Annotated in this window: 48 protein-coding genes, 1 pseudogene and 1 riboswitch; of the genes and pseudogenes, 13 read left to right on the top strand and 36 right to left on the bottom strand. The window is 71.5% G+C overall.

The window, feature by feature from the left end:
- Positions 1–252 precede the first annotated feature (252 nt).
- From ACLU3S_RS13255 to ACLU3S_RS13185, 15 genes and pseudogenes are all read right to left on the bottom strand, one after another.
- Entirely contained in the window at positions 253–918 is a 666-nt protein-coding gene (locus tag ACLU3S_RS13255) for a hypothetical protein (protein ID WP_413951992.1), read from the bottom strand.
- Between the two features lie 87 nt (positions 919–1,005).
- Complete coding sequence (locus ACLU3S_RS13250) at positions 1,006–1,581, bottom strand: GNAT family N-acetyltransferase (protein ID WP_413951991.1); 576 nt, start codon at positions 1,579–1,581, stop codon at positions 1,006–1,008.
- On the bottom strand, positions 1,559–3,790 hold the full coding sequence (locus ACLU3S_RS13245; RefSeq protein WP_413951990.1) for an MMPL family transporter: 2,232 nt from the start codon (positions 3,788–3,790) through the stop codon (positions 1,559–1,561). Before ACLU3S_RS13245 ends, ACLU3S_RS13250 begins: the two co-directional genes overlap by 23 nt.
- A 210-nt stretch (positions 3,791–4,000) precedes the next feature.
- Positions 4,001–4,315 (bottom strand): hypothetical protein, encoded by a 315-nt coding sequence (locus ACLU3S_RS13240; RefSeq protein WP_413951989.1) that lies wholly within the window; start codon positions 4,313–4,315, stop codon positions 4,001–4,003.
- Between the two features lie 89 nt (positions 4,316–4,404).
- Positions 4,405–5,919 (bottom strand): Asp-tRNA(Asn)/Glu-tRNA(Gln) amidotransferase subunit GatB, encoded by a 1,515-nt coding sequence (gatB, locus tag ACLU3S_RS13235; RefSeq protein WP_413951988.1) that lies wholly within the window; start codon positions 5,917–5,919, stop codon positions 4,405–4,407.
- A 16-nt stretch (positions 5,920–5,935) separates the two neighbouring features.
- Entirely contained in the window at positions 5,936–6,175 is a 240-nt protein-coding gene (locus ACLU3S_RS13230) for a hypothetical protein (RefSeq protein WP_413951987.1), read from the bottom strand.
- Positions 6,172–7,671, bottom strand: coding sequence for an Asp-tRNA(Asn)/Glu-tRNA(Gln) amidotransferase subunit GatA (gatA, locus tag ACLU3S_RS13225; RefSeq protein WP_413951986.1), 1,500 nt, complete (start codon positions 7,669–7,671; stop codon positions 6,172–6,174). Before gatA ends, ACLU3S_RS13230 begins: the two co-directional genes overlap by 4 nt.
- Before the next feature lie 5 nt (positions 7,672–7,676).
- Entirely contained in the window at positions 7,677–7,973 is a 297-nt protein-coding gene (gene gatC, locus ACLU3S_RS13220) for an Asp-tRNA(Asn)/Glu-tRNA(Gln) amidotransferase subunit GatC (RefSeq protein WP_004925108.1), read from the bottom strand.
- Positions 7,974–8,231: 258 nt separating this feature from the next.
- Positions 8,232–8,726 carry a cupin domain-containing protein gene (locus ACLU3S_RS13215; protein WP_413951985.1) on the bottom strand — a complete coding sequence of 165 codons (495 nt, stop codon included), beginning with the start codon at positions 8,724–8,726 and terminating at the stop codon, positions 8,232–8,234.
- 44 nt (positions 8,727–8,770) lie between these two features.
- Positions 8,771–8,980 (bottom strand): annotated as a pseudogene (locus ACLU3S_RS13210) (DUF4267 domain-containing protein); the annotation flags it as partial.
- 119 nt (positions 8,981–9,099) lie between these two features.
- A complete protein-coding gene (locus ACLU3S_RS13205) occupies positions 9,100–11,337 on the bottom strand; it encodes a putative bifunctional diguanylate cyclase/phosphodiesterase (protein WP_413951984.1) in 2,238 nt (745 codons plus the stop codon).
- A 259-nt stretch (positions 11,338–11,596) separates the two neighbouring features.
- Positions 11,597–13,792 carry an NAD-dependent DNA ligase LigA gene (gene ligA, locus ACLU3S_RS13200; protein WP_413951983.1) on the bottom strand — a complete coding sequence of 732 codons (2,196 nt, stop codon included), beginning with the start codon at positions 13,790–13,792 and terminating at the stop codon, positions 11,597–11,599.
- A 15-nt stretch (positions 13,793–13,807) separates the two neighbouring features.
- Positions 13,808–14,815, bottom strand: coding sequence for a methionine synthase (locus ACLU3S_RS13195; protein WP_413951982.1), 1,008 nt, complete (start codon positions 14,813–14,815; stop codon positions 13,808–13,810).
- A gap of 348 nt (positions 14,816–15,163) precedes the next feature.
- A complete protein-coding gene (locus ACLU3S_RS13190) occupies positions 15,164–15,853 on the bottom strand; it encodes an SDR family oxidoreductase (protein ID WP_413951981.1) in 690 nt (229 codons plus the stop codon).
- Between the two features lie 16 nt (positions 15,854–15,869).
- On the bottom strand, positions 15,870–16,409 hold the full coding sequence (locus ACLU3S_RS13185; RefSeq protein ID WP_413951980.1) for a TIGR00730 family Rossman fold protein: 540 nt from the start codon (positions 16,407–16,409) through the stop codon (positions 15,870–15,872).
- A gap of 65 nt (positions 16,410–16,474) precedes the next feature.
- Between ACLU3S_RS13185 and ACLU3S_RS13180 the strand changes: the two genes are divergently transcribed.
- Both ACLU3S_RS13180 and ACLU3S_RS13175 read left to right on the top strand, forming a co-directional pair.
- Positions 16,475–16,798, top strand: a complete 324-nt coding sequence (locus ACLU3S_RS13180) for a DUF427 domain-containing protein (protein WP_413951979.1) — start codon at positions 16,475–16,477, stop codon at positions 16,796–16,798.
- A 63-nt stretch (positions 16,799–16,861) separates the two neighbouring features.
- A complete protein-coding gene (locus ACLU3S_RS13175; RefSeq protein WP_413951978.1) occupies positions 16,862–17,644 on the top strand; it encodes an alpha/beta fold hydrolase in 783 nt (260 codons plus the stop codon).
- A gap of 7 nt (positions 17,645–17,651) precedes the next feature.
- On the opposite strand, the gene mnmA is transcribed toward ACLU3S_RS13175, so the two are convergent.
- Entirely contained in the window at positions 17,652–18,773 is a 1,122-nt protein-coding gene (gene mnmA / locus ACLU3S_RS13170) for a tRNA 2-thiouridine(34) synthase MnmA (RefSeq protein WP_413951977.1), read from the bottom strand.
- 95 nt (positions 18,774–18,868) lie between these two features.
- On the opposite strand from mnmA, the gene ACLU3S_RS13165 reads away from it, so the two are divergent.
- A complete protein-coding gene (locus tag ACLU3S_RS13165) occupies positions 18,869–19,498 on the top strand; it encodes an N-acetylmuramoyl-L-alanine amidase (RefSeq protein WP_413951976.1) in 630 nt (209 codons plus the stop codon).
- A gap of 267 nt (positions 19,499–19,765) precedes the next feature.
- On the opposite strand, the gene ACLU3S_RS13160 is transcribed toward ACLU3S_RS13165, so the two are convergent.
- The 3 genes from ACLU3S_RS13160 to ACLU3S_RS13150 form a co-directional block, all read right to left on the bottom strand.
- Positions 19,766–20,935: a cysteine desulfurase family protein gene (locus tag ACLU3S_RS13160; RefSeq protein ID WP_413951975.1), complete on the bottom strand. Its 1,170-nt coding sequence runs from the start codon at positions 20,933–20,935 to the stop codon at positions 19,766–19,768.
- Between the two features lie 165 nt (positions 20,936–21,100).
- The gene (locus tag ACLU3S_RS13155) at positions 21,101–21,379 is read right to left on the bottom strand and encodes a DUF4190 domain-containing protein (RefSeq protein WP_413951974.1); all 279 of its coding nucleotides are present in this window, start codon (positions 21,377–21,379) and stop codon (positions 21,101–21,103) included.
- A gap of 5 nt (positions 21,380–21,384) precedes the next feature.
- Positions 21,385–21,579 (bottom strand): hypothetical protein, encoded by a 195-nt coding sequence (locus ACLU3S_RS13150; protein WP_413951973.1) that lies wholly within the window; start codon positions 21,577–21,579, stop codon positions 21,385–21,387.
- A gap of 144 nt (positions 21,580–21,723) precedes the next feature.
- Here ACLU3S_RS13150 and ACLU3S_RS13145 point away from each other — a divergent pair, with 144 nt between their 5' ends.
- Positions 21,724–22,350, top strand: a complete 627-nt coding sequence (locus ACLU3S_RS13145) for a TetR family transcriptional regulator (protein WP_413951972.1) — start codon at positions 21,724–21,726, stop codon at positions 22,348–22,350.
- Positions 22,351–22,568: 218 nt separating this feature from the next.
- Here the strand turns inward: ACLU3S_RS13145 and ACLU3S_RS13140 are convergent, their stop codons facing one another.
- Positions 22,569–23,591 (bottom strand): helix-turn-helix transcriptional regulator, encoded by a 1,023-nt coding sequence (locus ACLU3S_RS13140; RefSeq protein ID WP_413951971.1) that lies wholly within the window; start codon positions 23,589–23,591, stop codon positions 22,569–22,571.
- 101 nt (positions 23,592–23,692) lie between these two features.
- Here ACLU3S_RS13140 and ACLU3S_RS13135 point away from each other — a divergent pair, with 101 nt between their 5' ends.
- Positions 23,693–24,292, top strand: coding sequence for a TIGR03086 family metal-binding protein (locus tag ACLU3S_RS13135; RefSeq protein ID WP_413951970.1), 600 nt, complete (start codon positions 23,693–23,695; stop codon positions 24,290–24,292).
- On the opposite strand, the gene ACLU3S_RS13130 is transcribed toward ACLU3S_RS13135, so the two are convergent.
- The gene (locus tag ACLU3S_RS13130) at positions 24,279–25,127 is read right to left on the bottom strand and encodes a thioesterase family protein (protein WP_413951969.1); all 849 of its coding nucleotides are present in this window, start codon (positions 25,125–25,127) and stop codon (positions 24,279–24,281) included. The two genes, ACLU3S_RS13135 and ACLU3S_RS13130, sit on opposite strands and share 14 nt — an antisense overlap.
- Before the next feature lie 164 nt (positions 25,128–25,291).
- On the opposite strand from ACLU3S_RS13130, the gene ACLU3S_RS13125 reads away from it, so the two are divergent.
- Positions 25,292–26,572: an alpha/beta hydrolase gene (locus ACLU3S_RS13125; RefSeq protein WP_413951968.1), complete on the top strand. Its 1,281-nt coding sequence runs from the start codon at positions 25,292–25,294 to the stop codon at positions 26,570–26,572.
- Here ACLU3S_RS13125 and ACLU3S_RS13120 read toward each other — a convergent pair.
- From ACLU3S_RS13120 to ACLU3S_RS13075, 10 genes are all read right to left on the bottom strand, one after another.
- Positions 26,481–27,140, bottom strand: a complete 660-nt coding sequence (locus ACLU3S_RS13120) for a trimeric intracellular cation channel family protein (RefSeq protein WP_413951967.1) — start codon at positions 27,138–27,140, stop codon at positions 26,481–26,483. The two genes, ACLU3S_RS13125 and ACLU3S_RS13120, sit on opposite strands and share 92 nt — an antisense overlap.
- A gap of 47 nt (positions 27,141–27,187) precedes the next feature.
- Positions 27,188–28,579, bottom strand: coding sequence for a M1 family metallopeptidase (locus ACLU3S_RS13115; protein WP_413951966.1), 1,392 nt, complete (start codon positions 28,577–28,579; stop codon positions 27,188–27,190).
- 100 nt (positions 28,580–28,679) lie between these two features.
- Positions 28,680–30,137, bottom strand: coding sequence for an ABC transporter ATP-binding protein (locus tag ACLU3S_RS13110; RefSeq protein ID WP_413951965.1), 1,458 nt, complete (start codon positions 30,135–30,137; stop codon positions 28,680–28,682).
- A complete protein-coding gene (locus ACLU3S_RS13105) occupies positions 30,134–31,225 on the bottom strand; it encodes an ABC transporter ATP-binding protein (RefSeq protein ID WP_413951964.1) in 1,092 nt (363 codons plus the stop codon). Before ACLU3S_RS13105 ends, ACLU3S_RS13110 begins: the two co-directional genes overlap by 4 nt.
- Entirely contained in the window at positions 31,222–32,229 is a 1,008-nt protein-coding gene (locus tag ACLU3S_RS13100) for an ABC transporter permease (RefSeq protein ID WP_413951963.1), read from the bottom strand. The genes ACLU3S_RS13105 and ACLU3S_RS13100 overlap by 4 nt, the downstream gene beginning before the upstream one ends.
- Before the next feature lie 71 nt (positions 32,230–32,300).
- Positions 32,301–34,070 carry an ABC transporter substrate-binding protein gene (locus ACLU3S_RS13095; RefSeq protein ID WP_413951962.1) on the bottom strand — a complete coding sequence of 590 codons (1,770 nt, stop codon included), beginning with the start codon at positions 34,068–34,070 and terminating at the stop codon, positions 32,301–32,303.
- A gap of 37 nt (positions 34,071–34,107) precedes the next feature.
- Complete coding sequence (locus ACLU3S_RS13090; protein WP_413951961.1) at positions 34,108–35,106, bottom strand: ABC transporter permease; 999 nt, start codon at positions 35,104–35,106, stop codon at positions 34,108–34,110.
- A gap of 350 nt (positions 35,107–35,456) precedes the next feature.
- On the bottom strand, positions 35,457–36,242 hold the full coding sequence (locus ACLU3S_RS13085) for an enhanced serine sensitivity protein SseB C-terminal domain-containing protein (RefSeq protein ID WP_413951994.1): 786 nt from the start codon (positions 36,240–36,242) through the stop codon (positions 35,457–35,459).
- Positions 36,243–36,410: 168 nt separating this feature from the next.
- Entirely contained in the window at positions 36,411–37,202 is a 792-nt protein-coding gene (locus ACLU3S_RS13080; protein ID WP_413951960.1) for an enhanced serine sensitivity protein SseB, read from the bottom strand.
- Between the two features lie 160 nt (positions 37,203–37,362).
- Positions 37,363–38,079, bottom strand: coding sequence for an AAA family ATPase (locus ACLU3S_RS13075; protein WP_413951959.1), 717 nt, complete (start codon positions 38,077–38,079; stop codon positions 37,363–37,365).
- Positions 38,080–38,238: 159 nt separating this feature from the next.
- Positions 38,239–38,336: riboswitch (glycine riboswitch) on the top strand.
- 156 nt (positions 38,337–38,492) lie between these two features.
- Here ACLU3S_RS13075 and gcvT point away from each other — a divergent pair.
- The 6 genes from gcvT (at position 38,493) to ACLU3S_RS13045 (ending at position 45,001) form a co-directional block, all read left to right on the top strand.
- A complete protein-coding gene (gene gcvT, locus ACLU3S_RS13070; RefSeq protein ID WP_413951958.1) occupies positions 38,493–39,611 on the top strand; it encodes a glycine cleavage system aminomethyltransferase GcvT in 1,119 nt (372 codons plus the stop codon).
- A gap of 135 nt (positions 39,612–39,746) precedes the next feature.
- The gene (gcvH, locus tag ACLU3S_RS13065; protein ID WP_413951957.1) at positions 39,747–40,124 is read left to right on the top strand and encodes a glycine cleavage system protein GcvH; all 378 of its coding nucleotides are present in this window, start codon (positions 39,747–39,749) and stop codon (positions 40,122–40,124) included.
- A gap of 14 nt (positions 40,125–40,138) precedes the next feature.
- Positions 40,139–41,407 (top strand): serine hydroxymethyltransferase, encoded by a 1,269-nt coding sequence (gene glyA, locus ACLU3S_RS13060; RefSeq protein ID WP_413951956.1) that lies wholly within the window; start codon positions 40,139–40,141, stop codon positions 41,405–41,407.
- 83 nt (positions 41,408–41,490) lie between these two features.
- The gene (locus ACLU3S_RS13055) at positions 41,491–42,858 is read left to right on the top strand and encodes an L-serine ammonia-lyase (protein ID WP_413951955.1); all 1,368 of its coding nucleotides are present in this window, start codon (positions 41,491–41,493) and stop codon (positions 42,856–42,858) included.
- Positions 42,859–43,378: 520 nt separating this feature from the next.
- Positions 43,379–44,410, top strand: a complete 1,032-nt coding sequence (locus ACLU3S_RS13050) for a phosphatidylinositol-specific phospholipase C domain-containing protein (RefSeq protein WP_413951954.1) — start codon at positions 43,379–43,381, stop codon at positions 44,408–44,410.
- Positions 44,411–44,446: 36 nt separating this feature from the next.
- Positions 44,447–45,001: a glycoside hydrolase family 25 protein gene (locus tag ACLU3S_RS13045; protein WP_413951953.1), complete on the top strand. Its 555-nt coding sequence runs from the start codon at positions 44,447–44,449 to the stop codon at positions 44,999–45,001.
- 10 nt (positions 45,002–45,011) lie between these two features.
- Here ACLU3S_RS13045 and ACLU3S_RS13040 read toward each other — a convergent pair whose 3' ends face one another.
- The 3 genes from ACLU3S_RS13040 to ACLU3S_RS13030 all read right to left on the bottom strand — a co-directional run bounded on the left by ACLU3S_RS13040 (position 45,012) and on the right by ACLU3S_RS13030 (position 47,034).
- Positions 45,012–45,674, bottom strand: coding sequence for an NADPH-dependent F420 reductase (locus tag ACLU3S_RS13040; RefSeq protein ID WP_413951952.1), 663 nt, complete (start codon positions 45,672–45,674; stop codon positions 45,012–45,014).
- A 176-nt stretch (positions 45,675–45,850) separates the two neighbouring features.
- A complete protein-coding gene (locus ACLU3S_RS13035) occupies positions 45,851–46,063 on the bottom strand; it encodes an EF-hand domain-containing protein (RefSeq protein ID WP_413951993.1) in 213 nt (70 codons plus the stop codon).
- 59 nt (positions 46,064–46,122) lie between these two features.
- The gene (locus tag ACLU3S_RS13030) at positions 46,123–47,034 is read right to left on the bottom strand and encodes a MerR family transcriptional regulator (protein WP_413951951.1); all 912 of its coding nucleotides are present in this window, start codon (positions 47,032–47,034) and stop codon (positions 46,123–46,125) included.
- Between the two features lie 48 nt (positions 47,035–47,082).
- Here ACLU3S_RS13030 and ACLU3S_RS13025 point away from each other — a divergent pair, with 48 nt between their 5' ends.
- The gene (locus ACLU3S_RS13025) at positions 47,083–47,736 is read left to right on the top strand and encodes an N-acetyltransferase family protein (RefSeq protein ID WP_413951950.1); all 654 of its coding nucleotides are present in this window, start codon (positions 47,083–47,085) and stop codon (positions 47,734–47,736) included.
- Here the strand turns inward: ACLU3S_RS13025 and ACLU3S_RS13020 are convergent.
- On the bottom strand, positions 47,707–48,894 hold the full coding sequence (locus tag ACLU3S_RS13020) for a hypothetical protein (protein WP_413951949.1): 1,188 nt from the start codon (positions 48,892–48,894) through the stop codon (positions 47,707–47,709). The two genes, ACLU3S_RS13025 and ACLU3S_RS13020, sit on opposite strands and share 30 nt — an antisense overlap.
- A partial coding sequence (locus ACLU3S_RS13015) for a polysaccharide deacetylase family protein (RefSeq protein WP_413951948.1) occupies positions 48,894–49,448 on the bottom strand: 555 nt, incomplete at its 5' end. The genes ACLU3S_RS13015 and ACLU3S_RS13020, both read right to left, overlap by 1 nt.

The following is a 49,448-nucleotide window of genomic DNA, read 5'->3' as shown; positions in this document are numbered from 1 at the left end:
CGGCCTCGCGGATCAGCTGGGCGGCGCGCAGCTTGTGGTACTCGATCTCGATCATGGCGTGTCCTTCGAAGAGAGGCGGTGTCGTGCGTCGCTTTCCGCGACGCCTCCACCTTCGTCTCCCAGGGGGGTCCGCCACATCGGGAGAGTTCCGCATCTTCGGGCGGCCGGCGGGCCGCACGCACGCGTAAGGGGCCCGAAGGGAGTCCGTAAGGCGGACACGGACTCCCTAAGGCCCCTGGGAGCTGCGCCTGCTCAGCCGGCCGAGGGCAGGGCGAGCAGTGCGTCGGAGTACTTCAGGACGGCCAGGAGCAGCCCGATGACGCCGAGCGAGACGCCCGCCCAGGCGACCGACTTGATCCATGACGCCTGCGGACGGCCGGGGATGCCGAACGCGGGCCGGGCGAGCACGACCACGCCGGTGAGCAGCGCGGCCAGTGCGAACAGCCCCGCCCACAGCGCGGTGGTGTGCCAGGCGTCGCCGTAGACCGCCTTGATCTGCTTGGCGACGCTCGCCGTGGAGGAGGTCCGCAGCTGGCCGACGAGCTGCTGGCGGGCGCCGGCGACGGTGCCGATCCAGCCCCCGCTGAGCGAGACCAGGCCGAGCGCGGCGGAGACGACGGCGCCGGCGCCCTGGCCGACCCCGGAGGGAACCTTCTGCTCCGGCCCGTCGGCCTCCTCGGGCTCCGGGTTCTCCCCGGCCCGCGGCTCGGCGGCCTCGATGACCTCCCGGTCCTCAGCGGCCACCGGCTCAACGGCCTCAGCGGCCTCCCGGTCCTCCCCTGCCTCCCGCTCGGCGCCCTCGACGACCTCCCGGTCCTCCCCGGCCTCGGCTCGCGCGTGCTCCTCCTCGCCGGTGGCCCGCGCCACCGTCTCCTCGTCGCTGTGCGCCTCGGCGCCTGCCTGACTCTTCGTTGCCATGCCCGGCACCGTACGGATGCTGTCTGAGAGGTCCCTTAATGATCGTCAGGGAATGAGCGTCAGGTGGCGATCGTCGGGTAGCGATCGTCAGGCATCCTGCCGCGCGGTACGCGCGCGTGCCGCACGCCACTCGGGGGCGAGCACCGACCAGATCTCGGTGTTCGTGCGCACACCCCGGTGCAGGTAGTTCTCGCGCAGCACGCCCTCGCGGGTCATGCCGAGCCGCCGGGCCACGTTGATGCTGGGCTCGTTGGCCGAGGAGACCTGCCACTCCACCCGGTGCATGCCGCGTTCGTCGAAGGCCCAGTCGAGCAGCACCCGCATGCCCCGCGTGACGAGCCCGCGCCCGGCCGCCGCCGGCTCCAGCCAGCAGCCGGCCTCGCACACCCCGCTCGGGGTGTCCCAGACGCGGAACAGCAGCCCGCCGACGAGCTTGCCCTCCAGCCAGATGCCGTGCAGGCCGCCCGCGTCGACAGCGCGCTTGTCGGCGTACGACCTCAGCCACCCGCGGGCGCCGTCCACGTCGGACACCACGTCCGGCAGGCCGATGTGCCGGCCGATGAACTCGCGCCCCCGGTCGATGTTGGCGAGGACCTCCTCGGCGTGCCAGACCTCCAGCGGCCTGAGCTCCGCTCCGTCGTCACCCAGGGATGTCGCGTACATCGTGCCGGTCTTCCTTCCGCAGTTCCTCCACCGGGACCCGGTCGAGCCTCTCATGCGCGGCCCGGCACTCGGGCGACTCGATGCAGATGCGGGGCAGACGGCGCTCCAGCCAGTCCGGCAGCCACCAGTTGGCGGCGCCGAGCAGGTGCATCAGGGCGGGCACGAGCAGGGTGCGCAGGACGAAGGCGTCGAGGGCCACGGCGGCGGCCAGGGCGATGCCGAACATGGCGATCACCCGGTCGCCGCTGAGGACGAAGGCGAGGAAGACCGAGATCATGATGACCGCGGCGGAGTTGATGACCCGGCTGGTCTCGGCCAGGCCCACGCGGACGGCGCGCCGGTTGTCGCCGGTCTCCAGCCACTCCTCGTGCATCCGGCTGACCAGGAAGACCTGGTAGTCCATGGAGAGCCCGAAGAGCACCGAGACCATGATCACGGGCAGGAAGGGCTCGATGGGGCCGGCGCGGCCGAGGCCGAGCAGTTCGCTGCCCCAGCCCCACTGGAAGACGGCGACGACGATGCCGATGGCGGCGGCGACGGCGGCGACGTTCATCACCGCGGCCTTCAGCGGGATGGCGAGGGATCTGAACGCGGCCAGCAGCAGCACGCAGCCGAGCCCGATGACCGTGCCGACGAACAGCGGCAGCTTGCCGACGATCACGTGCGAGAAGTCGTCGTAGCTCGCGGTCACGCCGCCCACCTGCACGTGGAGGGACGTGCCGTGCTCGGCGCGCGGCAGCACCTCGTGCCGCAGCCGGTCCACGAGGTCGCTGGTGGCCTGGGACTGGGGTGCGGAGTCGGGGACGACGGTGAGGTACGCGGTGTCGCCGCCGGTGTTGTAGGTGGCCGGCGTGACGGAGGTGACGCCCGGCGTGGCGCGCAGGGTGTCGTCGAGGTTGTCCAGGGCGAGTCGGTCGCCCGCGCTGTCCACCCGTGTCACGAGGGTCAGCGGCCCGTTCACCCCGGGGCCGAAGCCGTCGGCGAGCAGGTCGTAGGCGGTGCGGGTGGTGGAGCCGCGGGGGTCGTTGCCCTGGTCGGAGGTGCCGAGGTGGAGGGAGAACGTCGGCAGGGCGAGCAGGGCGATGACGGCGAGGGCGACCGCGGCGAGCGCCTTGGGGCGCCGTTCGACCAGCGCGGACCAGCGGGCGGCGAGACCGGTGGGCACCTCGGGCCGCGGCCCGTGCTCGGCCAGCCGGCACCGCTCGCGCCGGCTGAGGGCGCGCAGGCCGATGAACGACAGCAGGGCGGGCAGCAGGGTGATGGAGGCCGCGACGGTCAGGAGGACCGTCAGGCTGGCCGCCACGGCGACCCCGTTGAGGAAGCTCAGCCGCAGTATCAGCATCCCCAGCAGCGCGATGCACACCGTCGCACCCGCGAAGACGACCGCGCGTCCGGTGGTGGCCACGGCACTGGTGGCGGACTCGGTGACGCTCAGGCCGCGTTTCAGGCCGCGCCGGTGCCGGGTCACGATGAACAGCGCGTAGTCGATGCCGACGCCGAGGCCGATCAGCATGCCGAGCATGGGCGCGAAGTCGGCGACTGTCATGGCGTGGCCGAGCAGCCCGATGCCGGAGTAGGCCGTGCCGACGCCGACCAGGGCCGTGGCGATCGGCAGCAGCGAGGCGGCGAGCGAGCCGAAGGCGAGGAACAGCACGACGGCCGCGACGAGGACGCCGACCACCTCGGCGGTGTGCCCGTGCGGGGACTCGGTGAGCTCGATCGCGCTGCCGCCCAGCTCCACCTGGAGCCCGTCGCCGGCGGCCGCCTTGGCGGTGTGCACCAGGGCCTGAGCCTCGCCCTTGCCGATGTCGTCGGCCTGCCGCGTGAAGGTGACGGTGGCGTACGCCGTACGGCCGTCGGCGCTGATCCGGTGGGCGCCCTGGCTGCCGTACGGGCCGTCCACCGAGGCCACCCCGGGCAGCCCGGAGATCTGGTCGAAGGCCCGGGTCATGCTCTGTTCCACGTCGGCGGCGCGGACGCTGCCGGTCGTGGTGTGCCAGACGACGGTGTCGTTGTCGCCGCCGAGGCCCGGGAAGCCCCGCTGGAGCAGCTCGGCGGCGCGGCCGGCCTCGGTGCCGGGGACCTTGTAGGCGTTCGAGTACGACGTACCCGCCACGGCGGCGGCCGCGGTGACCCCACCGAAGGCGCAGAGCCACAGCAGGACGGCGATCAGACGGTGCCGGACGCACCAACGCGCGAGGGCTGCCACAGGCGTGCTCCCAGGGGGTGATTTGTGGATCTTTGACCGGGAACAGTCATCCATGTACTGAACGGCCCGCAAAGAACGCATGAGCAATCAAAAACACTGTCGCAGGCGAAAGTGATCGTTTGCCGCATTCGTGGGCTTCTTCACAGGACTGGAAGGAACATCACAGGGCGTTCCGTGAACTCTGTCGCCGCGACGGCCACTTCGGGCGCTTCAGTCGAACTGGTCTCCGAGCGCCATGACCATCGTCCCGAGGATCAGCAGCCACAGCGCCCAGCGGGTACGGCCGCGAAGTCCGAGGACCGCGGCGCCGGCACAGACGGCGGCGCCGAGGGCGTAGGCGCCGGGCACGGGGGCAGGCGCCGACCTGGCGAGCCGCAGCAGCGCGGCGCCCAGCCCGGCGAGGGTCAGCAGTGCCCCGGTGCCGGCGGCGGTCCAGCGGGCCCGCCGGGCGTCCCCGACGTACTCCGTCACGTCCTCGGCCTCGGTTATCAGGGGCTCGGTGCCGGAATCGGTACGTCCACTCATGGCGGGCGAGCGTAGCGCCTTCGGCGGGCGGCGCAACGACATGGGGGGATGTGCCGGGCCCGGCACATCCCCCCACGGCTGACGGCGGCTCAGCCCTCGCTGACGCCCAGCTTCTCGAGGATCAGTTCCTTGACGCGGGCCGCGTCGGCCTGGCCCCGGGTCGCCTTCATCACCGCGCCGACCAGGGCGCCGGCCGCGGCCACCTTGCCGCCGCGGATCTTGTCGGCGACGGCCGGGTTGCCCGCGATGGCCTCGTCCACGGCGGCCGTGAGCGCGCCCTCGTCGGAGACGACCTTCAGGCCGCGCTTGTCGACGACCTCGTCCGGGGTGCCCTCGCCCGCGAGGACGCCCTCGATGACCTGCCGGGCCAGCTTGTCGTTCAGGTCGCCCTTCGCGACCAGCTCGCTGACCCGGGCCACCTGCGCCGGGGTGATCGCCAGCTCGTCGAGCGCCTTGCCGGACTCGTTGGCGCTGCGGGCCAGCTCGCCCATCCACCACTTGCGGGCGGAGGCGGCGTCGGCGCCGGCGTCGATCGTGGCGACGATCAGGTCCAGCGCGCCGGCGTTGATGATCGCCTGCATGTCGGTGGCCGCGATGCCCCACTCGGCGAGCAGCCGGGTGCGGCGGGCCAGCGGCAGCTCGGGCAGGGCCGCGCGGATCTCCTCGACCCACTCGCGCGAGGGCGCGACGGGCACCAGGTCGGGCTCCGGGAAGTACCGGTAGTCCTCGGCCTCCTCCTTCGTACGGCCGGAGGTGGTGCTGCCGGTGTCCTCGTGGAAGTGGCGGGTCTCCTGGACGACCGTGCCGCCGCCGTTCAGCACGGCCGCGTGGCGCATCACCTCGAAGCGCACCGCGCGCTCGACCGAGCGCAGCGAGTTGACGTTCTTGGTCTCGCTGCGCGTGCCGAACTTGTCGGCGCCCTTGGGCATCAGCGACAGGTTCACGTCACAGCGCATCTGGCCCATCTCCATGCGGGCCTCGGACACGCCGAGGGCGCGGATGAGCTCGCGCAGCTCACGCACGTACGCCTTCGCGACCTCGGGAGCGCGCTCGCCGGCGCCGACGATCGGCTTGGTGACGATCTCGATCAGCGGGATGCCGGCGCGGTTGTAGTCCAGCAGGGAGTGGGACGCGCCGTGGATACGGCCCGTGGCGCCGCCGACGTGCGTCGACTTGCCGGTGTCCTCCTCCATGTGGGCCCGCTCGATCTCCACGCGGAAGGTCTCGCCGTCCTCCAGTTGCACGTCGAGGTAGCCGTTGAAGGCGATCGGCTCGTCGTACTGGGAGGTCTGGAAGTTCTTCGGCATGTCCGGATAGAAGTAGTTCTTCCGGGCGAAGCGGCACCACTCGGCGATCTCGCAGTTCAGCGCGAGACCGATCTTGATCGCAGACTCGACGCCGGTCGCGTTGACGACGGGCAGGGCGCCGGGCAGGCCGAGGCAGGTCGGGCAGGTCTGCGAGTTGGGCTCGGCGCCCAGCTCGGTCGAGCAGCCGCAGAACATCTTGGTCTTGGTGCCGAGTTCGACATGGACCTCGAGGCCCATGACGGGGTCGTACGACGCGAGTGCGTCCTCGTACGACACCAGGTCGGTCGTGGTGGTCACGGTGAAAACTTCCCTCTCAGCCCAGCAGGACGTCGTCGTCGCCCAGCCGCTTCAGCTCGCGGTAGAGGAGCGCGAGGCCGGTCACGATCGCCACGGCGGACACCGTGGCGTCGATCAGCCGCAGCGTGTCGTGCTCGGCGCGGGCCTTCTTGATCTGCTTGGCGACACCGAGCGCGCCGAACGCGGTGGTGGCCATCGACAGGTACGTACCGGACTTGGACTTCTTGAAGTCCTTGGCCTTGGACAGCTTGCTCACAGCGACGGAGCCTCCTCCAGGAGCGGGTGCCCCCACTTTTCCACGAAGGCGGCCTCGACGGCGGCGCCGACCTTGTACAGGCGGTCGTCCTTCATCACCGGGGCGACGATCTGCAGGCCGACCGGGAGGTTGTCCTCCGGGGCGAGGCCGCAGGGCAGGGACATGGCCGCGTTGCCCGCCAGGTTGGCGGGGATGGTGCACAGGTCCGCGAGGTACATCGCCATCGGGTCGTCGGCGCGCTCGCCGATCGGGAAGGCGGTGGTCGGGGTCGTCGGGGAGACGATCACGTCGACCTGCTCGAAGGCCTTGTCGAAGTCCCGCTTGATGAGCGTGCGGACCTTCTGGGCGCTGCCGTAGTAGGCGTCGTAGTAGCCGGAGCTGAGCGCGTAGGTGCCCAGCATGATGCGGCGCTTGACCTCGGCGCCGAAGCCGGCCTCGCGGGTGAGGGAGGTGACCTCCTCGGCGGAGTGCGTGCCGTCGTCGCCGACCCGCAGGCCGTAGCGCAGGCCGTCGAAGCGGGCCAGGTTGGAGGAGCACTCCGAGGGCGCGATCAGGTAGTAGGCCGACAGCGCCAGGTCGAAGGACGGGCAGTCCAGCTCGACGATCTCGGCGCCCAGCTTCTTGAGCAGCTCGACGGACTCGTCGAAGCGCTGGATGACGCCGGCCTGGTAGCCCTCGCCGCGGAACTGCTTGACCACGCCGACGCGCATGCCCGCGACGCTGCCGTTGCGGGCGGCCTCGACGACCGGCGGGACCGGCTCGTCGATGGAGGTGGAGTCCAGCGGGTCGTGCCCGGCGATCACCTCGTGCAGCAGGGCCGCGTCCAGGACCGTACGGGCGCAGGGGCCGCCCTGGTCGAGGGAAGAGGAGAACGCCACCATTCCGTAGCGGGACACCGCGCCGTACGTCGGCTTCACACCGACGGTGCCGGTGACGGCGGCCGGCTGGCGGATGGAGCCGCCGGTGTCGGTGCCGATGGCGAGCGGGGCCTCGAAGGAGGCGAGCGCGGCGGAGGAGCCGCCGCCGGAGCCGCCGGGGATCCTGGTGAGGTCCCAGGGGTTGCCGGTCGGGCCGTACGCGCTGTTCTCGGTGGAGGACCCCATGGCGAACTCGTCCATGTTGGTCTTGCCGAGGATGACGACACCGGCGGCCTTCAGCCGCTGGGTGACCGTCGCGTCGTACGGCGGGATCCAGCCCTCGAGGATCTTCGAGCCGACGGTCGTGGGCACGCCCTCGGTGGTGAAGATGTCCTTGAGCGCCAGCGGGACGCCGGCCAGCGGGCCGAGCTTCTCGCCGCGGGTCCGCTTCTCGTCCACGGCGCGGGCCTGGGCGAGGGCACCCTCGCGGTCGACGTGCAGAAAGGCGTGCACTTTCTCGTCGACGGCCTCGATGCGCGCGAGGTGGGCCTCGGTGACCTCGACGGCGGTCAGCTCGCCCGAGGCGATCTTCGCGGCGATCTCCGCCGCGGTGAGCTTGATGATGGGGCTGTCCGTCATGGCGTTCACTCCTCCCCCAGGATCTGCGGCACCTTGAAACGCTGCTGCTCCTGGGCCGGGGCGCCGGAGAGCGCCTGCTCGGGGGTGAGCGAGGGACGGACCTCGTCCGGACGCATGACGTTCGTCAGCGGGAGCGGGTGCGAGGTCGGCGGTACGTCTTGGTCGGCGACCTCGCTGACGCGGGCGACCGCGCCGATGATGTCGTCCAGCTGTCCCGCGAAGTGGTCGAGTTCTTCGGGCTTCAGCTCCAGACGCGCCAGCCGGGCGAGGTGGGCGACCTCCTCGCGCGTGATGCCAGGCATGCAGCGATCCTCTGGGGTGAGTGTGTGTGGTTTGGGCCGGGGCCAGTCGTCCCGCTCCCGCCGTCCGCCCGAAGGGCGGGTCGCGCGGCGTCCGTGCGTGCGATCGCAGGGCGCCGGAGGGCCCTCGTGGCGGAGCCACGTGGGCACTTCGGCAACGCGGCGAGCGTACGTGCCAGGTGTCGCGCGACAGACGGGAATGGGACGACTAGCCCCAATCCTATGGGGCGGGGCACCGTGCCCGTGAAACGGTTTCCCCCGTCACCGTCGGCGGGCGTCCCAGGCCGGGCTGCTCAGGAAATGGTTGTCGTACAGCTCCTGGACCTCCAGCAGGCTCTCCGGCGGTACCTCGCCGAGGCGGATGCGCTGCAGATGGCGGAAGTACTCGAACCGCTCGACGCCCGGCGTGAGCACGATGAGCAGGTCGGCGTCGGCCCCGGGTACGGCCGCGAAGGCGTGCGGCCTGCCGGGCGGGACGACGACCAGGTCGCCGGGGCCCGCGGTGACGACGTCCTCGCCGGAGAGGATGTCGGCGGCGCCGTCGAGCAGGAAGAACATCTCGGCCGAGTTGTCGTGCCAGTGCGGCCTGGCACCGTCGGCGCCGCCCTGGAGAGTGACGCGCTGAGTGGACAGCGCGCCGCCGGTGGAGCTGCTGTCGGCCAGCAGGCGGACGGTGGTGGGCGCGCTGCCGACGGCCTCGGCCTCGGCCTCGCGGACGATCACGGACTCTTCGAATGACGGTACGAACAGTGACATCGGACCCCCGGTCGATGCGGTTGACGTGGCGGGACGAACTGTGGTCAGACCAGGAACAGCAGTGCGGCGCTGATCAGTACAACGACCGCGGTGGCGAAGTGGATCCCGAACGCGACGGCTTTCGTGCCGCCGTGCCGCAGGACGATCAGCGTGTCACCGAGCGGCACGAGGGCCACGGCGAGCATGAACCAGGCCTCGGCGCGCGCTCCGGCGAAGGCCGGCAGCGCCAGGCCCACGAGGCCGAGCGTGCCGTCCCCGACGAGCCTCCGCCGGGGCTGGGCCCCGGCCGGCCAAGGTCACTTCGCGGCGCGCACGAACCGACGAGCCTCCGCCGGGGCTGGGCGCGGGCCGCCGGACCGGCGTTGCCGCCTTCTCACTCGGCGGCCGGCAGCGCCGCCCGCGGCCGCTGCCATCCCCGCGATCCGCGGGCCAGCAGCCAGGCGGTCGTCTCCTCGGGAGGCATCGCCGCGGCGACGAGCCAGCCCTGTACGGCGTCGCAGCCGAGGTCCCGCAGACGCTCCCAGGTCTCGTCGTCCTCGACGCCCTCGGCGACGACGAGCAGGCCCAGCGAGTGCGCGAGGTCGACGGTGCAGCGCACGATCTCCGCATCCTCCGCGTCGACCGCCAGCCGGGCCACGAAGGAGCGGTCGATCTTCAGCTCGCTCACCGGCAGCCGCCGCAGATGGACGAGCGAGGAGTAGCCCGTGCCGAAGTCGTCGAGCGACATCTTCACACCGTGCCCGGCCAGGCCCGCGAGGGTGTCGGCGGCCCGCTGCGGGTCCTCCAGCAGCACGTGTTCCGTGATCTCCAGCTGGAGCGCCCCGGCGGGGACCCCGTGCCGGGCGAGCCGCGCGGCGACCGACCCGGCGAAGCCGGGCGTGTGCACGTCCCGCGGGGAGACGTTGACGGCGACCGGCACCCTCACACCCTGCGCCCGCCAGCGGGCCACCTGCCCGAGGGCGGTCTCCAGCACGTACTCGGTGAGGTGGGGCATGAGACCGGACGACTCGGCTATCGCTATGAACTCGTCCGGCGGCACCTTCCCGCGCTCGGGGTGCACCCAGCGCACCAGCGCCTCCAGCCCGGCGACCTGGCCGTCGAAGCGGACCTTGGGCTGGTAGTGCAGCTGCACCTCGTGCGCGTCCAGTGCCCGGCGCAGATCACCGAGGAGGCCGAGGCGGTCGGGGGTGTTGGAGTCCCGCTTGGACTCGTACACCTCCACGCCGGTGCGGTCCCGCTTCGCCTGGTACATCGCCACGTCGGCCCGCCGCAGCAGGCCCTCGGCGTCCAGGGCGTGGTCGGGGAAGACGGCGACACCCGCGCTGGCCTCCAGCACCAGGGTGAGCCCGTCGAGGTCGAGCGGGGAGCTGAGGGCGGCGACGAGGCCGCGCGCGACGCGGGTGGCCGACGTGGTGGAGTCGGCGACGGGCAGTAAAACGGCGAACTCGTCGCCGCCGAGCCGGGCGGCCTCGGCACCGCGCGGCAGGGCGAGCCGCAGCCGGTCGGCGATCTGGAGCAGCAGCCGGTCACCGGCCAGATGACCGAGCGTGTCGTTCACCGACCGGAACCGGTCGAGGTCGATCAGCATGAGGGCGGAGCGGGCGTCGATGCGCTCGGCGTCGTCGAGGGCGGTCCAGATCCGGTCCAGCAGCCACTGCCGGTTGGGCAGCCCGGTCAGCGGGTCGCGCAGCTGCTCCTCGGCGCGGGCGCGGGCCATCCACAGCGTGGAGTCGAGGGCGATGAGGGGGATGGCGAACAGCGGGAGCAGGACCGGCTGGGCCTCGGCGACCACGCACAGCAGGGGCGCGATGCCGAGCAGTGCGACGGCGACCAGGCCCTGCCGGACCAGGGCGGTACGGGAGACGGTGGGCAGTGCGCCGTCGCGCGGGGCGTGCAGGTACCACAGCAGGCCGCGGCTGACGGCGAGATAGGCGACCGCGACGAGGACGACCACGGGTACGGCGGTGATGCCCCAACTGTGCGGCCGCCAGGGGTGCTCGACGCTCGGCACCCGCCCGAACGCCCCGAGCACGAGGGCGCCGGCCGCGATCCCGAGCATGTCCACCGCGCCGTGCCGTACGCCCTGCCGCCAGTGGTGCCGCCGGGCTATGCCGACCAGGACGACGACGGTGAGGCTGACCATGGCCGCGGCCACCCAGCCGTAGAGCAGCAGGACGGCGAGGGTGAGGGCGGCGCCGGAGCCGGTGCCGCCCCACCAGCGGGCGCGGCCCAGCATGACGAGGTGGCCGACGATGATCCCGGTGAGCAGGGCCAGCGCCCAGCCGACCGTGCCGCACGGGAAGAGGGCGTGGTGGCCGGTGAAGGCGCGGTAGAAACCGGCGCCGAGGACGAAGCCGGCGGCGGCCACGACGACCGCGGGCAGCGTGGGCCAGGACAGGCGCCGTCGAGCGTCGGCGCCGGCCGCGCCGGGGGCGGGCTCGAGGGCCGGCGGTATGCGGGTGCGCCCTTCGGCGGCGCCGGCTCCAGCCGTACGCGTCTGCACACGCGTTCGGCCGGCGCGCCGTCCCGGCCACCTGTTCCCCCGCCACGCGGCCGCACGGCCGCGCAGGCGCAGCCGTGAGTACGGGGCGGCGCTCTCGGTCGGTTCCATTCCCGTCCCTCTCACAGCCGGCGGTGCCCACGCCACGCGGCCCGCTGTCCGACACCCATCAGCGGCACCGCGTTGAAGAAACCTTCCCAGCGCCCTCGGAGCGCACGGAAATGCCCCGACCGCAGCTGGGCACGGCAGGCGCACACCTCAACAGTAGGCCGCGGAAGGCTTTCACGGGCACCGGTCGTCGACGGTTGCCCGAATGCGCCCGAGCCACCCGTATGCATCTGATATGCACCGAACGGGTGGCCTTCAACCGCTACTCCCCGGTCGGAAGCGCGACTTCGGCCGCCGCCTCGGGCCCCTGCTCCAAGAGAACGCCGAAACCGTCCTCGTTCAGGACCGGAACCTTCAGCTGCACGGCCTTGTCGTACTTCGATCCGGGATTGTCACCCACAACCACGAACGAGGTCTTCTTCGATACCGAACCGGTCACCTTCGCGCCGCGGCTCTGCAGCGCCTCCTTGGCGCCGTCCCTGGTGAAGTTCTCCAGGGTGCCCGTGACGACGACGGTGAGTCCCTCCAGCGGGCGCGGCCCCTCGTCCTCACCGGAGGCCTGGTCCTCCAGCGGGACTCCGGCGGCCTTCCACTTACGGATGATCTCGCGGTGCCAGTCCTCCGCGAACCACTCCTTGACCGCGGCCGCGATGATGGGGCCGACGCCGTCCGTGGCCGCCAGCTCCGCCTCGCTGGCCTGTTCGATGCGGTCGATGGAACGGAACTCGCGGGCGAGGGCCTGCGCCGCCACCGGGCCCACGTGCCGGATCGACAGGCCGTTGAGGAACCGCCACAGCGGACGCTGTTTGGCCGCCTCGATGTTCTCCAGCAGCGCGAGGGTGTTCTTCTTCGGCTCGCCCTTCTGGTTGGCGAAGACCGTGACGACCTTCTCCTCCCCGGTCTTGGGGTCCCGCTTGGGCAGGCCGCTGTCCGGGTCCAGCACATAGGCCTTGATGGGCAGCAGCTTCTCCACCGTCAGGTCGAACAGGTCGCCCTCGTCCACCAGCGGCGGGTCCGCCGGCTCCAGCGGACGGGTGAGGGCCGCGGCGGCCACCTCGCCGAAGTGCTCGATGTCCAGGCACTCGCGGCCCGCGAGATACGCGAGGCGCTCGCGCAACTGGGCGGGGCACGAGCGGGCGTTGGGGCAGCGCAGGTCGATGTCGCCCTCTTTCATGGGCCGCAGCGGCGTGCCACACTCGGGGCACTCGCTCGGCATCACGAACTCCCGCTCGCTGCCGTCCCGCAGGTCGACGACCGGGCCGAGGATCTCCGGGATGACGTCACCGGCCTTGCGCAGGACGACCGTGTCGCCGATGAGCACGCCCTTGGCCTTGACGACCTCCTGGTTGTGCAGGGTGGCGAACTCCACCTCGCTGCCCGCGACCGTGACCGGCTCGACCTGCGCGTACGGCGTGACGCGGCCGGTGCGGCCTACGCTGACCTTGATGTCGACGAGCTTGGTGTTGACCTCTTCCGGGGCGTACTTGTACGCGATGGCCCAGCGGGGCGCCCGCGCGGTGGAGCCGAGCCGGCCCTGGAGCCGGATCTCGTCGAGCTTGACGACCACGCCGTCGATCTCGTGCTCCACGGAGTGGCGGTGCTCGTCGTAGTACGCGATGAACTCCCGCACGCCGTCGAGGTCGTCGACCACCCGGTTGTGCGGGGAGGTCGGCAGGCCCCAGGTCTTCAGCAGGTCGTAGGCCTGGGAGAGGCGGTCCGGGACGGTGAAGCCCTCCAGGGCGCCGATGCCGTGGACCACCATGTGCAGCGGGCGGGTGGCGGTGACGCGCGGGTCCTTCTGGCGCAGCGAACCGGCCGCCGCGTTGCGGGGGTTGGCGAACGGCTTCTCGCCGGCCGCGACCAGGCGCTCGTTGAGTTCGAGGAACTTGTCCATCGGGAAGTACACCTCGCCGCGGATCTCCACGAGGTCGGGCACCTTGTCGCCCTTGAGGCGGTCCGGGATCTCCGCGATCGTCCGCACGTTGGGCGTGATGTCCTCGCCGACGCGGCCGTCGCCGCGGGTCGCCGCGCGGGTGAGGCGGCCGTGCTCATAGGTCAGGTTGACCGCGAGGCCGTCGACCTTCAGTTCGCACAGGAAGTGGTACGTCTGGTCGCCCAGTTCGCGCGCGATGCGGTCGGCCCAGGCGGCCAGCTCGTCGTCGTTGAACGTGTTGTCGAGCGAGAGCATGCGCTCGCGGTGCTCGACCGCGGCGAACTCCGTCTTGTACGACCCCGCGACCTTCTGGGTCGGCGAGTCCGGGGTGCGCAGCTCCGGGTACTGCTCCTCCAGGGCCTCCACGGACTTCAGGAGCTCGTCGAACTCCGCGTCGCTGATGACGGGAGCGTCCTTCACGTAGTACCGGAAGCGGTGCTCCTCGACCTGCTCCGCCAGCTGCGCGTGCTTCTCGCGGGCCTCGGCGGGCACCGCCGTCGTCTCCGCTTGCTTGTCGCCGGCCACCGTGTTGTCCTCCCGTTACTCTGGGTTGTCCGCGAGGGATCTCGCCGCCCGGACGCAGTGGGCGAGCGCCTGGCGTGCGTAGGCAGGGGAAGCACCCGCCAGACCGCACGCCGGGGTCACCGTGACCGCCTCCTCCAGCAGCCCCGGATGCAGGCCCAGCCTGCGCCACAGCGTCCTGACACCCATGACGCTACCGGCAGGGTCTGACAATGGGCCGTCCGCGCCCGCCACCACACCGGTGAACAGCCGGGTGCCGGCCTCCACGGCCTCGCCGATCGCGTCGTCGTCACGCTCGGTGAGGAGGGCGAAGTCGAAGGAGACGGCGGCCGCGCCGGCCCGCCGCAGCAGGGCGAACGGCACGTCGGGCGCGCAGGAGTGCACGACCACCGGCCCGCCGGCGTGCGCCGCGACGACGTCCCGCAGGGTGGCCTCCACGACCTGCCGGTCCACGGCCCGGTGCGTGCGGTAGCCGCTGGCGGTGCGGACCTGTCCGCGCAGGACGGCGGTGAGGGAGGGCTCGTCGAGCTGGAGCACCACCCGGGCGCCGGGGACGCGCCGCCGGACCTCGGCCAGGTGCAGCCGCAGCCCCTCCCCCAGCGAGGCGGCGAGGTCACGGCAGGCGCCGGGGTCGGACAGGGCGGCCTCGCCGTTCCTCAGCTCCAGCGCGGCGGCGAGCGTCCAGGGCCCGACCGCCTGCACTTTCAGATCGCCCTCGTAGCCCTGCGTGAACTCCTCCAGCGCGTCCAGGTCCTCGCCCAGCCAGGACCGCGCGCGCTTGGTGTCCCGGCCCGGCCGGTCCCCGATCCGCCATCCGCTGGGCTCCACGCGCGCGTACAGCTCCACGAGCATCCCGGCGGTGCGGCCGATCATGTCGGCACCGGGCCCGCGCCCCGGCAGTTCGGGCAGGAAGGGGAAGTCCTCGAAGCTGCCGGTCGCCGTCCTGGCCGCCTCCCGGGCGTCGCCGCCGGGCATGGATCCGACACCGGTGGCCGACGGGAACCTGAACTGGTTGTTCTCACTCACTCCGGCAGGGTATGCCGTGGGCGGTGAGGGCACGGGGCCGCGCCGGGTCCAAGCCCCGCGCCGAGACCGGACCCCGGCGGGCGGCGCCACCGGAGGCAGACCCCCCGGCCGCACCGGATTCGCGCCGCCACCGCCAAGGCCGCCGCCCCAGCCGCGCCGGACTCGCACCGCCACCGGCAGCGGGCCGGCGTACGGGGCGAACTTCCGGACGACTCGATGGGCAACGCCGGCCGGCAGGCCGAGCGCCACCACCCGCCGGAGGCCGACGCCTCAGCCGCACCGGATCCGCGCCGCCACCGCCGGAGGCCGACGCCTCAGCCGCACCGGATCCGCGGCACCCGCCGGAGGTCAGCGCCCCGGCCGCACCGTCAGGTCGTTGACCTCCGCGTCCTTGGGCAGATCCAGGGACATCAGGATCGTCGTGGCGACCGACTCGGGGTCGATCCACCGGGCGGGGTCGTAGTCCTTGCCCTCCTGCTGGTGGACCTTGGCCTGCATCGGGCTGGCGGTGCGGCCGGGGTAGACCGAGGTGACGCGGACGCCGTTGCCGTGCTCCTCCTGGCGCAGGGAGTCGGCGAGGGCCTTCAGGCCGTGCTTGGAGGCGGCGTACGCGGACCAGCCGGCGCCCGCGCTGAGTCCGGCGCCGGAGTTGACGAACAGCACGTGGCCGCGGGCCGCGCGGAGCTGGGGCAGGAAGTGCCGGGTCAGCTCGGCGGGGGCGATCAGGTTGACGTCGAGCTGGTGGCGCCAGGACTTCGGCGTGAGGTCGCCGACCTCCCCCAGGTCGACGACTCCTGCGATGTGCAGCAGGGAGTCCACCCGGTCGGGGAGCGTCTGGTGGGAGAAGGCCCAGGAGAGCCTGTCCGGGTCCGCGAGGTCGCCGACCAGGGTGCGGGCGCCCGGGAACTCGGCGGCCAGTTCCTTCGCCCGGGCCGCGTCGCGCGCGTGCAGCACGAGGTCGTCCCCGCGCGCGTGCAGACGGCGGGCGACGGCCGCGCCGATGCCGGAACCGGCCCCGGTGATCACATGAGTAGCCATGACCGCCATGGTCGCATCAGTGGACGCCGAGCTGCTCCTCCAGGTGGGCCAGCGCCCGGACCGGCTCCTCGGCGAAGAACACCAGCTCGGACAGCGGGCGCGGCAGGAAGCCCTCGTCCTCCATGCGGCGGAACTGCTCCTGCAGCCCGTCGTAGAACCCGGCGGTGTTCAGCAGCACCACGGGCTTGTCGGTGCGGCCGTGCTTCTTCAGCTCCAGGATCTCGGTGGCCTCGTCCAGCGTGCCGGTGCCGCCGACCATGATCACCACGGCGTCGGCCTTCTCCAGCAGCAGCCGCTTGCGCTCGGCGAGGTCGGCGGCGATGACCATCTCGTCGGCACCGGGCCGCGCCTTGTTCGCCAGGAACTCCACGGACACGCCCAGCAGCCTGCCGCCCGCCTCCTGCACGCCGTCGGCGACCACCTTCATCAGTCCGACGTTGGAGCCGCCCCAGACCAGGGTGTGGCCGGCCTTGCCGAGCAGTTCCGCGAATTCGCGCGCGGGGCGGGTGTAACGGTCGTCGAGGTCGGCGGCGGACAGGAAGACGCAGATGTTCATGGCGCCCACCGTACGTCCCCCGCTCCGGCCGGGAAGAAGCGCGCCCCCGTCGGTGCTGTCCAGGTATGACCCAAGGACACACCATCACGATCGAAAAGGGCGAGCAGCACGTGCGCGTCGTGCACGGTGGCCAGGTGCTCGCGGAGACCGACCGCCCCCTCGTGCTGCGGGAGACGGGCAGCCCGGTGCGGTACTACATCCCGGCCGAGGACGTGCGCCTCGACCTTCTGACGCCCTCCGAGACCCACACCGTCTGCCCCTTCAAGGGGACGGCGTCCTACTGGTCGCTGCCGGACGCGCAGGACCTGGTGTGGGCGTATCCGGACCCCAAGGCGGCCGTGGCCGGGATCAAGGACCACCTCTGCTTCTACGAGGTGGAAGTGTCATGAGCGCCCCCGGCTTCGCCGTGTCGTGACCGATGAGCTCCGTGTCGTGCGGCAGTCTGCACGGCCATGGACAAGAAGACGACTTCCCGCGACGGCACCTCCCTCGCCTACGGAGTGACCGGCCGGGGGCCCACGGTGATCCTGGTGAGCGGCGCGATGTCCACCGGGGGCACCCTGGCGCCCCTGGCCGAGCGGCTCGCGGACCGCTGCACGGCCGTCGTCTACGACCGGCGCGGTCGCGGCGCGAGCGGGGACACGAAGCCCTACGCGGTCGAGCGCGAGGTGGAGGACCTGGCCGCGCTGATCGGCGCCGTGGGTGGCGACGCGGCGCTCTTCGGCGTGTCCTCGGGCGGCGCGCTGGTGCTGGAGGCGGCGGCGAGCGGGCTGCCGGTCGGCCGGGCGGCGGTGTACGAGGTGCCCTACGCGGACCACCTGGCCGGCGGCGCCGAGCGCGAGGCGGTGTACAAGGAGCAGTTGAACAGGGCCCTGTCGGAGGGGCGGCGCGGGGACGCGGTGGAGCTGTTCCTGCGCCTGACCGGCCTCGGCGAGGAGGTCATCCAGGGCGCCCGCCAGTCGCCGATGTGGGCCGGCATGGAGGCGGTCGCGCCGAGCCTCGCGTACGACGACGCGGTGATGGGCGAAGGTCTGGTGCCCCGGGAGCGGCTGGCCGCGATCTCGGTGCCCGTGCTGGCGGTCGCGGGCGGCGCGAGCCCCTCGTGGATGCGCACGGCGTCCCGTGAGATCGCGGACACGGTGCCGCAGGGGACGTACCGGATCCTGGAAGGGCAGACCCACATGGTGGAACCGGAGGTGCTCGCCCCGGTGCTGGCCGGGTTCTTCGCGGGCTGAGCGACGGTTACACGGCCGCCCTCGCGCGCGTGGTCGACGCGATCGTCGCCGAGCCCACCACGCGCGTGCCGTCGTACAGCACGATCGCCTGGCCGGGGGCGACCCCGCGGACCGGCTCGGCGAAGGTCACGCGCAGCTCGCCGTCGACGAGTTCCGCGGTGACCCCGGTCTCGCCGCCGTGGGCGCGCAGCTGGGCGGTGTAGCTGCCGGGGCCGGTGGGCGCGGCGCCGCACCAGCGGGGCCGGATCGCGGTGAGCGCGCAGACGTCCAGGGCTTCGGCGGGGCCGACGGTGACGGTGTTGTTCACCGGGGAGATGTCCAGGACGTAGCGCGGCTTGCCGTCGGGGGCCGGGGTGCCGATGCGCAGGCCCTTGCGCTGGCCGATGGTGAAGCCGTACGCGCCCTCGTGCGTGCCCAGCCTGGCGCCGGTCTCGTCGACGATGTCGCCCTCCGCCTTGCCCAGCCGCCGCGCCAGGAAGCCCTGGGTGTCGCCGTCGGCGATGAAGCAGATGTCGTGCGAGTCGGGCTTCCTGGCCACCGCGAGGCCCCGCCGCTCGGCCTCGGCGCGGATCTCGTCCTTGGTGGTGACCGTGTCGCCGAGCGGGAACATGGCGTGCGCGAGCTGCTTGTCGTCCAGCACGCCGAGCACGTACGACTGGTCCTTGGCCATGTCCGAGGCGCGGTGCAGCTCGCGGGAGCCGTCCTCGCGCAGGACCACCGTGGCGTAGTGGCCGGTGCAGACGGCGTCGAAGCCGAGGGCCAGCGCCTTGTCGAGCAGCGCGGCGAACTTGATCTTCTCGTTGCAGCGCAGGCACGGGTTCGGCGTGCGGCCGGCCTCGTACTCGGCGATGAAGTCCTCGACCACGTCCTCGCGGAAGCGGTCGGCGAGGTCCCAGACGTAGAACGGGATGCCGATGACGTCGGCGGCCCGGCGGGCGTCGCGCGAGTCCTCGATGGTGCAACAGCCCCGCGCCCCGGTGCGGAAGGACTGCGGGTTCGCGGAGAGCGCGAGGTGGACGCCGGTGACGTCGTGGCCGGCCTCCGCGGCGCGCGCGGCGGCGACGGCGGAGTCGACGCCGCCCGACATGGCGGCGAGGACGCGGAGGGGGCGCTGCGGGGTCTCAGTCATAACCCCTCCAGGGTACGGGGCGTCGGGAACCGGGACGGCCGGCCGTCCGTTGACGGTCACGAGGGGCGGACGGGCGGGAATCGGGCGGGGGGATCATGAGCGACACGGACCGGGGGCTGGGACGGCGCGCGCTGCTGGCCGGCGGGGCCGCGGCCGCCGTCGGCTCGGCCGTGCTGGCGCGTCAGGAGCTGTCCCGGCTGTGGTGGCGGCTGCCGGGCGTGGAGAGACCGCGGGTGGCGGGCGCGGTGGACTTCCGCGGCGCGCGCTGGGTGGCGGCCTCACCGGCGAACTACCGCCGGGCGAACCGGCCCGACGACTATCCCGTCGACCGGATCGTCGTCCACGTCACCCAGGGCGGGTACGACTCGGCGGTGAAGGTCTTCCGGGACCCGGCGTACGGCGCCGCCGCCCACTACATCGTGCGCCAGGACGGCCGGGTCACCCAGCTGGTGCGGGAGCTGGACGTGGCGTTCCACGCCGGGAACCGGGACTACAACGAGCGCAGCGTCGGCATCGAGCACGAGGGGTTCGTGACCCGGGCCGACTCCTTCACGGAGGCGATGTACACGGCCTCGGCGCGGCTGGCGGCGGCGATATGCGGGCGGTACGGCATACCCGTCGACCGGGAGCACATCATCGGGCACATCGAGGTCCCGGGCACGGACCACACGGATCCGGGGCCCTACTGGGACTGGGAGCGATACCTGAAAAAAATCAAGGTATGACCCCTTTTCGTCCGGTATCGACCGTTTTATTGTATTGACAGGCCTACGGGACGAGTGAGGGAGTTCAAGCGGAGTAGCCGACTTCAGCGTGAGGGACATGAATCTCCCAAGAGAGGTACACGATCTCCGCTGGTGCCGACATCGACGCTCGGGCTGAGAGGCCGGAAGGTCGCAAGACCGGAAAGCGACCCCCAGCACCTGATCCGGACAATGCCGGCGAAGGGAACCCGCCTCGTAGGTCGCTTTGTGCGTGCCTCCGCTCGCGCCTCAGGTGAGTCCCGCCGCGCGCGCCCGCTCCACGGCCGGGCCGATGGCCTTGGCGACCGCCTCGACGTCCGCCGCGGTGGAGGTGTGGCCGAGGGAGAAGCGCAGGGTGCCGCGGGCCAGGTCCGGGTCGGCGCCGGTGGCGAGCAGGACGTGGCTGGGCTGGGCGACCCCCGCGGTGCACGCGGAGCCGGTGGAGCACTCGATGCCCTGGGCGTCCAGCAGGAGCAGCAGCGAGTCGCCCTCGCAGCCGGGGAAGGTGAAGTGCGCGTTGGCCGGCAACCGGCCCTCGGGCGCCGGGTCGCCGCCGAGGATCGCGTCCGGCACGGCGCCGCGGACGGCGTCGACCAACTGGTCCCGCAGGGCGCCGATCTCGCGGGCGAACCATTCGCGCCGCTCGGTGGCGAGCCGGCCGGCGACGGCGAAGGAGGCGACGGCCGGGACGTCCAGGGTGCCGGAGCGCACGTGCCGCTCCTGGCCGCCGCCGTGCAGGACGGGCACGGGGGTGTACTCGCGCCCGAGCAGCAGCGCGCCGATGCCGTACGGGCCGCCGATCTTGTGGGCCGAGACCGTCATCGCGGCGAGACCGGAGCCGGCGAAGTCGACCGGGACCTGTCCGAAGGCCTGGACCGCGTCGGCGTGCAGCGGGATGCCGAACTCGGCGGCGACGTCGGCGAGTTCGCGGACCGGCATGAGCGTGCCGATCTCGTTGTTCGCCCACATCACGGTGGCCAGGGCGACGTCCTCGGGATTGCGTGCGAGGGCTTCGTGCAGGGTTTCGGGGTGGACGCGGCCGTAGGAGTCGACGGGGAGGTACTCGACCGTGGCGCCCTCGTGTTCGCCGAGCCAGTGCACGGCGTCGAGGACGGCGTGGTGCTCGACGGGGCTGGCCAGGACGCGGGTGCGGGCCGGGTCGGCGGCGCGGCGGGCCCAGTACAGGCCCTTCACGGCGAGGTTGTCGGCCTCGGTGCCGCCCGAGGTGAAGACGACCTCGCTGGGGCGGGCGCCGAGTGCTTCCGCGAGGGTCTCGCGGGATTCCTCGACCGTACGGCGAGCCTGCCGGCCGGACGCGTGGAGGGAGGAGGCGTTCCCCGTGATGCTCAGCTGGGCGGTGAATGCCTCTGCCGCCTCCGGGAGCATCGGGGTTGTCGCGGCGTGGTCGAGGTAAGCCATGGTGAGGCCGATTCTACGGGGCCTCTGCGGTTGCTTCGGGCGCGGACGCGTGCGGTTGGCCGAGGGGCGCCTTTGCTCGGCCCGGGTTGGCCGCGGCGGGAGTCGGGCGCCGCCCTCCCGGGGTCCCGTGCGGGGGCGTCCGGGGGACGTGCAGCCGCCCCCCGCTCACAGGCTCCAGGACACCGTGTGGGACATCTCCATGGCGGCGACCAGGACCGCGAGGTCGGCGATGCCCAGGGCGAGGCCCAGGCAGGCACGGCCTCGGCGGGCGGTGCCGCGCCAGAGGGAGACGGCCGCCAGGGCGATGGCGATGGGCCCGAGGAACAGGTTCAGGACCAGCAGACCGAGGAGGCCGAGGATGAAGGACGCGACGGCCATGCCGTCGGCGTCGCGGGTGCGGGGACGGGGGTCGGGGCCGCTCGTGGCCGGTGCGGTGAGTTGCATGGCGCTCAGCTCCTGGAAGTCGTGACGGACGGACGGTCGGTCGCGGCGCGGCGACGGCGGCCGTGGCGCTCGCGGACGGCGAAGACGCCGAGCCAGACGGCGATGACGGCGGCCATGGCACCGGTGACGGTCAGCGGTGCGTGAGCCACGGTGCCCAGCACGACGCCGAGCAGCATGAGTGCGGCGACGAGGAACAGCATGGGATCGGATCCCCCTCCGGGAGGCCTTGCGTCCGGCCTCGTATGAAGTTTCGGTAAACAGTTGTAGTAACACTTGTTCACTGAGTTCCAGTCTAGCGGGTACCGCGGCTTTTCAATTCCAGAGAACAGTTGTTAACTGATGACATGAGTCACACCCTCGGCATCCGGCAGGCCCAGAAGCAGAAGACCCGGCAGGCGTTCCTCGACGCGGCGCTCGCGCTACTGGAGGAGCAGAGCCTGAGCAGCCTGGGCCTGCGCGAGGTCACCCGGGCCGTCGGGGTCGCCCCGACCGCCTTCTACCGGCACTTCCGCTCGACGGCCGACCTCGGAGTCGCCCTGGTCGACGAGGCGCTGGGCAGCCTGCACCCGATGGTGCGGACGACGGTGTCCACGGCGGGCGACAGCGAGGAACGCATCGCGCGCGCCATCGAGCTGATCGCCCGTCACGTGGACGCGTTCCCCGCGCACGTCCGCTTCATCGCCCGGGAGCGGCACGGCGGAGTGCAGCCGGTGCGCGAGGCCATCCGCGACCAACTGGCCCGATTCGCCGAGGAGGTGAAGGCCGAGCTGGCCAAGGACCCGCAGGCCGCCGGGTGGAGCGACGACGACCTGCTGATGCTCGCGCATCTCTACGTCGACCAGATGCTCATCACGGCCTCCCTCTTCCTGGAGACGCTGGAGGCCTCGCGGGAGGAGCGCGAGCGGGTGACCCAGCTCGCCACCCGTCAGTTGCGGCTCATCAGCGTCGGCCGCAGGCACTGGCTGGACTGAGCGGGCGGAACGGGTCAGCCCCGCGGGCACCCGGTCCCGGCCGCCCCTGACCGCTGCCGGCCGGATCACCGCAGCCCCCGGCGCCACTGGCCGCCCCTGCCCAGCCCGGCCCACCTGCCCCTGGGCGCCCCTTCTCGGCGTCCCCGCGCGGCGGCGGCAAGGCGTGCGCGGATCACGGGAGTCGGCTCCGGGAGCGGCGGGGACGTCCTGGGCAGCCGCTATCGACCCACCGTGCCTTCGGGGCCCTCGGGCTCGCCCTGGTCGTCGCCCGTCCCTGCGGACGCCCCCTCGTACAGGGCCGCGACGGAGCGGGCCCCGGCAAGGAGTTCCGCGCGGGCCCGAGGCGGGTCCAGGACCTCCACCTGGTCGGAGAACGCGAGGAGTTGGCGGACCGCGCGCAGCACCGGATACGTCAGCCCGGCGGTGACCCAGTCGCTCTGGCCGTCGTCGTCGGGCAGGGCCGTGAGGTCGGAGGCGAACATCCGGCGGAACATGTCCAGCCGCTCCCGCCGGACCCGGACCGTGACGTCGATGCCGCCGTCCCGCTCCTCCACCTGGCGGCGCAACACCTCCCAGGCGTCCGCGAGTTCGACGCCAGGCCGGCGTCGCACGGGATCGTCCAGCAGCCGGGCCGAGCGCACCCGGTCGGCCCGGAACAGCTGCGGCCGGGCGCGCCGGTCGGCGACCAGGTACCAGACCCCGGCCTTGGCGACCAGGCCGTACGGGTCCACGGTGTACGTGCACGGCTCCCGCCGGCCGCTGTGCCGGTAGCGCAGCCGCAGCCGCCGGTCGGAGAAGACCGCGTCCTGGAGCACCTCCAGGTCGACGGACTGCTGCGGGCCGCTCTTCCAGCGGGTGGCGTCGACCAGGATGCGCCGGCTGGTCACCTCGGCGGCGGGCCGGTGCGGCGCCGGCAGCGCCGCCATCACCTTGCGCAGGGCCGAGCCCAGGGCCGCGTCGAGCCCGAGCGCGGCATGGGCGCCCTGGGCGGCCAGGATGAACAGGGCGCGGGACTCGTCGGCGGTCAGCCCGGTGACGTCGGTGCGGAAACCGGCGAGGAGTTCGATGCCGCCGTGCCGGCCGCGCTCGGCGTACACGGGGACGCCGGAGGCCGACAGCGCCTCGACGTCCCGGTAGATGGTGCGGACCGACACCTCGAGCCGGTCGGCGAGTTCGTGCGCCGGGACGCGGCCCCGGGTCTGCAGGAGCAGCAGGATCGACAGCAGCCGGTCGGACTTCACACCCCAAGCATCCCGCCGCCGCGGAACCCCGCGCAAATGTTGACGGAAACTGTCAGGTTATCCGGTGATCCTCTGTGTATCGACCTACGGAGAGGCAGACCATGACCACCACCGAGTTCATCGACCCGCGTCCCGTCTACACCCGTGCCACCGAGCAGGCGGCCGCCCTGATCCGGACCGTGCGCCCCGAGCAGCTCGACCGCCCCACGCCGTGCAGCGAGTTCGACGTGCGGCGCCTGCTGGAGCACCTCGTCGGCGGCAGCCTGCGGATCGCGGTCGTCGGCGAGGGCGGCGACGGCCTCGCCGTGGAGCCGTTCGCCGGGGGCGTCGAGGACGACGGCTGGGCGGCGGCCTACGACGAGGTGCGCGTGCGCGTCCTCAAGGCGTGGGAGAGCGACGAGCGGATGACGACGCCGGTGCGGGTGCCCTGGGGCGAGGTGCCGGGCCACGCGGCCCTGTCCGGGTACGTCATGGAGATCGTGACGCACACCTGGGACCTCGCCGAGGCCCTCGGGCACCCGCGGGAACTGGACCCGGAGCTCGCCGAGTTCGCTCTGGCCACCGCGCGCAAGGTGCTGCCGGACTCCCGCCCGCGCGACGCGGCGACCCCCTTCGGAGCCCGGCGCGAGGCCGCCGCGGGAGCCGGCGCCTACGAAGAGCTGGCGGCCTGGCTGGGCCGCACCCCGCTCAGCCGAGCCTGACCCGGGCCAGCTGCCGGGACTGGGCGACCAGGCGGTCCTCGCTGTCCCAGACCTCGGCGTCCTCCTCCAGGAAGCCGCCGGCCAGGTTGCGGGTGGTGATCGACACGCGCAGCGGGCCGGGGGCCGGGCGGTGGCGGACGTGGACGGTGAGTTCGACCGTGGGGACCCAGCCCTTCAGGCCGATCTCGAACGCGGTGGGCGGCAGCGCGTCCACCGCGAGCAGCAGGGAGAACGGGTCGGCGTCGCGGCCGTCGGCCAGCCCGAACCAGGCGCGCATCTCCCCCTTGCCGGAGGGCGCGCCGAGCGCCCAGCCGAGGGTGGCCGGGTCCAGCTTGAGCATCAGCCGGTCGGCGATGGCCGAGCTGCCCTCGACCGGGGCAGGTCCGTCCTCGGGGCCGAAGCACTGGTCCAGCGGCGGGATGGCGGGGGGCGTCGCGGTCGTGCGGACGTCGTCGGGGAGGGCGGAGAGGTCGCCGTAGGAGGCGAGGACGCGGATGCGTTCGACCTCGTTGCCCTGGTCGTCGTACTGGAAGAGCGAGGCCTGGCCGGTGGAGAGGGTGCGGCCGGTGCGGACCGTCTCCGTGCGGACGACCGCTGGTCCGGGCTGGGACGCGGTCAGGTAGTGCGCGGAGACGGTGAAGGGGTCCGGGTGCGGAAGGGTGTCCGCGAGGGCCCGGCCGAGCACGGCCAGCAGATAGCCGCCGTTGACGGCGTTGATGATCGTCCAGCCCGCCGAGAGGTCGACGTCGTAGACGCCGGGCTCACGCCGGGTGACCGCGGTGTCGCGGTCGAACTCGCTGTCGCCGATCACGGATGCGGAAGCTGCTTCTGGCATGGGTGAACGGTACAACAAGAAACTACTAAGCGGTAGCTTTTCGAGCGGACCGGGAGATGGCGGCAGCCCCACGGATGCCTCGCCCGGGTGAGGATCCGGCAATTTCCAGGTAAGTGTCCTGACACGTCCGTAACCCCAGGCCCCTGTTTCCCCTCTATGGGGACATGAGCCTCACCGGGACTCCGTTCCTCTACACGACCGTCGTGCTGGCGGTGGTCGCCCTCGTACTGCCGCTCGTCCTGTGGTCGCGGATGCGCGGGCCCAGACCCCTGCGCACCGCGGCCCGGGTGCTGATGCTGCTGTTCGCCCAGGGTACGGCCGTCACGCTGGTCTTCGTGCTGGTCAACAACCAGAACAACCTGTACGACAACTGGGCCGACCTCTTCGGTACCGGAAACCACGTCCAGCAGGCCGCCGATCTCGGCAAGGACGGAACCGGCGGCATAGCGGTACGACGGCTGCCCAAGGTCCGGCAGACCTTCACGGCGGCCGACGGCCCCGGCATGCACGCGGCCGGCGGGGTGCGCGTCACCCAGCTCAAGGGCCGGGTGTCGGGCGTGAACGCGGAGGTCTACGTCTGGCTGCCGCCGCAGTACAACGAGCCGGCCTACCGCAACAAGAAGTTCCCGGTGGTGGAGCTGCTCCCGGGCTACCCGGGCTCCGCGAAGGCCTGGTTCGGATCGCTCAAGACCCATGAACAGCTGCTGCCGCTCATGAAGAGCGGCCGGGTGGCGCCGTTCATCCTGGTCTCCCCGCGCACCAACCTGCTGGCCGGCGTCGACACCGGCTGCGCCAACATCCCCGGACAGGTCAACGCCGACACCTGGCTCAGCATCGACGTGCCGAAGATGGTCATGGACAACTTCCGCGCCCAGCCGGCGCCGCAGGGCTGGGCCGTCGCCGGATACTCGGCGGGCGCCCACTGCGCGGTCAAGCTGGCCGTGGCCCACCCCGACCGGTACCGGGCCGCGGTGAGCATGTCCGGCTACAACGACCCGATCGGCGAGCGCAACTCCCTCGCCGCCCAGAATCCCACCGTGCGGGCGGAGAACAACCCGTACCTGCTCCTGAGGAAGCAGCCCGTGCCGCCGCGGATCGCGCTCTACGTCTCCGGCGAGTCCGGCGACGGCTACGAGGCGGGAGTGGCCCTGGAGTCCATCGCGAAGGCGCCGACGACCGTGCACGTCGTGTTCCTGCCGCGCAGCGCGGGCGGCCACACCATGGCGCTGTGGAAGCCGCAGGTGCCGACGGTGTTCCGCTGGCTGACCCTGGAGATGGGCCAGAGCCGCCCCAAGGGGCACGACAGCACGCTCACCAAGACCGGCGGCTCCCTGACCGGGAACGCGAGCGGGACTACTCCTCGGCCACCGTCGACCGGCGGTTCCACGCCCGCGGAGCTCGCCAGTGGAACCGCATCGCGAGCAGGCGCAGCGCGAAGGCGGTGACCACCGCGAGCCCGGTGGTGAAGGGGGTCACGAGGTCGTAGCGGATGAACAGCACCACCATGGTCGCGCCGACGATCGCCGGGACCGCGTACAGGTCGCGGTCCCAGCGCAGCAGGGAGGGCACCTCGTTGGCGAGCACGTCGCGCAGCACGCCGCCGCCGACGGCGGTGGCGAGGCCCAGCGTCGCCGACGCGGTGAGGTTGAGTCCGTAGCTGTACGCCTTCGTCGTGCCGCTCACGCAGAACAGGCCGAGGCCGGCCGCGTCGAAGACGAGGACCGCGGCCTGGATCCGCTCCACGTGGGGGTGCAGGAAGAAGACCACGAGCGCGGCGATCAGCGGGGTGACGAAGTACCCCAGGTCGGTGAAGGCGGCCGGGGGCACGGCGCCGATGACCAGGTCGCGGAACAGCCCCCCGCCCAGCGCGGTGACCTCGGCGAGCACGGCGATGCCGAAGACGTCGAAGTTCTTCCGGACGGCCAGCAGCGCGCCGGAGATCGCGAACACGAAGATGCCGATCACATCGAGCGTGTGCTGGACGGAGGGACTGAAGAGTGGCTGGAGCTGCACCCTTCCATTCTTACCCAAGAACGGGTGTGCACCTTACAAAGCTAGGCTCACCGGTCCGGTTTCCCTGAGGTGAACAGCCAGGTACGGAAGAGGCCGCCCAGCTGCCGGCCGCTGACGCGCTCGGCGAGGCGGACGAAGTCGGCGGTGTCCGCGTTGCCGTACCGGTGCAGCCGCGTCCAGGCGGGCAGCAGCCGGAAGAAGGCCCGGTCGCCGATCCGCTCGCGGAGCATCTGGAGCGTCATCGCGCCGCGCTGGTAGACGGCGGAGGCGAACATGGTGTCGCGCTGCGGATCGGCGACCTTGGTCCGCCAGAAGGACGAGGTGGCGGGCAGCGCGTCGTACGCCGCCAGGAACGAGTCGTGGGCGGAGCGGGTGCCCTGGTGCTCGGCCCACAGCCACTGGGCGTAGGTGGCGAACCCCTCGTTGAGCCAGACGTCCTTCCACCGCGCCACGCTCACCGAGTCGCCGAACCACTGGTGGGCCAGCTCGTGCACGATCGTCGTCTCGTTGCGCACGGCCGAGTAGGCGGGCTTGCTCTGCACCTCCAGCGAGAACCCGGCCTCGGGCATGTCGTCCACGATCGCGCCGGTCTCCTCGAACGGGTACGGCCCGAAGAGCTTCGACCAGTAGTCGGTGGCGGCCGCGGTGACGGCGTACACGTCGACGTTGTTGCCGTTCCTCAGCACCGGGTCGACGGCGACGTAGATCGGGATGCCGCCGGGGGTGCGCCCGGTGCGCACGTCGAACTTCCCGATGGTGGCCGTGGCGAGGTAGGTCGCCATCGGCTTCGACTCCCGCCAGTGGGTGTACGTCGAGCCGCGCCTGTCGTACGTCGACACGAGCCGGCCGTTGGAGACGGCGGTCAGGCCCTCGGGCGCCTTGACACGGATGTCGTAGGTGGCCTTGTCGGAGGGGTGGTCGCTGGAGGGGAACCAGGTGGAGGCGGCGTTGGGCTCGCAGGCGACGAAGACGCCGTCGGGGGTCTTCATCCAGCCGTACTTGGAGCCGAAGACGACGGGCCCGCCGAGCGGCTGCGGTACGCCGCCGTAGGTGACCGTGACCCGGAACTGCCGTCCCCGCCGCAGGCTGTGGCGCGGGGTGACGGTGACCTCGTCGCCATCACGGGTGAACCGGGCTCGTCTGCCGTCGACTTCGACCCGGGTGATCTTCAGCCGCTGGAGGTCTAGGTCGAAGGAGGAGAGGTTCCGGGTGGCGCGGGCGGTGAGGGTCGTACGGCCGTCCAGGCGTCCGGTGCCGGGGGCGTAGGCGACGTCGAGGTCGTAGTGGAGGGCGTCGAAGCCGCCGTTGCCCAGCCGCGGGAAGTAGGGGTCGCCGATCCCGGGAGCGCCCGGGGTGGGGGCGGGGGCGGCGGCGATGAGGAGGAAGGAGGCCGCCGCGGTGGCAACGGCCCCTGCACGTGCCGAACGGGAGAGTGCCATGAATCGTCCCTTTCGAGCGTGTACCGATCAACCGTCGGACGCGGACGACTCTGCACTCTCCCGTTCGGCATGTACATGACTCTTACTCAGATGTCATGTGCTACTTGTCGGTTGACTCCTGGGTTTCGGCCACGGCTGCCTCGGCGGCGGCCGCGTCGGACTCCCCGGAAGCCTCGGCCGTTTCGGAAGCCTCCGACTCCCCGGAAGCCTCGACCGGCTCGGAAGCGACAGCCGGCTCGGAAGCGTCCGACTCCCCGGAAGCCTCGGCCGTTTCGGAAGCCTCCGACTCCCCGGAAGCCTCGACCGGCTCGGAAGCAGTCGTCGGCTCGGCGGCCGTCGCCTCCTCGGCGACAACCGCGTCTTCCGCCGCCGCCTTCTCGCCGGCCGGCTCCTGCTCGGTCTTCCCCGTCTGCTCCGCCGAGCCGCCGGAGACCACCGCGTCCGGGACCAGTTCCGAGGCCTCCTTCGCCACCGAGAGCAGGACCGTGTCCTGCGGTGCCTGGTCGGCGAAGTTCTCCGGGTGGTGGCACGCGACCCGCTGACCGGGCTTCAGCTCCACGAGCTGCGGCTCGGTCGTCTTGCAGATCTGCGTCGCCTTCCAGCAGCGGGTGTGGAAGCGGCAGCCGGACGGCGGGGCGATAGGCGACGGGACGTCACCGCGCAGCAGGATGCGCTCGCTCTTCTGGCCTCGGCGCTTCGGGTCCGGCACCGGCACCGCCGACATCAGCGCCTTGGTGTACGGGTGCATCGGCGCCTCGTACAGCGAGGCGCGGTCGGCGAGTTCGACGATCTTGCCGAGGTACATCACCGCGATCCGGTCCGAGACGTGCCGCACCACGGAGAGGTCGTGCGCGATGATCACGTACGTCAGGCCGAGTTCCTCCTGGAGGTCGTCCATGAGGTTCACGACCTGCGCCTGGATCGACACGTCCAGCGCGGACACCGGCTCGTCGGCCACCACGAGCTTCGGCTTCAGGGCGAGCGCGCGGGCGATGCCGATGCGCTGGCGCTGACCGCCGGAGAACTCGTGCGGGTAGCGGTTGAAGTGCTCGGGGCTGAGACCGACCAGGTCCAGCAGCCGCTGGACCTCCTTCTTCACCCCGCCCTCGGGCTCCACGCCCTGCAGCCGGAAGGGCGCGGAGACGATCGAGCCGATGGTGTGGCGGGGGTTCAGGGAGCCGTAGGGGTCCTGGAAGATCATCTGGATGTCGCGGCGCAGCGGGCGCATCTGCCCGGTGGACAGCCGCGTGATGTCCTGGCCCTCGAAGGTGATCCGGCCGCCGGTCGGGTCCTGCAGCCGGGTGATGACCCGGCCCATGGTCGACTTGCCGCAGCCCGACTCGCCGACCACGCCCAGGGTCTCGCCCTTGCGCACCTCGAAGTCGATCCCGTCGACGGCCTTCACGGCGCCGACCTGGCGCCGCAGGACGCCCTTCCTGATCGGGAAGTGCTTGGTCAGGCTCTCGACCTTGAGCAGCACCTCGCGGTCCTCGGGGGCCGGCGCCTGCGGCGGGACCTGGGCCTCGGCGACGGCGTCCGTCTTCTTCGTCTCACTCACAGCTTCGGCGCAATCTCTTCGGTCCAGATCCGCTCACGGTCCTCGGCCGGGAGGTGGCAGGCGGACCAGTGTCCGGTGCCCACCTGCTCCAGCTCGGGGCGCACCGTGCGGGTGACGTTCCCCTTGGGTATGTCCGCGTACGGGCAGCGCGGGTGGAAGGCGCAGCCCGAGGGGACGTTGATGAGGCTCGGCGGCTGGCCCTTGACCGGGATGAGCCGGTCGGAGGTGTCACGGTCGATGCGGGGCATCGAGCCGAGCAGACCCCAGGTGTAGGGGTGCTGCGGCCGCTCGAAGACCTCGCCGGCCGGACCCCGCTCCACGCACCGGCCGCCGTACATCACGAGGACGTCGTCGGCGATCTCGGCGACCACGCCGAGGTCGTGGGTGATCATGATGACCGCGGAGCCGAACTCCTTCTGCAGGTCCCGGATCAGGTCGAGGATCTGCGCCTGGACCGTCACGTCGAGGGCGGTGGTCGGCTCGTCCGCGATGAGCAGCTCGGGGTTGTTCACCAGCGCCATGGCGATCATGGCGCGCTGGCGCATACCGCCGGAGAACTCGTGCGGGTAGCCGTCGACGCGCTTGTGCGGCTCGGGGATGCCGACCCGGTCGAGCATCTCGATGGCGCGGGCGCGGGCGACCTTTTTGCTGACGTCGTTGTGCACCCGGTAGGCCTCGACGATCTGGTCGCCGACCTTGTAGTAGGGGTGCATCGCGGACAGCGGGTCCTGGAAGATCATCGCCATCTCGCGGCCGCGGAGCTTGCGCACCTCGTCCGGAGCAGCGGAGACCAGCTCCTTGCCGGCCAGCCAGATCTCGCCGGACATCCGCACGTTCTTGCCGCGCGTGCCGAGCCGGTGCAGGCCCATGATGGCCTGCGAGGTGACCGACTTGCCGGAGCCGGACTCGCCGACGACGGCGAGGGTCTTGCCCTTCTCCAGCGAGAAGGAGAGCCCGTCGACGGACTTGACCAGGCCGTCGTCGGTCGGGAAGTGCACCTTGAGGTCGCGGACTTCGAGGAAGGCGTCCGGCGTGTGGCCGGGCGTGGGTTCGCCGACGGCGGCGCCGGTCTTGGACAGTTCGGTCACGAGAGCCTCACCCGCGGGTCGGCGGCGGCGTACAGCAGGTCCACCAGGAGATTTGCGATCACGACGAAGAAGGCGGCGAGCAGGGTCACGCCGAGGATGGGGGGCAGGTCGTTGTCGGTGATGCCCTCCACCGCGTACTCGCCGACGCCGTGCAGCGAGAACACCGTCTCGGTGATCACCGCGCCGCCGAGCAGCAGGCCGAGGTCCATGCCGAAGACGGTGATGATCGGGGTGAGCGCGGCCCTGAGGCCGTGCCGGACCACGACCCTGCGCTCGCGCAGGCCCTTGGCGCGGGCCGTGCGGATGAAGTCCTCGTTCATCGTCTCCAGCATGCCCGAGCGGGTGAGCCGGGCGTAGATCGCGGAGTACAGCAGAGCAAGGGAACACCAGGCCGGGAAGAGGGTGTTGGCCCACTGCGCCGGGTTCTGGGTGAGCGGGACGTAGGTGCGGCCGAAGATCGGCCACTGGTACGTGAAGAGGAGGATCGCCAGGTTGCCCGTGAAGAACATGGGCAGCGAGACACCGGCGAGCGCGACGCCCATGAAGGTGCGGTCGAACACCGAGCGGGGCTTCAGCGCGGAGATCACACCGATGGTGACACCGGACAGCAGCCACAGCACGGCGGCGCCCGCGCCCAGCGAGACGGTCACCGGCAGCCGGGAGGTCAGCTGCGGCCAGACGGCCTGGTGGGTCTTGAAGGAGTAGCCGAAGCACGGCGCGTCACAGTGCGCCGTGGTGGGGCCGAGGTTGTAGGTGGCGCCGGCCACGATGCCCTTGATGAAGTGCCAGTACTGGACGTACAGGGGCTGGTCCAGACCGAGGTTGTGCTTGACCGCGAGGATGTCGGCCCTGGACGGGCTCTTGCCGAGGTACTGCGTCGCCAACTGGTCGGCAGTCTGGCCGGCCAGCCGTGGCAGCAGGAAGAAGATGGCGAAGGTGACCGCGGAGACGACCAGCAGCAGGATCACTGCCGCGAACGTCCGGCGGAGGATGTACGAGATCACGGGGGCCGGCGCCGGTGCCCGCGGGTCGGATTCCCGCGGGCACCAATGCCTTCACCTGCCTTCCGGGGCTGCTACTTCGAGGTGCCGATGTTGAGGTAGTCGTACTGGCCGCTCCAGGCCGCCGACGACACCAGGTTGGTGGCCTTGGGCCGGGCCAGCAGGACCTTGAAGTAGGACAGCGGGACGATCACGGCGTCGTCCATGGCCTGCTTGTCGATCTGCGTGTACATGGTGTTGCGCTGGTTGGTGTCCCCGGTCGCGATCGCCTTGGCCAGCAGGTTGTTGACGTCCTTGTTGTCGTACTGCGACAGGTTCGTGTTACCGGACTGGCTGATCGCCTTGCCGTTGAGGATCTGCTGCAGGAAGCCGTAGCCGGACGGCCAGTCGGCGCCCCACTGCATCATCATCAGGCCGACGTTGTTCTTGTTGATGAACTTCGGCACACCGGCGTAGTCGGTGAAGTACTTGCCCGACGGGTACTGCTTCAGGCTGGCGTTGATGCCGACCTTCTTCAGCGAGGCGATGATCGCGGTGGCGGCGTCGATCTCCTGCGGCCGGTCCGAGCGGGCCGTGATGTTCGTGGAGATCGTCTTCTTGCCGCAGGCCTTCAGCTGCTCCTTGGCCTTGGCGACGTCGCCCTTGTTGCCGGGGGTCGCGTAGACGTCGGCCTGCTGGTAGCCCGGGATGTCCGGCGGGAGCACGGTGGAGGCGATGTCGCCGCGGATCGGGCCGCCCTCCGCGGTCTGCACCGAGACCTTGTCGACGGCGTACTCGACGGCCTTGCGGCAGGCCACGTTGTCGAACGGCTTCGCCTTGGTGTTGATCGCCATGTAGACCAGGCGGCCACCGTAGGTGTTGTCCGTGTTGGCCTTCTTCGAGGCGTCGCTGAGCACCTGGGCCTGGGTCTGGGCCTGGACGCCCGTGCCGCCGAGGTCGATCGCGTCACCGGCGAGGACGTCCTTGTCGATCGTCTCCGCGTTGACCTTCAGGTTGACGACGATCTTGTCGGGGAGCGCCTTGCGCAGCGGGTCCGTCTTCGGGTCCCAGTTGGAGTTGCGCACGAGAACGGCCTGCTTGCCCTCGTCGTAGCTCTGGAACTTGTACGGGCCCGAGGACACGATGTGCTTGACGTAGTCGACGCCGGTGTCCTTGGCCTGCGGCACCGGGGCCGTCTGCGGGGCCGCGACCAGGTAGTCGAACTCCTGGAAGGCCTGCTTCAGGTGGAAGACGATCGTGGTGGCGTCCGGCGTCTCGATGGACGACAGGCCCTTGGCGCTCTTGTCCTTGTAGGGGCCCTTGTACTTGTCGCCGCCGACCAGGAACTGCTGGAAGTAGTTCGGGCCGAGGGAGAGCACGTCACGCGCGAAGTTGGAGCGCTCGACGGCGTACTTGACGTCCTTCGAGGTGATCGGCGAGCCGTCCTCGAACTTCAGGCCCGAACGCAGCTTGTACGTCCAGGTCTTGCCGCCGTCGCTGGAGACGCCCTTGCTCGCGGCGAGGTCCGGGACGAGGGTGTTGCCCTTCTGGCCGGCGCCGGGCTCGAACGTCATCAGGGGGCGGGCGTACAGCCGGCTGAAGTTGTACATGTACGCGTAGTACGTGTTGCCCGGGTCGAAGGAGTCCGGGACGTCGGACAGCTCGTAGGTGAGCGTCCCGCCCTTCTTCGAGGAGGCGTTGACAACACCCTTGGTCGCGGCATTGGCCCCGGCCGACTTACCGGTGCCGTTGCCGTTCGAGTTGTCATCGGCCTTGCTGCAGCCCGCGAGCAGCAGGCTCGCACTTCCGATGGCCGCGATCGCGGCCAGCGCTGACCTTCGCATGATGGGTGCTTTCCCCTCCATTGTTGGAAACTTGTTGGGCTCTCGGTGACGGCAGGCGTCAGTTGCTGCGCGGGTCGAGAGCATCGCGGAGACCGTCGCCGAGCAGGTTGAACGCGAGGACGGTCACGAAGATGGCGAGGCCGGGCACGATCATGTACTGGGGATCGACCTGGTAGAAGGTCACCGCTTCCCGGAGCATGCCGCCCCAGGACGCCTGCGGGGGCTGGATGCCGACGCCCAGGAAGCTCAGCGACGCCTCGAAGAGGATGTTGGTCGGGATGAGCAGCGTCGAGTAGACGATGATCGGGCCGACCAGGTTCGGCATCAGTTCCCGGAACAGGATGTACGGGCCCTTGGCACCCAGGCCCCGCGCGGCGTCCACGAATTCGCGCTCGCGCAGGGCGAGGGTCTGGCCGCGGACGATCCGGCCGAGGTAGGGCCAGTTGAAGAAGCCGATGACGAAGATCAGCACGCTCAGGTGCAGCGGCAGGCCGTTGAGGCCGAACGCGCCGCCCTGAAGGGTGGCCGAGATGGCGATGGCGAAGAGCAGGAGAGGGAAGGCGAGGAACGTGTCCATCAGCCGGCTGATGATCGAGTCGACCCGGCCGCCGTAGTAGCCCGCGACCACGCCCATGATCGCGCCGATGACGTTCGACAGGACGGTTGCGCCGAACGCGACGACCAGCGACACCCAGGAGCCCTCCAGGACACGGGTGGCGATGTCCCGGCCGAACTTCGGGTCCACGCCCAGCGGGTGATCGAGGCTCATGCCGCCCATGCCGCCCTTGGGCAGCGAGGTGTTGGCGTCGATCAGATCCTGGTGGAAGGCGTTCGGGTCGAGGCCGAACATGGCCTGGATGGGCCGCGAGAGGATCGCCACGACGATCAGCAGGATCACGATGACGCCGCCGGCCACGGCGACCCTGTCCCGCTTGAACCGGGACCAGGCGATCTGCCCCAGGGAACGACCCTCGATCTGCCCCTTCTCGGCTCCCGCCAGCACAGCCTCCGGCTGCGCCTCGGCTGCCGCCCCGGTGGTCTCGATCGGTGCGGTCACGGTGAGCGACCCCTCTCGCCGGTTGTGACCGGCCTGCGCCTGCCGCGGATTGCGGCTTTGTCGACTTGCTTTGGATCACGAGGCCTCGGCCTCCGTGTCTGAGTCGCGAGTCTTCAGCGTGGTTGCGATCACCCGCCAGATCTGACGGTGAAAGTATGCGCAACCGTGATGCACTGCGGAGGATTCCGTTATCCGAACAGTGGGTAACGCCCCTCGGACACCACCCAGTTGGGGCGGAACGCCGAAATCGGATCGCAATGGGGCGTACGGTGCGGGTCTACGCGCGCAGAAGTGTTTCGGTCACCTGACTCCGCGCTCCGGCCAAGGGCGTGCCGGCGCACCGCGGTTGTTCAGTAACTGCCGTGCACCGGCGGGTAGCCGTACCCGGTGGCCGGGGCCTGCGGCAGGGGCGGCGCCTGGAGCTGGGGCTGCGCTGCGGGCGCGTGGGCCTCACGGTCGTAGAACGGGCGGGCGTTGGCCCGCATCCACATCACCACGGGGTCGTAGTCGTCGGTCATCGCCACCGTCGACACCGGCAGCCCCTCCGGGACCGCCCCGATGGACTGCTGCATCATCGCGCGCACCGAGTCGACCGCGGCGGGCGAGGTGTCGTACACGTCCAGTCCGATGGCGAGATACGGCGCCCCGAGGGCGGGCTGCACCCAGGCGCGGCGCAGGGAGCGCAGCGCGGGGGTGCGGTGGGCGTTCTGCGCGAGGAGGGCGTAGAACTGCGGGATCTCGATGCCCGGTTCCGTGAGCCGGAGCGGGCCCGCGGGCTGGCGCTCCAGGCCGGTGGCGATGCGGCGCAGATCGAGCCACGGGATGCCGACGCCGCCGCCCGGGGCATGCGGGTTGAGCCAGAGGCCGTAGTGGTCGGGATAGAGGGTGCGGGCCACGTCCAGGCCGTCGACCACTTCGTAGGAGCGGTTCCAGCCACTGGCCGACAACTCCTGGGCGGAGGTGACGCACGGGGCGTAGTGGAAGCCGTCGACCTCCATGTTCCCGTACTGGGCGTCCGGGGCACCGGCCTGGCCGTGCCACAGAAGCATCCAGATCTGGCCGGCGGACGGGGTGGCGAGGGCGCGCAGCAGGGCCTCGTAGGCGTCGTAGCGCCCGGGCGTGACCTGGCGCAGCATGTGCTCGACGCTGCCGCTGTGGCTCGCGCTCACCTGTCGTACCGGCCCTTCTTCGGTAGCCCCGCGTTCGGAGACAGCTTAAGCGCCCGGCGGCTCGGGGCCTCGGGTTCGTCCGCGGGTGCGGGGCGGTCTTGGGTTTCGGTTGCTTCAGTGGCCGTGCCGATGCTTTCAGTGGCCGTACTGGTAGAAGGGCCGGACGTTCGTCTTCAGCCAGTCGCCCACCGGGTCGTCCGCCACGTCGAGCAGGACGAGGTTGACCGGCCATGCGACCGGGACCTTGCCGAGGGCCCGGCCGAGCGCCTCCAGGGGGCGGGCGCGCAGGTCGCCCTCCCACTGGGAGAGTTCCACACCGATGAACATCACCGGGTCGGCCGTCTCGATGGCGGCGAGGCAGCGGCGGGCGGTGAGCACCACGCCGGTCTCGGCGAACTCGGCGGAGGCGGCGGCGAAGAAGTCGACCGGGTCCTCCTGCCAGTCGGGCTCGAAGAGGCGGACCCGGCCGCCGGAGGCGAGGCCGTCGAGCGGGGTGCGCCCCGCGCGGCACAGTTCCGCGACGGCCTGAGGCGGGAGCGGGATGCCGACCACGCCACCGGGGTTCACGGCGATGCCGGCCTGCGGGGGCAGTCCGCGGGCGAACTCCACGGCGGGAGCGATGGTGTACGACATGTGGGAGCCGGCGACCTGGCGGAACTGCTCCTCCGAGCTGAACACCGGGACGTACACCTGGCCGTCGATCTCCAGCGTGGGCAGGTCCAGCGGGCCGCTGTGCGGGCCGCCGCCGCTCGGCAGCGGGACCCAGACGAAGCTCCGGGCGAGGACCTCGATGATCCGGCCGCCCGCCGCGGGTATGCCGAGGGAGGCCGACAGCACCTCCTCCAGCTCGTTGCCGGGCCAACCGCCGTGCGGGTGGGGGTGCGCCTGTGCCGGGAAGTCCGCGGGTACGTCCGCCGGGAAGTCCATCTGCCTACCGCCTGCTGGGAACCACTGCTGTGACCAGAAGGCTATCGGGTGGCTGTGACATCGTCCTCCGCGCGTGCCTTCCGCCGCCGGTCGGTCCGGCGGTGCCGCCGGTCCGCGGCCCCGGGCGGCTTGCCCGCCCTGCCTCTCCTGGATCACCTGTTCACAACCTCCCCGGACAGAACAACCAGCCGTCGGCCGGGTCGGCGAAGCCGATGCGCTCCAGAGTGCCCGCCGCGGCGCGGTCCAGGAGCAGTGCCGAGTCGCAGCCCGCGGGGAGCCGGCCCTGCTCCACCGCGCCGAGGAGGCGAGCGGTCGTACGGCGGTGGCGGGCGAAGGCGTAGGGGGAGACGCGGCGGCCGCGGTCCCGCTGGCCCGCCCGGGCCGTCTCGGGCGGGACGTCGAGGAGCAGCAGGTGCAGGGTGCCGCCGCGGCGGCGGGCGGCCCGGGAGAGCCAGGCGCGCACCCAGGCCTGGGTGCCGCAGTCGTGCACGACGACGCCCTCCCCGCCGCGCAGGGCCTGGCGCAGGGCGGCGTAGTGGGCCACGCGGACCAGGGGGCGGTAGAGGGCGTACGGCAGGCCGCGGGGCAGGCGGGCCGCGAAGCGGTCGCGGGTGTCCTGGGAGTCGACGCGGCGGCCCGCGACCGCGCGGCGCATCAGCGTGGACTTGCCGCCGCCGGGCAGGCCGGTGACGACCACGACGTCGCGCGGGCCGAAGAGCAGGGCGCGCGGGCTGCGGCCGGCCCGGTCGCGCAGGTCGCGGACGACCGGTGCGGGGGACCCGGCACGGCGCCCGTCCGCCCGGGCGGACGGCTGCCGGGGCAGCGCGATGCCGGTGGTGGGGGCCGTGCCCGTCGCGAACGCCCTGGTCCTGTCCACCGTGATCCCCTCCCTGCGGCTCGGTAATATCCATGCCCAGCCGACGTAAAGAGAAGGTAATCCCGAACGTGGGCGGGCGCGTCCCCGTGCTGCCACAGGTCGGTTACAAAACTCCGCTCGGCGTGCGATGATGTGGCCGCCAACTGCATACCGGCCGCTTGAATCCGCGCGGGAGAGTCCCCAGCAGCCTTCGCTGGGGCGCCGAAGGAGCAAGTCCCTCCCTTGAATCTCTCAGGCCCCGTTACCGCGCGGGCGAGGCACATCTGAAAAGCGGGCCGCTCTGCCAGTGGCTCCACCCAAGGTGCAAACCGTGATCGCCCCTGTGGCGGTCCCGGCGAACCTCTCAGGTTCCGATGACAGATGGGGAGGACCTTCCTCGCCCCATCCCTGTTGCCCTGGGAGACGACCGACCGATGAGCAGTACCGAACTCCGTCACACCGCGCTGGATGCCGTGCATCGCTCGCTCGGTGCGACGATGACCGACTTCGCCGGCTGGGACATGCCGCTGCGCTACGGCTCCGAGCGCGACGAGCACCTCGCCGTGCGGACGAAGGCCGGCCTCTTCGACCTCTCCCACATGGGCGAGATCACCGTCACCGGCCCCGCGGCGGCCGCCCTCCTGAACTTCGCCCTGGTCGGCAACATCGCCTCCGTCGGCGTCGGCCGCGCCCGCTACACCATGATCTGCCAGGCCGACGGCGGCATCCTGGACGACCTGATCGTCTACCGGCTCGCCGAGACCGAGTACATGGTCGTGGCCAACGCCTCGAACGCCCAGGTGGTGCTGGACGCGCTCACCGAGCGCGCCGCCGGCTTCGACGCCGAGGTCCGCGACGACCGGGACGCCTACGCCCTGATCGCCGTCCAGGGCCCCGAGTCCCCCGGCATCCTGAAGTCCCTCACCGACGCCGACCTGGACGGACTGAAGTACTACGCCGGCCTGCCGGGCACCGTGGCCGGCGTCCCGGCGCTGATCGCCCGCACCGGCTACACCGGCGAGGACGGCTTCGAGCTGTTCGTGAAACCGGAGCACGCCGTCGAGCTGTGGCAGGCCCTGACCAAGGCCGGCGAGGGCGCCGGCCTGGTGCCGTGCGGCCTGTCCTGCCGCGACACCCTGCGCCTGGAGGCGGGCATGCCGCTGTACGGGCACGAGCTGAACACCTCCCTCACCCCGTTCGACGCCGGGCTCGGCCGGGTGGTCAAGTTCGACAAGGAGGGCGACTTCGTGGGGCGCGAGGCGCTCGCCGCGGCCGCCGCCCGCGCGGAGCAGAACCCGCCGCGGGTGCTCGTCGGCCTGATCGCGAAGGGCCGCCGGGTGCCCCGCGCCGGGTACGCCGTCGTCGCCGGCGGCGAGGTGATCGGCGAGGTCACCTCCGGCGCCCCCTCCCCCACCCTGGGCAAGCCGATCGCCATGGCCTACGTCGACGCGGCCCACGCGGCGCCGGGGACCGAGGGCGTCGGCGTGGACATCCGGGGCAGCCACGAGCCGTACGAGGTCGTGGCGCTGCCGTTCTACAAGCGCCAGAAGTAGACACTGGGCGCGATCGCGTCCCACACCGGGCCGGTCCGTGGCAGGCGTGTGACTCTGCGCACATCCGCCTGCCCACCATCGTCTCCGCAGTCCCCCCTACATCAGCACTCCCGCGCGTACAGGAGAATTCAGGCCATGAGCAACCCCCAGCAGCTGCGCTACAGCAAGGAGCACGAGTGGCTGTCGGCCGCCGAGGACGGCGTCGCGACGGTCGGCATCACCGAGTTCGCGGCCAACGCGCTCGGCGATGTGGTCTACGCCCAGCTCCCCGAGGTCGGCTCCACCGTCGAGGCGGGCGAGACCTGCGGTGAGCTGGAGTCGACCAAGTCCGTCTCCGACCTGTACTCGCCGGTCACCGGTGAGGTGACCGAGATCAACGAGGACGTCGTCAACGACCCGTCGCTGGTGAACTCCGCCCCCTTCGAGGGCGGCTGGCTGTTCAAGGTGCGCGTCGCCGAGGAGCCGGCCGACCTGCTCTCCGCCGACGAGTACGCCGCCCACACCGCCGGCTGAGGAGTCGTAGCCGTATGACTGTCCTGAACACGCCTCTGCACGAGCTGGACCCGGAGATCGCCGCCGCGGTCGACGCCGAGCTCGGACGCCAGCAGTCCACCCTGGAGATGATCGCCTCCGAGAACTTCGCGCCGCTCGCGGTGATGGAGGCCCAGGGCTCGGTGCTGACCAACAAGTACGCCGAGGGCTATCCGGGCCGGCGCTACTACGGCGGCTGCGAGCACGTGGACGTCGCCGAGCAGATCGCCATCGACCGGGTCAAGGAGCTGTTCGGCGCCGAGTACGCCAACGTGCAGCCCCACTCCGGCGCCTCCGCCAACCAGGCGGCCCTGTTCGCGCTGGCCCAGCCCGGGGACACCATCCTCGGCCTGGACCTGGCGCACGGCGGCCACCTGACCCACGGCATGCGCCTGAACTTCTCCGGCAAGCAGTTCGACGTGGTCGCCTACCACGTGGACCCGTCGACCGGCCTGGTCGACATGGCCGAGGTGGAGAGGCTCGCCAAGGAGCACCGCCCCAAGGTGATCATCGCGGGCTGGTCGGCGTACCCGCGCGAGCTGGACTTCGCCGCCTTCCGCCGGATCGCCGACGAGGTCGAGGCGTATCTGTGGGTGGACATGGCGCACTTCGCGGGCCTGGTCGCGGCCGGTCTGCACGCCAACCCGGTGCCGTACGCCGACGTGGTCACCTCCACCACGCACAAGACGCTGGGCGGCCCGCGCGGCGGCATCATCCTGGCCCGCGGCAAGGACTTCGCGAAGAAGCTGAACTCCTCCGTCTTCCCGGGCTTCCAGGGCGGTCCCCTGGAGCATGTGATCGCGGCCAAGGCGGTCTCCTTCAAGGTCGCCGCCTCGGAGGAGTTCAAGGAGCGCCAGCGCCGTACCGTGGAGGGTGCGCGCATCCTCGCCGAGCGTCTGACGGCGGCGGACGCCCGCGAGGCGGGGGTGAACGTCCTGTCCGGCGGCACGGACGTGCACCTGATCCTGGTCGACCTGCGCGCGTCCGAGCTGGACGGGCAGCAGGCCGAGGACCGGCTCCACGAGGTCGGCATCACGGTCAACCGCAACGCCGTGCCGAACGACCCCCGCCCGCCGATGGTCACCTCGGGCCTGCGGATCGGCACGCCCGCCCTCGCGACCCGCGGCTTCACCGCCGAGGACTTCGCCGAGGTCGCGGACGTGATCGCCGAGGCGCTGAAGCCGTCGTACGACGCGGAGGCCCTCAAGGCGCGCGTGAAGGCGCTCGCCGACAAGCACCCGCTGTACCCGGGCCTGAACAAGTAGGCCCGGCCGAGCACGTCCCCGGTGGGGTACCCGAGGAAGATCCCGCAGGGTGCCCCACCACCCCCCTGTCTTGAGGAGTGACCGTGGCCATCTCGGTCTTCGACCTGTTCTCGATCGGCATCGGCCCGTCCAGCTCCCACACGGTCGGCCCGATGCGCGCGGCGCGGATGTTCGCCCGCCGGCTGCGCAACGAAGGGCTGCTGGAAAGCACCGCCTCCGTCCGCACGGAGCTGTACGGCTCGCTGGGTGCGACCGGGCACGGCCACGGCACCCCGAAGGCCGTGCTGCTCGGCCTGGCCGGCGACTCGCCGCGCACGGTGGACGTCGAGACGGCGGACGCGCGCGTGGAGGAGATCAGAACCGAGGGCCGGATCCGGCTCCTGGGCGACCACGAGATCGCCTTCGACGTCGACAGGGATCTCGTGCTGCACCGCCGCAAGGCCCTGCCGTACCACGCCAACGGCATGACGCTGTGGGCGTACGACGCCTCGGGCGCGGAGCTGCTGACGAAGACGTACTACTCGGTCGGCGGCGGCTTCGTCGTGGACGAGGACGCGGTGGGCGCGGACCGCATCAAGCTCGACGACACGGTCCTGAAGTACCCCTTCCGCACGGGTGACGAGCTGCTGCGCCTGACGAGGGAGACCGGCCTGTCCATCTCCTCCCTGATGCTGGAGAACGAGCGCGCCTGGCGCACGGAGGAGGAGATCCGCGCGGGCCTGCTGGAGATATGGCGGGTGATGCGCGCGTGCGTGGCCCGCGGCATGTCCCGCGAGGGCATCCTGCCGGGCGGCCTGAAGGTGCGCCGCCGCGCGGCGAACACCGCGCGCAAGCTGCGCTCCGAGGGCGACCCCCAGGCCCTGGCCATGGAGTGGATCACGCTCTACGCGATGGCCGTCAACGAGGAGAACGCGGCGGGCGGCCGCGTGGTGACGGCGCCGACGAACGGCGCGGCCGGCATCATCCCGGCGGTCCTGCACTACTACATCAACTTCGTGCCCGGCGCCGACGAGGACGGCGTGGTCCGCTTCCTGCTGGCCGCCGGCGCGATCGGCATGCTCTTCAAGGAGAACGCCTCCATCTCCGGCGCCGAGGTCGGCTGCCAGGGCGAGGTCGGCTCCGCCTGCTCGATGGCCGCCGGCGCCCTCGCCGAGGTGCTGGGCGGCTCCCCCGAGCAGGTCGAGAACGCGGCCGAGATCGGCATGGAGCACAACCTGGGCCTGACCTGCGACCCGGTCGGCGGACTGGTCCAGATCCCGTGCATCGAGCGCAACGGCATGGCCGCGGTGAAGGCGGTCACGGCCGCGAAGATGGCCATGCGCGGCGACGGCTCCCACAAGGTCTCCCTGGACAAGGTCATCAAGACGATGAAGGACACCGGCGCGGACATGTCGGTGAAGTACAAGGAGACGGCCCGGGGCGGCCTCGCGGTGAACATCATCGAGTGCTGAGTGTGGGCCCTGACCGGCGCGTTCGCTTCGTTCGGCGCTGTCAGGGCCTTCCCTGCCCACCCGGCGGGAAGTCCGTCTCACCTGGAGATCCGCGCCATCGCTCGACACCGACCGCCCTCCCCGACGCGACACCCATCTGAGGGAAGGGACCCGAACCCCGATCGCGCCGGCGTGCGCGGCGCCGATACCCCTCGCCCCACACGGCCGGGTGCACCGGGCCGCCCGCATACTCCTGGGTCGCGCCGGCCGAGGTTCGGGCATCCGGGCTGAGCCCCACCCGAATCATCGCGCCGGTATCCCGTGAGCCCGTGGCGTCCCGGTCCGCCTCTCGGCCGGCGTGCCGCCCCTGCCCCCGACGCGGTGCGCCGCGCAGTACCCCGGTGAAGCCCGGCGATCCGGCCGCCCGCCATGGCGTCACCACACGCCCCGAGGCGACCGATGTTCCTCCAGGGGCTACCGTGCGGTAACCACCCGGCCCTACTCTTCCGCCAACTCTGCGATGGAGAAGGGGAGTTGGCTAATGGGCGCATGGAGACGGGCGGCCGGGCTCATGGGGGCCGCGGCGCTGCTGATGGTGGGGCCGGGCACCGCGCACGCGGCGTCGGCGAAGTTCTCCGAGACGACGGCGATCGGCACGCACAACGCCTACGACAAGGCCAAGTACACGTACTTCGCACAGGCGTTGGACTCCGGCGCCTCGCTGCTGGAGCTGGACGTGTACGTGGACAGCCTCACCCACCGCTGGCGGGTCAGCCACAGCAACCCGCTGGGCAACGACAACAACTGCGAGGCGGCGAAGACCCCGAGCCGGCTCTACAGCACGAGCCGCAACCAGGACTTCGGCAGTTGCCTGGACAACATGGCCGCCTGGAACCAACTGCACCCCGACCACCCGCCGATCGTCGTCAAGGTCGAGATGAAGGTCGGCTTCAACAACAACGCGGGCCTCGGACCGGACGCGTTCGACACGCTGGTCGCACAGAAGCTGGGCGGCAGCGTCTACCGGCCGGCCGACCTGCTGGGCGGCACGTACTCCTCCCTGGACGCGGCCGCCAGGGCCGACGCGTGGCCCTCCCGCGACGCGCTCAGGGGCAAGTTCCTCTTCGAGCTGATCCCGGGCACGGTCGAGCAGGCCAACCCCTTCGACCACTACTGGACGGACGAGGAGTACGGCGACCACCTGCGGGACCTGTACGCGGCCGGGCGGATCGGGCAGGCCGAGGCCTTCCCCGCGGTGCTCGGAGCGGAGAACGGCGACCCGCGCGCCGGCCGCTACGACGCCTCCATCCGCCCCTGGTTCGTCTTCTTCGACGGTGACGCGGCGACGTACGTCGACAAGGGGTACGACACCGCGTTCTACGCCGCGAACCACTACATCCTGATCACCACGGACGCCGCCGGCGTGTCCCCGGCCATCTCCTCCACCAACCCGACGGACGCCGAAGTCGCCGCCCGGCTCGCCCTGCTGGCCAAGGACCACGCCAGCGTCATCACCTCCGACTGGGCGGCGAAGCCCGCGTCGGTGCTGAGTTCGGTCACCACCCGAAGCTGAGGTTCCGGATGCCCCCGCAGGGGGCACAAATCAGGCATGCTCCACGGCATCGACGTAAGCGCCTACCAGCCCTCCGCATACGACACGGACGGCCTCTCCTTCGTCTTCATCAAGGCGACGGAGGGCCGTTCGTACGTCAATCCGCGGCTCACCGCCCAGACCAAGAGGGGCCGCGACGCCGGGCTGGTCGTCGGCTTCTACCACTTCCTGTGGCCCGGCAACCTCACCGCCCAGGCCGACTACTTCCTCCAGCACGCCCCGGACCGCCCCGGCGACCTCCTCGCGGTCGACTGGGAGACCACCGGCGACGGCACCCACGCGAGCAACGCGGAGAAGGACGCCTTCATCCGCAGGCTGAAGTCCCTTCGCCCGCACAACCGGGTGGTCCTCTACTGCAATCGCAACTTCTGGCTGACCATCGACACGACCTCCTACGCGGGCGACGGCCTCTGGATCGCCGACTACGTCACCGCGGGCAAGCCCCGCATCAAGGCGCACTGGCGCTTCCACCAGTACACGAGCACCCCCCACGACAAGGACGTGGCCAACTTCGCGAGCAAGGCCGCGCTGAAGGAGTGGGCCACGCCCTAGCGCCGGGAAGCTAGCCCCGGAACTCCGCCGGCCGCTCCGGAGATGCCTCCGCGAGGGCCTTCCTGACCGCTTCCGCGCCGGCCCTGAGGCCGTAGACCGGGGTGCCCGGCTGCTGGCGCCAGGAGTCGTCGAGGCCGCCCGCGTCGACGGTGTCGAAGCCGAGCTCGTCGATGAGGTCGCGGACGACCTGCTTGGCGGCCTCGTCGTCGCCGGCGACCGGGAGGGCGAGGCGCTCGGGGTCGCCCGCGGGGCGGGGCCGGTCCAGGAGGTCCTGGGCGTAGGTGCCGTTGAAGGCCTTGACCACCGGGTGGCCGAGGTGCCATTCGGTCCAGCGGCTCTCGGTGAGGCCCTCGTCCTCGATGCCGGCGATCCGGCCGTCCCGCTGCTGCGGGTAGTAGTTCCCGGTGTCGATCACCGCGACGTCCTCGGCCGCCCCGTCCAGCAGGCCCTTGGGGAGGCCCGGGACCGCCTTCAGGGGGACGGTGACGATCACGACCTGGGCGCCCTTGGCCGCGTCCGTGGCCCGGACCGGGGTCGCGCCGGTCTCCTCGGCCAGGTCCCTGAGCGTCTCGGGACCGCGGGAGTTGGCCACGGAGACGTCGTGGCCGAGGGCGGTGAGCCGCCGGGTGAGGTTGCCGCCGATGTTGCCCGCGCCGATGATGCCGATCTTCATGACAGGCCCTCCGGGTTCGATCCATGCGTGTGCATGCGACTGTCCCCGGCGACAACCTCCTCGGCGCGGGCCCTATTCCGGCGCCGCGGCGAACCGGTGAACGCGTTCACCGCGACGGGCGAGCGCACGGCGAAGGGGGGCGCCCCGTCGGCGCGGGCGCCCCCCTTCGCCGGGGGTCACTTGCTCAGGTAGGCCCAGAACTCGTCGAAGGACAGCACCTTGTCGCCGTTGAGGTCACGGGTCCTGATGATGGCCTCCGCCACCGTGTCGGTGACGTTCCAGTCGCCCCCCTGGGCGAGGGCGGACTTGAACTCGGCGGCGGTGATGAACCCGTCACCGTCCGCGTCGATCCGCTGGAACTGCTTGCGTGCTTCCTCGATGTCCGCCACCGATCCGCCCCTTTTGTTCGTGTTTCTCATGCCGTGCTGGCGTACTGACGCTGGTCAGGTTAACGGCCCGCACGAGCCTCCAGTGCGGCGACCACCCAGGCGAAGTCCTCCTCGTGCGCGGTAACGGGCGTTCCCTTCAGGATGCCGATCAGTTCCCGGTAGCGGGCGAGCCGGATGTTGTGGGTCGCCTTCATCCGTTCCAGCACCGCGGCGCGGTCGGCGTTGCCGAGCAGGTCCCGGAGCACCTCGTCGGCCTCCGGTGCCTCGGGTGCGATGCCGCGCTCGCGGGCCCGGCCCACCAGCTCGACCAGCCGCTTGACGAACCACAGGGACGCCCCGGCGGGCGTGTCGTGCCGCCGGTCCGCGGCGTTGAACTCGGCCGCCCTGCGCATCTGCGCCCGGAAGCCCGGGTCCTGGATCAGCTCGGCCAGCTCCACCCACGCGTCCACCTGCTCGGGCGTCGGGTCGTCCGGCAGGCTGACGGCGGTGCTGCGCATCCGGTCGCGGATGTCCGAGTCCGCGGTGTCCAGCCCCTGGAACATCTCCTCGACGAACTCCTCGAGGATCCTCCTGCGCTCCGCCGCCGAGAGCCGCGCCAGTTTGTTCATCAGTGTCATCTCCTCCGCCGTGGAACCCCGTCGGGCGACCGTCGACAGCACCGCCCGGGTCACCCTCAGCGACCGGATCTGCGCGTCCAGCGCGGCCACGTGGGTGGCCGCGACCTCCGCCACCGTCCGCTCCCCCGCCAGCACCTGCCGCACGTCGTCCAGGCCGAGGCCCAGCTCGCGCAGGGTGCGGATCAGCTCCAGGCGGGCGGCGCAGGACGCGTCGTACAACCGGTAGCCGCCTGCGGAGCGGCTCACCGGGGTGAGCACGCCCTCGTCGGACCAGTAGCGGATGGTGCGGACGGTCAGTCCGGTGGCCCGGGCCAGCTCGCCGATGGTGAAAAGTCCGGTGCCGTCGTCGATCATGTCTGCGAGTCTGGGCCTTCCAGTGGGTGGAGACTCAAGGAGCGGGCCTTGACGACCTTGCGGGACATTCTCGACGCGGCGGCGCACGGCGTCTTCCCGCCGGCGGACGGCCGGACCACCGTCGTACCGCAGCCGTCCCCGAGGGACGCGGGGGTGATGTCCTTCACGGCGCACTCGGTGGTGTTCACGGACGAGGACCCGGCGTGGGTGTACGACAGCCTGCGCGGGCTGGACTGCGACCCCCTGGCCGCGACGCTGAACCCGCGCTTCCTGACCGCCCTCATGGAGCGGACCGGGCGCTCGGCGGAGACGATCGACGCGGTGCTCGTGGGCTCCCCGCTGCCCGGCGCGCCGCCGCTCGGGCTGACGGAGATCGAGGACGCCGCCCATCCCCGCATCCGCTACGCCGGCCGGCGCCGGGACGAGGTGCGCGCCTGGACGGCGCGGGGCGGGGTGCTGGTGGTGGGGCGCGGGGTTGCCGGGCGGCTCGAGGTGTCGGTCGAGGTGGACGAGGACGCACGGCACCGGGGCCTGGGGCGGCTGCTGGTGGCCGCCGCACGGCATCTGGTCACGGAGCCGCTGTGGGCCCAGGTCGCGCCCGGGAACGCCCGCAGCGTGCGGGCGTTCCAGGCGGCCGGTTACCGTGCGGTGGGCGCGGAGGCGCTGCTGCTGTCAGCGGAAGACGCCCGTGTGCCCCAGTGAGTAGCGGCCCGGCTGCGGATAGACGGCCAGGCCGTGCGGGCCGTTGCCGACGCGGATGCGGGCGAGTTCGGCCCCGGTCCGGGTGTCGATGGCGTACACCTCGGAGTTGTAGCGGCCGGAGAGCCACAGGACCTTACCGTCGGCGGAGACGCCGCCCATGTCGGGGCTGCCGCCGCCGGGCAGGCGCCACTTCCTGGTGAGCCGGTTCCGGGCGAAGTCGAAGACGGAGATGGTGCCCTCGCCCCGGTTGGAGACGTACATCTCACGGGAGTCCCGGCTGACGTAGAGGCCGTGGGCACCCTTGCCGGTGTACAGGAACGTCGGCTTGGTGAACTTGTCGCCGTCCAGAATCCACAGGCCGTCGGCCATCATGTCGGCGATGTAGAACAGCTTGCCGTCCGGGGCGACCTTGACGTCCTGCGGCATCGCCCCCTGGAACGGCAGCTTCTCCTGGCGGACCACTTTCATCCGCGCGGTGTCGACCTTGAGGATCTCGCCGCTGAACTCGCAGGAGACGATGAAGTAGCGGCCGTCGGCGGAGAAGTCGGCGTGGTTGACCCCGTGGCAGGTGACCGGCACCGACTTGACGACCTTCATGGTGTGGGCGTCGCGGAAGACGAGCTCGCGGTCCATGGAGGCCATGACGACGGCGTACTTGCCGTCGGGCGTGAAGTACAGGTTGTAGGGATCGTGCACGGCGACCGGCTTGCCGGCCTTGCCGGTCCTCGGGTCGATGGGGGTCAGGCTGTTGCCGAGGTCGTTGTTGACCCACAGGGTCTTCAGGTCCCAGGAGGGCACGACGTGCTGGGGCTGACGGCCGACCTGGAGGGTGTCGATGATCTTGTAGGTCCTGGGGTCGATGACGGTGACGGTGTCGGAGTTGGTGTTGGGGACGTACACCCGGGAGGGGAAGCCCCTGACCACCGGGGAGAGCTGGTTGGGCCGGTCGGCCGCGTAGATGTCCTTGGGGTCCTCGACGGGTGGCATCCCGGGCAGCACGTCCACCCGTTCGTTGTTCACCTGCGGCTGGGCCGGTGCCTTGCTGCCGACGGCCTGCTTCTCGGGGTGCTGTTCCCCGCCGCTGCACGCGGACAGCAGCGACAGGGCGGTGAGGGCGGCACCGGCGGCCAGCAGGCGGGCGGCGTTCGTGGTTCGCATCAGCTCAGCAGCTCCGTGGTGGTGACCGCGCGCAGGCCACGGCGGTCGAGTTCATGGAGGACGTCGGGAAGGGCGGCGACCGTGTCGGGGTACCCGAAATGCAAGCTCACCACGGAGCCGCTGCGCACCTCCGCGAGGACCTTGCGGGTGATGGCGGCGGCGCCCGGGCGGGTGTAGTCGAGTGAGTCGACGTCGTACGACAGCACGTGCGGGTAGCCGGCGGCGCGGGCCAGCCGGGCGACGAGCGGGGAGGCGGTCGGCGAGCGGGAGGGGCGGAACCAGGTGCCGATGGATCCGGTGAGCCGCTTCAGGCGGTCGGCGCAGTCGGTGATCTCCCTGCGGGCGTCCCCCTCGGCGAGGGAGTCGACGGCGATGTGCCGCTGGGTGTGGTTGCCGAGGTCGTGGCCGCCGTCGAGGATGCGGCGGGCGATGTCGGGGTGTTCGTCCAGCCAGGTGCCGACCGCGAGCACGGTGAGCCGGGCGCCCTGCCGCTCGGCCGTGGTGAGCAGGGAGCGGGCGATGCCGGGGTCGCCCTGGCCGTGGAAGGTGAGGGC

The sequence above is a fragment of the Streptomyces sp. AF1A genome (assembly GCF_047340315.1).
Lineage (GTDB): Bacteria > Actinomycetota > Actinomycetes > Streptomycetales > Streptomycetaceae > Streptomyces.
Note: the sequence above shows the minus strand (reverse complement) of the source record. Positions and strands in the feature narration are given on the sequence as shown.

Coding starts and splice junctions, on each gene's coding strand:
- gcvH (WP_413951957.1), top strand. CDS start 39,747: ATGAGCAACCCCCAGCAGCTGCGCTACAGCAAGGAGCACGAGTGGCTG.
- ACLU3S_RS13050 (WP_413951954.1), top strand. CDS start 43,379: ATGGGCGCATGGAGACGGGCGGCCGGGCTCATGGGGGCCGCGGCGCTG.
- ACLU3S_RS13215 (WP_413951985.1), bottom strand. CDS start 8,726: ATGTCACTGTTCGTACCGTCATTCGAAGAGTCCGTGATCGTCCGCGAG.
- ACLU3S_RS13125 (WP_413951968.1), top strand. CDS start 25,292: ATGAGCCTCACCGGGACTCCGTTCCTCTACACGACCGTCGTGCTGGCG.
- ACLU3S_RS13190 (WP_413951981.1), bottom strand. CDS start 15,853: ATGGCTACTCATGTGATCACCGGGGCCGGTTCCGGCATCGGCGCGGCC.
- ACLU3S_RS13030 (WP_413951951.1), bottom strand. CDS start 47,034: ATGATCGACGACGGCACCGGACTTTTCACCATCGGCGAGCTGGCCCGG.
- ACLU3S_RS13045 (WP_413951953.1), top strand. CDS start 44,447: ATGCTCCACGGCATCGACGTAAGCGCCTACCAGCCCTCCGCATACGAC.
- ACLU3S_RS13165 (WP_413951976.1), top strand. CDS start 18,869: ATGAGCGACACGGACCGGGGGCTGGGACGGCGCGCGCTGCTGGCCGGC.
- ACLU3S_RS13080 (WP_413951960.1), bottom strand. CDS start 37,202: ATGGACTTCCCGGCGGACGTACCCGCGGACTTCCCGGCACAGGCGCAC.
- gcvT (WP_413951958.1), top strand. CDS start 38,493: ATGAGCAGTACCGAACTCCGTCACACCGCGCTGGATGCCGTGCATCGC.
- ACLU3S_RS13255 (WP_413951992.1), bottom strand. CDS start 918: ATGGCAACGAAGAGTCAGGCAGGCGCCGAGGCGCACAGCGACGAGGAG.
- ACLU3S_RS13175 (WP_413951978.1), top strand. CDS start 16,862: ATGGACAAGAAGACGACTTCCCGCGACGGCACCTCCCTCGCCTACGGA.
- ACLU3S_RS13115 (WP_413951966.1), bottom strand. CDS start 28,579: ATGGCACTCTCCCGTTCGGCACGTGCAGGGGCCGTTGCCACCGCGGCG.
- ACLU3S_RS13095 (WP_413951962.1), bottom strand. CDS start 34,070: ATGGAGGGGAAAGCACCCATCATGCGAAGGTCAGCGCTGGCCGCGATC.
- ACLU3S_RS13205 (WP_413951984.1), bottom strand. CDS start 11,337: ATGGAACCGACCGAGAGCGCCGCCCCGTACTCACGGCTGCGCCTGCGC.
- mnmA (WP_413951977.1), bottom strand. CDS start 18,773: ATGACTGAGACCCCGCAGCGCCCCCTCCGCGTCCTCGCCGCCATGTCG.
- ACLU3S_RS13020 (WP_413951949.1), bottom strand. CDS start 48,894: ATGCGAACCACGAACGCCGCCCGCCTGCTGGCCGCCGGTGCCGCCCTC.
- ACLU3S_RS13160 (WP_413951975.1), bottom strand. CDS start 20,935: ATGGCTTACCTCGACCACGCCGCGACAACCCCGATGCTCCCGGAGGCG.
- glyA (WP_413951956.1), top strand. CDS start 40,139: ATGACTGTCCTGAACACGCCTCTGCACGAGCTGGACCCGGAGATCGCC.
- ACLU3S_RS13150 (WP_413951973.1), bottom strand. CDS start 21,579: ATGCTGTTCCTCGTCGCCGCACTCATGCTGCTCGGCGTCGTGCTGGGC.
- ACLU3S_RS13240 (WP_413951989.1), bottom strand. CDS start 4,315: ATGAGTGGACGTACCGATTCCGGCACCGAGCCCCTGATAACCGAGGCC.
- ACLU3S_RS13145 (WP_413951972.1), top strand. CDS start 21,724: ATGAGTCACACCCTCGGCATCCGGCAGGCCCAGAAGCAGAAGACCCGG.
- gatA (WP_413951986.1), bottom strand. CDS start 7,671: ATGACGGACAGCCCCATCATCAAGCTCACCGCGGCGGAGATCGCCGCG.
- ACLU3S_RS13185 (WP_413951980.1), bottom strand. CDS start 16,409: ATGAACATCTGCGTCTTCCTGTCCGCCGCCGACCTCGACGACCGTTAC.
- ACLU3S_RS13155 (WP_413951974.1), bottom strand. CDS start 21,379: ATGCAACTCACCGCACCGGCCACGAGCGGCCCCGACCCCCGTCCCCGC.
- ACLU3S_RS13085 (WP_413951994.1), bottom strand. CDS start 36,242: ATGCTGCGCCAGGTCACGCCCGGGCGCTACGACGCCTACGAGGCCCTG.
- ACLU3S_RS13180 (WP_413951979.1), top strand. CDS start 16,475: ATGACCCAAGGACACACCATCACGATCGAAAAGGGCGAGCAGCACGTG.
- ACLU3S_RS13040 (WP_413951952.1), bottom strand. CDS start 45,674: ATGAAGATCGGCATCATCGGCGCGGGCAACATCGGCGGCAACCTCACC.
- ACLU3S_RS13135 (WP_413951970.1), top strand. CDS start 23,693: ATGACCACCACCGAGTTCATCGACCCGCGTCCCGTCTACACCCGTGCC.
- ACLU3S_RS13250 (WP_413951991.1), bottom strand. CDS start 1,581: ATGTACGCGACATCCCTGGGTGACGACGGAGCGGAGCTCAGGCCGCTG.
- ACLU3S_RS13130 (WP_413951969.1), bottom strand. CDS start 25,127: ATGCCAGAAGCAGCTTCCGCATCCGTGATCGGCGACAGCGAGTTCGAC.
- gatC (WP_004925108.1), bottom strand. CDS start 7,973: ATGCCTGGCATCACGCGCGAGGAGGTCGCCCACCTCGCCCGGCTGGCG.